Annotated in this window: 44 protein-coding genes and 3 pseudogenes (2 of these 47 running past the window's edge); 18 read left to right on the forward strand and 29 right to left on the reverse strand. The window is 43.8% G+C overall.

Going from position 1 to position 57,671, the window contains the following annotated elements; all coding sequences use genetic code 11:
- The 4 genes in view from yidC to rpmH are tightly spaced (at most 18 nt apart) and all read right to left on the reverse strand, a layout consistent with a single transcriptional unit that may run on beyond the window.
- Positions 1–1,593, reverse strand: the 5' portion of a protein-coding gene (yidC, locus tag Xenpb_RS08730; protein WP_187653969.1) for a membrane protein insertase YidC. Its footprint begins 39 nt before the window's first position; 1,593 of the gene's 1,632 nt are visible here — the first part of the coding sequence; the start codon lies at positions 1,591–1,593; its stop codon lies beyond the left edge, outside the window.
- Positions 1,594–1,595: 2 nt separating this feature from the next.
- Complete coding sequence (gene yidD, locus Xenpb_RS08735) at positions 1,596–1,853, reverse strand: membrane protein insertion efficiency factor YidD (protein ID WP_072061399.1); 258 nt, start codon at positions 1,851–1,853, stop codon at positions 1,596–1,598.
- A complete protein-coding gene (gene rnpA / locus Xenpb_RS08740) occupies positions 1,817–2,176 on the reverse strand; it encodes a ribonuclease P protein component (RefSeq protein WP_099112999.1) in 360 nt (119 codons plus the stop codon). The genes yidD and rnpA overlap by 37 nt, the downstream gene beginning before the upstream one ends.
- An 18-nt stretch (positions 2,177–2,194) precedes the next feature.
- Positions 2,195–2,335 carry a 50S ribosomal protein L34 gene (rpmH, locus tag Xenpb_RS08745; protein ID WP_015836465.1) on the reverse strand — a complete coding sequence of 47 codons (141 nt, stop codon included), beginning with the start codon at positions 2,333–2,335 and terminating at the stop codon, positions 2,195–2,197.
- 736 nt (positions 2,336–3,071) lie between these two features.
- On the opposite strand from rpmH, the gene dnaA reads away from it, so the two are divergent.
- From dnaA to gyrB, 4 genes are read left to right on the forward strand one after another with little or no spacing between them, the layout of a single operon-like run.
- Positions 3,072–4,460, forward strand: a complete 1,389-nt coding sequence (gene dnaA, locus Xenpb_RS08750; RefSeq protein WP_099113082.1) for a chromosomal replication initiator protein DnaA — start codon at positions 3,072–3,074, stop codon at positions 4,458–4,460.
- Positions 4,461–4,464: 4 nt separating this feature from the next.
- Entirely contained in the window at positions 4,465–5,565 is a 1,101-nt protein-coding gene (gene dnaN, locus Xenpb_RS08755) for a DNA polymerase III subunit beta (protein WP_187653970.1), read from the forward strand.
- Positions 5,566–5,598: 33 nt separating this feature from the next.
- Positions 5,599–6,690: a DNA replication/repair protein RecF gene (gene recF, locus Xenpb_RS08760; protein ID WP_187653971.1), complete on the forward strand. Its 1,092-nt coding sequence runs from the start codon at positions 5,599–5,601 to the stop codon at positions 6,688–6,690.
- A gap of 18 nt (positions 6,691–6,708) precedes the next feature.
- Complete coding sequence (gyrB, locus tag Xenpb_RS08765) at positions 6,709–9,123, forward strand: DNA topoisomerase (ATP-hydrolyzing) subunit B (RefSeq protein WP_187653972.1); 2,415 nt, start codon at positions 6,709–6,711, stop codon at positions 9,121–9,123.
- An 82-nt stretch (positions 9,124–9,205) separates the two neighbouring features.
- On the opposite strand, the gene Xenpb_RS08770 is transcribed toward gyrB, so the two are convergent.
- Entirely contained in the window at positions 9,206–9,832 is a 627-nt protein-coding gene (locus Xenpb_RS08770; protein WP_187653973.1) for a hypothetical protein, read from the reverse strand.
- A 506-nt stretch (positions 9,833–10,338) separates the two neighbouring features.
- Between Xenpb_RS08770 and Xenpb_RS08775 the strand changes: the two genes are divergently transcribed.
- The gene (locus Xenpb_RS08775) at positions 10,339–11,061 is read left to right on the forward strand and encodes a hypothetical protein (RefSeq protein WP_187653974.1); all 723 of its coding nucleotides are present in this window, start codon (positions 10,339–10,341) and stop codon (positions 11,059–11,061) included.
- A 126-nt stretch (positions 11,062–11,187) separates the two neighbouring features.
- Here the strand turns inward: Xenpb_RS08775 and asd are convergent, their stop codons facing one another.
- Positions 11,188–12,294: an aspartate-semialdehyde dehydrogenase gene (gene asd, locus Xenpb_RS08780; RefSeq protein ID WP_187654002.1), complete on the reverse strand. Its 1,107-nt coding sequence runs from the start codon at positions 12,292–12,294 to the stop codon at positions 11,188–11,190.
- 93 nt (positions 12,295–12,387) lie between these two features.
- Positions 12,388–13,077: a hypothetical protein gene (locus Xenpb_RS08785; RefSeq protein WP_187653975.1), complete on the reverse strand. Its 690-nt coding sequence runs from the start codon at positions 13,075–13,077 to the stop codon at positions 12,388–12,390.
- Positions 13,078–13,787: 710 nt separating this feature from the next.
- Between Xenpb_RS08785 and Xenpb_RS08790 the strand changes: the two genes are divergently transcribed.
- From Xenpb_RS08790 to Xenpb_RS08830, 9 genes are all read left to right on the forward strand, one after another.
- Complete coding sequence (locus Xenpb_RS08790; protein ID WP_187653976.1) at positions 13,788–14,414, forward strand: NfeD family protein; 627 nt, start codon at positions 13,788–13,790, stop codon at positions 14,412–14,414.
- Positions 14,415–14,610: 196 nt separating this feature from the next.
- Positions 14,611–16,806, forward strand: coding sequence for a flotillin family protein (locus tag Xenpb_RS08795; RefSeq protein WP_187654003.1), 2,196 nt, complete (start codon positions 14,611–14,613; stop codon positions 16,804–16,806).
- Between the two features lie 35 nt (positions 16,807–16,841).
- Positions 16,842–21,791: a DNA repair ATPase gene (locus Xenpb_RS08800; RefSeq protein WP_187653977.1), complete on the forward strand. Its 4,950-nt coding sequence runs from the start codon at positions 16,842–16,844 to the stop codon at positions 21,789–21,791.
- Between the two features lie 25 nt (positions 21,792–21,816).
- Entirely contained in the window at positions 21,817–22,380 is a 564-nt protein-coding gene (locus Xenpb_RS08805) for a LemA family protein (RefSeq protein ID WP_255523088.1), read from the forward strand.
- A 26-nt stretch (positions 22,381–22,406) separates the two neighbouring features.
- Complete coding sequence (locus Xenpb_RS08810; RefSeq protein ID WP_187653978.1) at positions 22,407–23,480, forward strand: hypothetical protein; 1,074 nt, start codon at positions 22,407–22,409, stop codon at positions 23,478–23,480.
- A 12-nt stretch (positions 23,481–23,492) separates the two neighbouring features.
- Positions 23,493–24,035, forward strand: a complete 543-nt coding sequence (locus tag Xenpb_RS08815; protein WP_187653979.1) for a LemA family protein — start codon at positions 23,493–23,495, stop codon at positions 24,033–24,035.
- Between the two features lie 9 nt (positions 24,036–24,044).
- The gene (locus Xenpb_RS08820) at positions 24,045–24,437 is read left to right on the forward strand and encodes a hypothetical protein (RefSeq protein WP_187653980.1); all 393 of its coding nucleotides are present in this window, start codon (positions 24,045–24,047) and stop codon (positions 24,435–24,437) included.
- A 203-nt stretch (positions 24,438–24,640) separates the two neighbouring features.
- Positions 24,641–25,516: a hypothetical protein gene (locus Xenpb_RS08825; protein ID WP_187653981.1), complete on the forward strand. Its 876-nt coding sequence runs from the start codon at positions 24,641–24,643 to the stop codon at positions 25,514–25,516.
- Positions 25,517–25,562: 46 nt separating this feature from the next.
- Positions 25,563–25,964, forward strand: a complete 402-nt coding sequence (locus Xenpb_RS08830) for a DUF1240 domain-containing protein (protein ID WP_187653982.1) — start codon at positions 25,563–25,565, stop codon at positions 25,962–25,964.
- A gap of 36 nt (positions 25,965–26,000) precedes the next feature.
- Here Xenpb_RS08830 and Xenpb_RS08835 read toward each other — a convergent pair whose 3' ends face one another.
- Positions 26,001–26,480 carry an Hcp family type VI secretion system effector gene (locus Xenpb_RS08835; RefSeq protein ID WP_187653983.1) on the reverse strand — a complete coding sequence of 160 codons (480 nt, stop codon included), beginning with the start codon at positions 26,478–26,480 and terminating at the stop codon, positions 26,001–26,003.
- 176 nt (positions 26,481–26,656) lie between these two features.
- Between Xenpb_RS08835 and Xenpb_RS08840 the strand changes: the two are divergent.
- Positions 26,657–26,875, forward strand: a pseudogene (locus Xenpb_RS08840) (Tn3 family transposase); the annotation flags it as partial.
- Positions 26,876–27,151: 276 nt separating this feature from the next.
- On the opposite strand, the gene Xenpb_RS08845 reads toward Xenpb_RS08840, so the two are convergent.
- Both Xenpb_RS08845 and Xenpb_RS08850 read right to left on the reverse strand, forming a co-directional pair.
- The gene (locus Xenpb_RS08845) at positions 27,152–28,600 is read right to left on the reverse strand and encodes an NAD(P)/FAD-dependent oxidoreductase (RefSeq protein WP_187653984.1); all 1,449 of its coding nucleotides are present in this window, start codon (positions 28,598–28,600) and stop codon (positions 27,152–27,154) included.
- Between the two features lie 181 nt (positions 28,601–28,781).
- Positions 28,782–29,039: pseudogene (locus Xenpb_RS08850) on the reverse strand (Fic family protein); the annotation flags it as partial.
- Between the two features lie 103 nt (positions 29,040–29,142).
- On the opposite strand from Xenpb_RS08850, the gene Xenpb_RS08855 reads away from it, so the two are divergent.
- Positions 29,143–30,291 carry a hypothetical protein gene (locus tag Xenpb_RS08855; RefSeq protein WP_187653985.1) on the forward strand — a complete coding sequence of 383 codons (1,149 nt, stop codon included), beginning with the start codon at positions 29,143–29,145 and terminating at the stop codon, positions 30,289–30,291.
- 105 nt (positions 30,292–30,396) lie between these two features.
- Here Xenpb_RS08855 and Xenpb_RS08860 read toward each other — a convergent pair whose 3' ends face one another.
- The 18 genes and pseudogenes from Xenpb_RS08860 to asnC all read right to left on the reverse strand — a co-directional run bounded on the left by Xenpb_RS08860 (position 30,397) and on the right by asnC (position 51,535).
- On the reverse strand, positions 30,397–33,570 hold the full coding sequence (locus tag Xenpb_RS08860) for a type III restriction-modification system endonuclease (RefSeq protein ID WP_255523089.1): 3,174 nt from the start codon (positions 33,568–33,570) through the stop codon (positions 30,397–30,399).
- Between the two features lie 10 nt (positions 33,571–33,580).
- A complete protein-coding gene (locus Xenpb_RS08865; RefSeq protein ID WP_368666811.1) occupies positions 33,581–35,611 on the reverse strand; it encodes a site-specific DNA-methyltransferase in 2,031 nt (676 codons plus the stop codon).
- Between the two features lie 366 nt (positions 35,612–35,977).
- Positions 35,978–36,282, reverse strand: a pseudogene (locus Xenpb_RS08870) (DUF1778 domain-containing protein).
- Positions 36,283–36,538: 256 nt separating this feature from the next.
- Complete coding sequence (gene glmS / locus Xenpb_RS08875; RefSeq protein ID WP_187653988.1) at positions 36,539–38,368, reverse strand: glutamine--fructose-6-phosphate transaminase (isomerizing); 1,830 nt, start codon at positions 38,366–38,368, stop codon at positions 36,539–36,541.
- A 125-nt stretch (positions 38,369–38,493) separates the two neighbouring features.
- The gene (gene glmU, locus Xenpb_RS08880) at positions 38,494–39,894 is read right to left on the reverse strand and encodes a bifunctional UDP-N-acetylglucosamine diphosphorylase/glucosamine-1-phosphate N-acetyltransferase GlmU (protein WP_187653989.1); all 1,401 of its coding nucleotides are present in this window, start codon (positions 39,892–39,894) and stop codon (positions 38,494–38,496) included.
- 186 nt (positions 39,895–40,080) lie between these two features.
- Positions 40,081–40,503, reverse strand: a complete 423-nt coding sequence (locus Xenpb_RS08885; RefSeq protein WP_187653990.1) for a F0F1 ATP synthase subunit epsilon — start codon at positions 40,501–40,503, stop codon at positions 40,081–40,083.
- Positions 40,504–40,524: 21 nt separating this feature from the next.
- A complete protein-coding gene (gene atpD / locus Xenpb_RS08890) occupies positions 40,525–41,907 on the reverse strand; it encodes a F0F1 ATP synthase subunit beta (RefSeq protein WP_099112982.1) in 1,383 nt (460 codons plus the stop codon).
- A 34-nt stretch (positions 41,908–41,941) separates the two neighbouring features.
- Positions 41,942–42,805, reverse strand: a complete 864-nt coding sequence (atpG, locus tag Xenpb_RS08895) for a F0F1 ATP synthase subunit gamma (RefSeq protein WP_047962566.1) — start codon at positions 42,803–42,805, stop codon at positions 41,942–41,944.
- A 73-nt stretch (positions 42,806–42,878) separates the two neighbouring features.
- Positions 42,879–44,420, reverse strand: coding sequence for a F0F1 ATP synthase subunit alpha (gene atpA / locus Xenpb_RS08900; protein WP_099112980.1), 1,542 nt, complete (start codon positions 44,418–44,420; stop codon positions 42,879–42,881).
- Between the two features lie 14 nt (positions 44,421–44,434).
- A complete protein-coding gene (gene atpH / locus Xenpb_RS08905) occupies positions 44,435–44,968 on the reverse strand; it encodes a F0F1 ATP synthase subunit delta (protein WP_047962568.1) in 534 nt (177 codons plus the stop codon).
- 12 nt (positions 44,969–44,980) lie between these two features.
- Positions 44,981–45,451 carry a F0F1 ATP synthase subunit B gene (gene atpF / locus Xenpb_RS08910; protein WP_099112979.1) on the reverse strand — a complete coding sequence of 157 codons (471 nt, stop codon included), beginning with the start codon at positions 45,449–45,451 and terminating at the stop codon, positions 44,981–44,983.
- A gap of 55 nt (positions 45,452–45,506) precedes the next feature.
- Positions 45,507–45,749: a F0F1 ATP synthase subunit C gene (gene atpE / locus Xenpb_RS08915; RefSeq protein ID WP_099112978.1), complete on the reverse strand. Its 243-nt coding sequence runs from the start codon at positions 45,747–45,749 to the stop codon at positions 45,507–45,509.
- A gap of 50 nt (positions 45,750–45,799) precedes the next feature.
- Complete coding sequence (gene atpB, locus Xenpb_RS08920) at positions 45,800–46,624, reverse strand: F0F1 ATP synthase subunit A (protein ID WP_099112977.1); 825 nt, start codon at positions 46,622–46,624, stop codon at positions 45,800–45,802.
- A gap of 31 nt (positions 46,625–46,655) precedes the next feature.
- On the reverse strand, positions 46,656–47,033 hold the full coding sequence (gene atpI, locus Xenpb_RS08925; RefSeq protein WP_187653991.1) for a F0F1 ATP synthase subunit I: 378 nt from the start codon (positions 47,031–47,033) through the stop codon (positions 46,656–46,658).
- A gap of 611 nt (positions 47,034–47,644) precedes the next feature.
- On the reverse strand, positions 47,645–48,265 hold the full coding sequence (gene rsmG, locus Xenpb_RS08930; protein WP_099112975.1) for a 16S rRNA (guanine(527)-N(7))-methyltransferase RsmG: 621 nt from the start codon (positions 48,263–48,265) through the stop codon (positions 47,645–47,647).
- An 11-nt stretch (positions 48,266–48,276) separates the two neighbouring features.
- Positions 48,277–50,166, reverse strand: a complete 1,890-nt coding sequence (gene mnmG, locus Xenpb_RS08935) for a tRNA uridine-5-carboxymethylaminomethyl(34) synthesis enzyme MnmG (RefSeq protein WP_187653992.1) — start codon at positions 50,164–50,166, stop codon at positions 48,277–48,279.
- A 375-nt stretch (positions 50,167–50,541) separates the two neighbouring features.
- Positions 50,542–50,982 (reverse strand): FMN-binding protein MioC, encoded by a 441-nt coding sequence (gene mioC / locus Xenpb_RS08940; protein WP_187654005.1) that lies wholly within the window; start codon positions 50,980–50,982, stop codon positions 50,542–50,544.
- A gap of 91 nt (positions 50,983–51,073) precedes the next feature.
- A complete protein-coding gene (gene asnC / locus Xenpb_RS08945) occupies positions 51,074–51,535 on the reverse strand; it encodes a transcriptional regulator AsnC (protein ID WP_086113468.1) in 462 nt (153 codons plus the stop codon).
- Between the two features lie 166 nt (positions 51,536–51,701).
- On the opposite strand from asnC, the gene asnA reads away from it, so the two are divergent.
- Positions 51,702–52,694 (forward strand): aspartate--ammonia ligase, encoded by a 993-nt coding sequence (asnA, locus tag Xenpb_RS08950; RefSeq protein WP_187653993.1) that lies wholly within the window; start codon positions 51,702–51,704, stop codon positions 52,692–52,694.
- A gap of 3 nt (positions 52,695–52,697) precedes the next feature.
- Here asnA and viaA read toward each other — a convergent pair whose 3' ends face one another.
- A complete protein-coding gene (viaA, locus tag Xenpb_RS08955) occupies positions 52,698–54,155 on the reverse strand; it encodes an ATPase RavA stimulator ViaA (protein WP_187653994.1) in 1,458 nt (485 codons plus the stop codon).
- Positions 54,156–54,301: 146 nt separating this feature from the next.
- Between viaA and Xenpb_RS08960 the strand changes: the two genes are divergently transcribed.
- Positions 54,302–57,671, forward strand: partial view of a DEAD/DEAH box helicase gene (locus tag Xenpb_RS08960; RefSeq protein ID WP_187653995.1) — the 5' portion only. Its footprint extends 110 nt past the window's final position; 3,370 of the gene's 3,480 nt are visible here — the first part of the coding sequence; the start codon lies at positions 54,302–54,304; the stop codon falls past the right edge of the window.

The raw sequence follows: 57,671 nt of genomic DNA on the forward strand, positions 1-57,671 counted from the left end.
TAAACCGCGCTTTTCCAGACTGCGGAAAATAACCTGCTGCTGGATGATCGTCACCAGGTTACTGACGATGTAGTACAGCACCAGACCAGATGGGAACCACAGGAAAAAGACGGTGAATACAACCGGCATGTAAGTCATGATCTTCTGCTGCATCGGATCTGTCACAGTCGTTGGCGACAGTTTCTGGATAACAAACATGGTTACCCCCATCAGCAATGGCAGGATGTAGTAAGGATCTTGTGCAGACAAGTCCTTAATCCAGCCAATGAATGGTGCATGACGCAGCTCAACAGAACCCATCAACATGTAATACAGAGCAAGGAAGATTGGCATCTGAATTATCAGAGGCAAACAGCCACCCAACGGGTTCACTTTCTCTGTTTTGTACAGCGCCATCATTTCCTGACTCATGCGCTGACGGTCATCACCGAAACGTTCACGCATTGCCGTAATTTTCGGCTGTAACAGGCGCATTTTCGCCATTGAGGTGTATTGCGCCTTAGTCAGCGGGTACATGATACCGCGCACGATAAAGGTAATCGCAATGATGGAGAAGCCCCAGTTACCGATATATTCATGCAGGAATTTAAGCAACTTGAACAGAGGCTGGGAAATAAACCACAACCAACCGTAATCAACAGTCAGATCCAGATGTGGCGCAACCGCTGCCATTTTGTCCTGAATTTCAGGGCCAACCCACAGGGTAGAAAAGATATTCTGCTGGCTGTTTGGCGCAATATTGAAGTTTTCACCTTTGTACCCGATGATCGCCATTTTCTGGTTTTTCAGGTCAATGGTGTAGAAATTGCTGGTTTTGCCTTCACCCGGAACCCAGGCAGTAGCAAAATATTGCTGGAGCATCGCGACCCAGCCACCTTTTGTGGTTACAGCAAGCGCATTGCTTTCAATCTCATCAAATTTGTACTTTTCGTATTTTGCTTCTTCAGAAGAGTACGCAGCACCACGATAAGTATGCAGGGCAAAGTTGCTGCTACCGGTATCACGGTGTTTTGGCAAATCAACGCTCTGTTTCAACTGACCAAAGAACGCCATTTGCAGCGGTTTATCAGTGACATTATTGATGTTGTAATCAACCGAAACTGCGTAATTACCGCGTTTTAAAATGAAAGTTTTGACATAAACAACGCCATCTGGCGCAGTGTAAGTCATTGGAATACGTAATTCATCCTGACCATCAGCCAAGACGAAGCTATTCTGAGTGGTGTGATAAAGTGGGCGTTCTGCCCGATTATCCGGGCCATTGAGACCGGTTAACCCACTTTGAGCCTGATAAGTGAACTCAGGGGTTGTTTCCAGCAGTTTAAACGGTTTTTGGGAACCGAGGGTATCAGGATAGGCCAGCAAATCAGCCTCCTCGATATCACCGCCACGGGTATTAATGTGCAACGAAAGCACATCCGTTTTCACGGTGATCAGTTTGCCTTGCCCACTGCTTGCTTCGCTACTCAGCGTGTTTGCTTGCTGCGTGATCTGGACCGTTGGTTGTGGGTTCTTATCACTCTCCCACTCTTGCCAGACCAGAAACGAAACAAACAGCAAAGCGATGAGAAGAAGATTGCGTTGCGAATCCATCGTTAATGTTCTCTGTTATCGTTGTTTTTAGGTGGGACAGGATCATCACCACCTTTGTGTAAAGGGTGGCATTTTAATATGCGTTTCACTGTTAACCAACTGCCTTTTATCATTCCAAACCTACGCAATGCCTCTATCCCATAGTGGGAACAGGTAGGGTTGAAACGACAACGGGGCCCCAGTAGTGGACTGATCACTAACTGATAACCCCTGATTAAGGCAATCAGGAGGCGCGAGCCAAGCGACAGTGACGACGCCATAATTTGCCCAAAGCTTCCGTTAGCTCACGGTTATCAAGCTCAGCGACCCCTTTCCTCACCAAAATCACAAAATCCATTGAAGGCAATTTATGCTGGTTTAAACGAAAACTTTCACGAGCCAATCGCTTGATACGATTACGCTCATGGGCGCGTTTTACATTTTTTTTGGCGATGGTTAGACCGATGCGGGGATGCCCCAGCTCATTCAGGCGTCCAAGGATAGTTATCTCTGCGGAGCTTGCCCGTTGTGGCTGCTGGAAAACATAAGTGAAATGCTCGGGAGTTAACAAACGTAACTCCCTCGGAAAAGCGAGCTTAACCACTTGGTATGGTTAGCTTTATTACTTAGAAACGGTCAGACGAGCACGGCCTTTCGCACGACGGCGAGCCAGAACCTGACGACCATTTTTAGTGGCCATACGAGAGCGGAAGCCGTGAGTACGGTTACGCTTCAGTACGGATGGTTGAAAAGTGCGTTTCATAGCGATTTCTACCTAGCTTAAAATTTGTTACTGATTCAGCAAATGCGTTGGCGACCAGTGAGAATGAGTAGACACCGATGCCTCAATCGCAACATCAATATATAGAAAGAGGCAGGATTGTAATAAAATGTACCACCCTTAGTCAATCCAAGATGACGCGAGCCTGGCCGTTTTCCTGTCAGATTTTTTACTGCAACCAGACATTCATCAAACATGACCAGACTTTTTGCTACCCGAAGTGCTTACCCCAAATCCTCACCAGACATGACCGGAAAAAAATCGTTGGCATAACACGCAGGGTGCAAGATTATACGGACTGTGTAATAAAGCGCAAGGATCATACACAGATCGTTGTGATTGAATTAGTGATCATCATATTGTTTTCACATTAAATTTTAAACGATAGATAAACGAAGTTTGCTATATGCCATGATTACACTACAGTATCTCTTACGGGCCTTTATATTCAGCAAGTATCAAAGCATGGTGATCACCCTGTGGATAAAAAGCGTCAAAGCTGTGTAAAAGAATGAGGATCTATGTCGTCTTTTGCGTTATGATCGTCGGCCACGATCCCAACCTCTCTAATCTGCGGATCGTTGGGGAGCGATGATATTAAAAATCGCCACAAGGTACATGCTATCTTCCTCAGCATTGAGGAGTAATGCCTTGTGCCCAGTATAACGTATCTATTATTCCGGTTTCTTTTATTGGTCTCGTTTTAGGGGAGTTCGCCGTGTCACTTTCGCTTTGGCAGCAATGTCTTGCCCGATTGCAGGATGAGTTACCTGCCACAGAATTCAGTATGTGGATACGACCCCTTCAGGCAGAACTGAGTGATAACACTTTGGCTCTCTACGCCCCCAACCGTTTTGTGCTGGATTGGGTAAGAGAGAAATATATCAATAATATCAATTTGTTATTAAATGATTTCTGTGGTCCTGAAGTACCGTTGCTGCGTTTTGAAGTAGGAAATAAGCCTGTTTCACCTAACCAGTCTGCATCTCAGAAAATCATTGCCGATATGCCGGTAACTGCTGCGCCGTCCAGTACATCTGTACGTCCAAGCTGGGACACTGCAAAAGCCCAGCCAGAGTTATCCTATCGTTCCAATGTCAATCCCAAACACACATTTGATAACTTTGTTGAAGGTAAATCTAACCAGCTCGCCAGAGCGGCTGCCAGGCAAGTTGCTGATAATCCGGGAGGCGCATACAATCCCTTGTTCCTCTATGGCGGGACAGGATTAGGTAAAACCCACCTCCTGCATGCTGTCGGCAATAGCATTATGGCACGCAAAGCCAATGCAAAAGTGGTATACATGCACTCTGAACGTTTTGTTCAGGACATGGTAAAAGCATTGCAAAACAATGCGATAGAAGAGTTTAAACGTTATTATCGTTCAGTGGATGCTCTGCTGATCGATGATATTCAGTTTTTTGCAAATAAAGAGCGATCCCAAGAAGAATTCTTTCACACGTTCAATGCCCTGCTGGAAGGTAATCAACAGATTATTCTGACATCAGATCGCTATCCGAAAGAGATCAACGGCGTCGAAGATCGGTTAAAATCCCGCTTTGGTTGGGGATTGACCGTTGCCATAGAACCACCGGAGCTGGAAACCCGCGTCGCTATTCTGATGAAGAAAGCTGACGAGAATCAAATCCAGTTGCCGGGTGAAGTGGCTTTCTTTATTGCCAAACGCCTGCGATCCAATGTTCGTGAACTTGAAGGCGCTTTGAATCGAGTCATCGCCAATGCCAATTTTACAGGCCGTGCGATTACCATTGATTTTGTACGCGAAGCATTACGTGATTTATTGGCTCTACAGGAAAAGCTGGTAACCATTGATAATATTCAGAAAACCGTAGCTGAATATTACAAAATCAAGGTTGCTGACCTGCTTTCCAAGCGCCGCTCACGCTCTGTTGCCCGTCCGAGACAGATGGCAATGGCGCTGGCAAAAGAGCTGACAAATCACAGCTTGCCTGAAATCGGGGATGCCTTTGGTGGACGTGACCATACAACCGTACTTCACGCTTGTCGTAAGATCGAACAACTGCGTGAAGAGAGTCATGACATCAAAGAAGATTTTTCTAACTTAATCAGAACATTATCTTCCTAGCGCTATGAAATTCATCATTGAACGTGAGCAATTACTCAAACCCTTGCAGCAGGTCAGCAGCCCCTTGGGCGGTCGCCCTACCCTGCCCATTTTAGGCAACTTATTATTGCAGGTCACTGAAGGCTCTCTGCTGCTAACAGGTACCGATTTAGAAATGGAAATGAAGGCACGGGTAACGCTTACCCTGCCTCATGAGCAGGGCGCAACCACCGTCCCTGCGCGTAAATTCTTTGATATCTGGCGCGGGCTGCCGGATGGCGCAGAGATCAGCGTAGAATTAGATGGCGATCGCATTCTGGTCCGTTCCGGTCGTAGCCGCTTTTCACTTTCTACCCTGCCCGCTTCAGATTTTCCCAATCTTGATGACTGGCAGAGCGAAGTCGAATTTTCTCTGCCACAGGCCACACTGAAACGCCTGATTGAATCCACTCAATTCTCCATGGCGCATCAGGATGTCCGCTATTACTTGAACGGCATGCTGTTTGAAACCGAAGGGGAAGAACTGCGTACCGTTGCAACAGACGGCCATCGTCTGGCAGTCTGTTCCATGAATATCGGGCAAAATCTGCCGTCCCATTCAGTCATAGTACCTCGTAAGGGTGTCATTGAATTGATGCGTCTGCTGGATGGCGGTGATAATCCACTGCAATTGCAGATTGGCAGCAACAACATCCGCGCCCACGTTGGTGATTTTATCTTCACCTCGAAATTGGTTGATGGCCGTTTTCCTGACTATCGCCGCGTACTGCCGAAAAATCCGGATAAAACACTGGAAGCCAATTGCGACATGCTTAAACAAGCATTTTCACGGGCAGCAATTTTATCCAACGAAAAATTCCGTGGCGTCCGCATCTACTTAAGCGAAAACCAACTCAGAATTACAGCCAATAACCCTGAACAGGAAGAAGCAGAAGAGATCGTCGACGTCAGCTATCGAGGTACAGAAATGGAAATTGGCTTCAATGTCAGCTACGTACTGGATGTTCTGAACGCACTGAAATGCGAGCAGGTGAGTCTCCTGCTGACAGATGCCACATCCAGCGTGAAAATTGAGAACTCAGCCAGTCAGGCCGCGACTTATGTCGTGATGCCGATGCGTCTGTAAAGAATGCGCCTGTAACAGTATTAATTCACACTTATGATTCTCTCGCGTTTGCTGATCCGCGATTTTCGTAATATCGCGAATGCTGACTTACCGTTGGCGACCGGTTTTAATTTTCTGGTTGGGCCAAACGGTAGCGGCAAAACAAGTATACTGGAAGCCATTTATACATTGGGTCATGGTCGTGCCTTTCGCAGTATTCAAGCCGGAAGGGTGATCCGCCATGATTGCGAGGAATTTATTCTTCATGGGCGGCTTGATCAGCAACCCCATGAACGTTCCTTATCGGTCGGACTGAGCAAAAACCGCCAAGGCGACAGCAAAGTCAGGATCGATGGCAGTGACGGGCATAAAATCGCCGAATTGGCGAAAATGTTACCCATGCAGCTCATCACACCAGAAGGTTTCACCTTGCTAAATGGCGGCCCGAAATATCGCCGGGCTTTTATTGACTGGGGCTGCTTTCACAATGAGCCACGCTTTTTCACTGCCTGGGTCAACCTGAAAAGGCTGCTCAAACAGCGGAATGCGGCATTGCGACAAGTCACCCGCTATAACCAGATCCAACATTGGGATCGTGAACTCGCTCCGCTGGCGACGGAAATAAGTCAATGGCGAGCTGAATACATTGCAGGAATTTCGGAAGATATCGAAAAAACCTGCCAACAATTTTTACCTGAATTCACCCTCAGTATCAGCTTCCAACAAGGCTGGGACAAAGAGAGTGAATATGCAGAACTACTCGCGCGGCAGTTCGAGCGCGACAAATCGCTAACCTACACCGCTTCCGGCCCCCATAAAGCTGATCTGCGGATCAGGGCGGACGGCACACCGGTAGAAGATATGCTTTCCCGTGGTCAGTTGAAGTTACTGATGTGTGCGTTGAGGTTAGCACAGGGTGAATATTTCACCCGACAGAGCGGGCAAAAGTGCCTGTATCTGCTTGATGATTTTGCCTCAGAACTGGATGCCGGCCGTCGTCAGCTATTAGCCGAGCGTCTAAAATCTACGCAAGCCCAAGTGTTTGTCAGTGCAATCACAACCGGGCAAGTTACAGACATGATTGATGTAAATAGCAGGATGTTTCGCGTAGAACATGGCAAAATAGAGGTTCAACCACAGGATTAAGATGAGCGAGAAACGTTGATGTCGAATACATATGACTCCTCAAGTATCAAGGTATTAAAAGGGCTGGATGCCGTCCGTAAACGTCCAGGCATGTATATCGGTGATACCGATGATGGTACTGGCCTGCACCACATGGTCTTCGAGGTTGTTGACAACGCTATCGACGAAGCCCTCGCAGGTCATTGTGACAAGATAGTTGTCACTATCCATGCAGATAACTCCGTTTCTGTACAGGACGATGGCCGCGGTATTCCTACCGGCATACACGAAGAAGAAGGTGTTTCAGCAGCAGAAGTCATCATGACCGTGCTGCATGCGGGGGGTAAATTCGATGACAACTCCTATAAGGTTTCCGGCGGGCTGCATGGCGTAGGGGTTTCTGTTGTTAACGCCTTATCAGAAAAACTGGAACTGACTATCCGTCGTGACGGAAAAGTCCACGAACAGACCTATCATATGGGTGTTCCACAGGCACCGTTGAGAGTTGTCGGTGATACCGAACAAACGGGAACCACTGTCCGTTTCTGGCCAAGCATGGAGACGTTCAAGGTTAACACTGAATTCGAATACGATATTCTGGCAAAGCGTCTGCGTGAATTATCATTCCTGAACTCCGGTGTTTCCATTCGTTTAGTCGACAAGCGCACAAATGCAGAAGATCTCTTTCATTATGAAGGTGGGATCAAGGCGTTTGTTGAGTTCCTGAGCCGCAATAAAAACCCAATTCACCCAAATGTTTTCTATTTCTCTACGGAAAAAGACGGGATTGGCGTTGAAATTTCCATGCAATGGAATGATGGTTTTCAGGAAAACATTTACTGCTTCACCAATAACATTCCTCAGCGCGATGGGGGAACGCACTTAGTTGGTTTCCGTACCGCGATGACCCGTACCCTTAATAGCTATATGGATAAAGAGGGCTACAACAAAAAATCCAAAGTCAGCGCTACCGGTGATGATGCTCGTGAAGGCTTGATTGCGGTGATTTCCGTTAAAGTGCCTGATCCTAAATTCTCTTCCCAGACCAAAGACAAACTGGTTTCTTCCGAAGTGAAGACCGCTGTCGAGACCCTGATGAATGAGAAGCTGGTGGAATATCTGCTGGAAAACCCGAACGATGCCAAAACGGTTGTCGGTAAAATCATTGATGCGGCACGTGCCCGTGAAGCAGCACGTAAAGCGCGTGAAATGACCCGCCGTAAAGGTGCATTGGATCTGGCCGGATTGCCGGGCAAATTGGCTGACTGTCAGGAGCGCGATCCTGCCCTGTCCGAACTCTACCTGGTGGAGGGTGATTCTGCGGGTGGTTCGGCAAAACAGGGGCGTAACCGTAAAAATCAGGCTATCCTGCCACTGAAAGGCAAGATCCTGAACGTTGAGAAAGCGCGTTTTGACAAAATGCTGTCTTCACAGGAAGTGGCAACCCTGATCACCGCACTGGGCTGTGGCATTGGGCGTGACGAATATAACCCGGACAAACTGCGTTATCACAGCATTATCATCATGACCGACGCCGACGTCGATGGTTCTCACATCCGTACCCTGTTGCTGACATTTTTCTATCGTCAGATGCCAGAAATCATTGAGCGTGGCTATGTTTACATCGCTCAGCCACCGCTGTATAAGGTGAAGAAAGGCAAACAAGAGCAATACATCAAAGATGACGATGCAATGGAAGAGTACCAAATGTCCATCGCATTGGATGGTGCTGCGCTGTATACCAACCCACATGCACCGGGATTGAAAGGTGAAGCACTGGAAAATCTGGTGACTGAATTTAACGCCACCCAAAAAATCATCCGCCGCATGGAACGCCTGTATCCGCTGGCTCTGCTGAACAACCTGATTTACCATCCAAAACTGACCGAAGATGCACTGAACGATCAGACAAAAGTGGAAGAGTGGGTCAGTGCACTGACTATTCGCCTGAATGACAAAGAGCAGCATGGCAGCACATACAGCTATCACATTCATGAAAACCGTGAACGTCAGGTTTTCGAGCCAGTTTTGACCATTCGTACACATGGCGTTGATACCAACTACAATCTGGATTTCGATTTTATCCACGGTGGCGAATATCGCCGCATCACCAAACTGGGTGAATTGATCGGAAACCTGATTGAAGAAGGCGCATATATTGAACGTGGTGAGCGTCGTCAGGCAGTCAACAGCTTTGAACAGGCTCTGGAATGGCTGACCAAAGAATCACGCCGTGGTCTTTCCATCCAACGTTATAAAGGTCTGGGAGAAATGAACCCGGATCAGTTGTGGGAAACCACAATGAACCCTGAAACACGCCGCATGATGCGTGTCACGGTAAAAGATGCCATTGCGACCGATCAACTGTTCACGACCCTGATGGGTGATGCCGTTGAGCCTCGCCGTGCATTTATTGAAGAGAATGCGCTGAAAGCGGCGAATATTGATATTTAATACTGCTGCTTAACTTTAATATCCCAGATAACTTTCGTTATCTGGGATAAAAAAACTCATATCATTTGCTGATATGAGTTTTTTATTTAGCCAATAACACATATGAAATAATCACATCAATCTTTTCTGGTTTTTCCAACCACTTATTAAACACATTACCCAGCCCTTTTTGTTTATAAGTGGTATCACAGCTTGCAGATGTTCCTGCTGGGCCTAAGCCATATGTTCCACCACCCTCGGCTTTAACCTCGCAGCCATGCTGCCCATGAAAATCATTATATAGCCATTTAGGCTCTATTGTACTGAATTCAATGACAACACCCGGATTTTTATTAGTCAAATAACCTTTTGAATAATCAAAACGAGGTGCAATACCACAAAATGCTTTTGCCTCTGTAACACAAGGAACCTTCCGGTATTTATTGGCATCAAATGCCTTATATTCATTTGATCCCATTCCCCGATACCAATACATTGCGTCTTCTGCCGCTTTATTGGCTTTGGCTGCTTTTTTATTGATTAAAGTCACTTTATTCGACGTGTTGGTCTCAACAACCAATGTTCCATTTTTATACAACGACATCACTTTCGTATCTTTTAAGCCATTCTTTGTGATTAAATCCTCAATCGCTTTATCCGCTACACTAAAATGACTCACCCCTAACAAAATAGGCAGCATAAGAAGATAACTTTTTTTATTCAGTCTCATAAAAAACCTCACCATTAAACTATAAAAGTTTATAATAAGTTTATTTCTCATATAAACCAACAATAAAAATCTAATTCAACTGTTAACATAAAACAAAAACAAATTAAGTCAGAGATAATTAAAATAGATAATAAAAATCACTCACTATAAAAAATCAAACATAGAATATTTTTATATCATAAATTAAACAAAATTTAACTATTCCGGCAGTAATTTTATTGCTATTATATATTATCGGTGAGTTTGCAGAGGATGAGAACTTAACAAAAACAAGCCTTATACCAATAAAATAACACCACCATTTGATAAGGATTTTCATCATGCTAAAAAGAATAAATTTTGTATCAAAACTTCATGATTCAATCACTAAAGGTGGTTGGCTTAAACACATTAACAATACAGATAACTTAAAAGAAACTCAGAGCAACGCATGGCCTTTTTCTTAGCCGCAGCGAGTATAGGTTTAAAGGAAATTACTGAAAAAACCATATTAAGAGGTCTTTATTATGTTTAAAAAAACTTATTCTTTTAATAAAGATATTGAAAAAATGCAGTCAAATTCTTTGACTCGTTCAAAAAATCTATCCACCTCACTACCCGATAATCTATCTAATATAGAAATTAATAATCAAATGCTTATACACAAACTTTCCTTTATCGAATCAAGAGAAGTTAATCTACAAGAAGCAAAAAATGCAATCAATAAACTTCTCAACTCCATTCGTGAAGATAAATGGCTGGACCATATTGAAGATACTGAATATACATGGCGTAATATAGAAGAGAAAAAATTAAAAACACCACAAGACTTATGGGATCTGAGATGCTGTATAACTGAACAAATACTAATTTCAATGCGATATGACATCAATGAAGATAGTCGAAAGATTAAAGATTTTATTTACTTGGTTTGTTTTATTAAAACAATGCCTATCGGAATAATTCAACTTAAATGTGATGATAATTCTCTGGAAGTAAACAACCTTGTCACTCATCCAGGAATAAAAAACTGCGCCTATTTATTGATGGAAAAAGCAGTTAACCTATCCAATGACATGGGTTTTGAAGGAAAACTAAAGCTAATGACAGCAACTGATGAATTGAATAGAGTTTATCATAGAATGGGATTCATTGATAATAATGACTATATGACATTAGATCCAAATGGAAACAATTTTTGGACTTTCTGTACAGAAGATCGTGTATACAAATTTAAAAAACTCTTCTAACCCTTCAATATAAAAAATAAACTCAGATGAAAAAAATAATAAATACCGCCAATTTCTCTATCGAATTGGCGGTATTATCCTAACGGATGCTGAATAGTCACTTCAATAAAAAAACTTAACCCTTTTCTACAACAAAATACGCAGCATACGGCGCAAAGGCTCAGCCGCTCCCCACAACAACTGATCACCGACGGTAAATGCAGAGAGATATTCCGGCCCCATATTCAGTTTACGCAGGCGCCCCACCGGCGTATTCAACGTGCCAGTCACCGCTGCCGGCGTTAATTCACGCATTGTCAGTTCACGATCATTCGGGATCACACGAACCCAGTCATTATGAGAAGACAGCAATGTTTCAATTTCATGAATCGGAATATCTTTTTTCAATTTCAGGGTAAATGCCTGACTATGACAACGTAATGCTCCAATACGAACACACAAACCATCTATCGGAATCACACGACTGCCCGTATTTAAAATCTTGTTGGTTTCCGCCTGGCCTTTCCACTCTTCACGACTCTGCCCATTTTCCAGTTGCTTATCAATCCAGGGAATCAGACTCCCCGCCAGAGGAACACCAAATTGGTCAGTCGGCAATGCACCGCTGCGGGTAAAATCCGTGACACGTTTTTCAATATCCAAGATGGCGGAAGCCGGATCTTGCAACTCATCTGCAACCTGATTATGCAGCATTCCCATTTGCACCAGCAGTTCACGCATGTGACGGGCACCACCGCCAGAAGCCGCCTGATAGCTTGATACCGATGCCCACTCAATCAAATCATTGGCAAACAAACCACCCAATGACATCAACATCAGGCTGACAGTACAGTTACCACCAACAAACGTTTTGATGCCTTTATTCAGGCTGTTCTGAATATGTTGATGGTTAACGGGATCGAGAATAATGATCGCATCGTCATTCATGCGCAGTGCGGAAGCAGCATCAATCCAATATCCCTGCCAGCCGGTTGCTCTCAGTTTGGGATAAATTTCATTGGTATAATCCCCGCCCTGACAACTAATGATTATATCCAGCGCACTCAGCGCCTCGATATTAAAAGCATCCTGTAAAACGCCTGATTTACCCGCAAATTCCGGTGCAGGCAACCCATGTTGGGAAGTTGTAAAGAAAACCGGATTGATTTCGTCAAAATCCCGCTCTTCCATCATTCTCTGCATTAATACTGAGCCGACCATACCGCGCCAGCCGATAAAACCTACACTCTTCATCATGTTTACCCTGCCTTGAAAGATGTTCGTCAGATACAACTGACATCCTTAAAACTGACAAAATATGACGAAAGGTGCAAGCATATTTATGCACTATAACACCAACATTTCTGCATGGATGCGTTTGCCATTTTTAAACCAGACAGAAGTATGCCTTCCCACTCTACTGGAACTATGACCACTTATCGGTTTGCCTGGCTTTTTGGATCTCAAAAAAGGTTTTGGCGTAATAGGATCGACAGTAACTACCCTTGAATAAGCTTCTTTTTCTGCCATAAAAGCAGCTCTGGCATTTTGGTTTAGAGAAAGCCCTGAAAAATGAAGCTGGCAAATATGACTTATTCTGAATACTTCTTCATTACGTTGAATATCTTCATTATGCTCATAACTCAAGGTTTGTGGATTAAAATAATTATTGCGTATCTTAACCGACCCAATATAACCAATCACGATATTGTTTGAACACAATTTAGAAAACTCAGAAGCAAAAGATTCCTCAAAGCTATAGGGAGAATCTCTATCCTTCTCGCAAGTTGCGGAATTACATACCACCAGATGAATATACCTAAATCTGTCTAATATTATTCCTCCGTTATTAACTAATTGATCATATAGTTCACCAGGTGTCATATTTTCTACAGTCAGATTTTCGCTCAGGACGGTTAAATATTCCATGAAATAATTTTCATCATATTCACCATGAGAACAAACTGATAAACGAAAATGACCATGATAAATATCTTCAAATGTATAAAAACCACGAAAGACTTTAATATTTCTCATGATAACCATTCCTTATATGCTACTCTTGTTCTTACCATTCCCATACTAAGTAGTATGAATACGATAGCAATTTTGGGGATTACTCATGCAATTAATTACCTATTTATTAGTTATGAACGAAATATTGCAGAAAAACAAGCAAATAAATTAACTACATTAAGGATTGCGTTCTGATTTAATGATCAGAATATCAACGAGATGGAAATAAAGAATAAAAGCAACCTACAGCAAAACTATAGGCTTTGGATCAACCTTTCTTTTTCTTACCCTGAACAGCCTTAAAACGTGGATTAGAGTGACCGAATGTTATAATATAACATTAATCCAACCTCTGGTTGCTGACAACTCTCTTTTGATGCTATTCACCGAACTGAACTAAAATGAAAAAATCAAATATAAGCTAATAGTTTAGTTTGTTATTATTTCTTTTCATATTGAGTCTTCTAGATTTTTTCACTATTAATTGTCACTTAATGAGAAATTAATTTATATTTTTTGGTCATTTTGATATTCATTATTTCATTTCGCCATAAATCTATAAAACAGGTATGCTTATCGCCTAATCTCTATGATAAATATCAGGTAATCAGAGTAATCCAATTATTGCGATACGATTCAAAAAAGACCTTTTTTCCGCTATTAACTTATTCTGAAAACTGATTTAATTAAGCATTGCTTAATAATTATTATCACTTTGAGACAGCATTCTGATGGCGCTTTTTTTACAAAACTGCTTGGCTTTTCCTGTTGTTATTTTCAGTGGGTTACTATTCATTGTTTTATTTTATTGGATATGTGCTGCTTTTGGTTTGCTTGATATTGATTTCCTGAGTGTGGATGTAGATAGCTTCGATGTATCTTCTTTGGCTGGCTGGTTAACAAAACTCGGCCTCACTGGAATTCCTGTCACCATTATTATTACGCTCATTACTCTGATTGGCTGGCCACTCAGCTATTTCAGCATGCACTTGATGCTCCGTTTCATTGAAACTGATGTGTTCCGTTATTTACTTGGAATCGCCACTTTCTTTATCGTGAGTTTCATTGCCTTATTACTGACGGCAATGATCTTGCGCCCATTACAACCGAAATTATCCAGACTCAATCGTTCCAACAGTGTTGACAATCTGATTGGCAAAGTCGCCGAAGTCCGCTCCCCCATTGTGACTGAACAGCGTGGTGAAGCTCTGATGGATAATCACGGAGCCAGTTTAATCTTACAAGTGCGGGCACCAGAAAGTGACGGCATTACTCGTGGAGATCGTGTCGTATTAATCAGTTATGACGCGGCAACCCACAGTTACACCGTGGTGAGTGAAGATGAATTTAAGTTGTAACGACTGACTTGCCGATGGTTAATATTTAATCACTATTTAATGTTTAATCACTAATCGTAAACCTTGCTATCTGACATGCCTCACTCAACATTTCGGTCATGGATGAATAGCAGCTTAAGTTTTGGGTTCCTGACGCCTTCCACGTCAGTCCCAAACAAGTTAGCCCCAAAATAAAATGGAGAAACACATGTCAGATATTGCCATGGCAGATTTCATGCCTTTCTTGATCATCGTTGCGACGATAATTGTCGTCATTCTGGGTTTCTTTGGGCTTTTTAAAGCGTTTTACATCAAAGTACCACAAGGAACTGCGCTGATCGTCAACGATATGTCATCCCAGCCGAAAGTGCATTTTACCGGTGCGCTGGTCTATCCGGTCATTTATAAAAAGGAGTTCATGCGCATTTCTTTGCTGACTCTGGAAGTCGATCGCCGTGGTAAAGATGGCCTGATCTGTAAAGATAACCTGCGTGCCGACATTACCGTTGCATTCTACCTGCGTGTTAATGAAACCACCGAAGATGTACTGAAAGTGGCAAAATCCATCGGTGTAGAACGTGCCTCTGACCATAACGCCGTCAGTGCCCTGTTCAGCGCCAAGTTCTCAGAAGCACTAAAAACCGTGGGTAAACAATTCGAGTTGTCAAAATTGTTCGAAGATCGCCAAAACTTCCGCGATCGCATTGTTGATGTCATTGGTAAGGATCTGAACGGCTATGCGCTGGAAGACGTCGCCATCGACTATCTGGAACAAACGCCGAAAAACTCTCTGGACCCGAACAATATTTTCGATGCGGAAGGTATTCGTAAGATCACTGAAATCACCGCCATCCACAATATTGAAACTAACCAGAAAGAACGTGATCAAGAACTGGCTATCCAAAAGAAAAACGTAGAAACCCGTGAAGCCAGTTTGGCATTGGAACGCCAACAAGCGGATGCAGAAGCCCGTCAGAAGCGTGAAATCGAAAGTATCCGCGCCCGTGAATCTGCTGAAACTCTGCGTGTACAGGAAGAAGAGCGCTTGAAAGCAGAGCAGGCTCGCATTCAGACTCAACAAGAAATTGAAATCCGAGAAGAAAACCGTCTGCGTGAAGTCGAAGTTGCACAACAAAATCGCTCCCGTGCCGTCGCCATTGAGATGGAAAAAGTCATTCGTGCACAAGAATTGGAAATTGTTTCCCGTGAACGCGAAGTAGAACTCCAGCGCATCGATAAAGAAAAAGCGCTGGAAGAAGAGCGCAAAAACATCTCTAACGTGATTCGTGAACGTGTTGCTGTAGAAAAAACCGTGGCGCAGGAAGAAGAGCGCATCAAAGAAGTCCGCATGGTTTCTGAAGCCGACCGCCAGAAGCAGATCACCATTATTCAAGCCCAGGCCAATGCGGAGCAAGAGCTGGTTCGTCAGGTGAAACAAGCCGAAGCGGATGAGAACAGTGCCAAGTACAAGGCATTGGAAATCAGTACGATGGCGCAAGCAGAACTGGAAGCAGCCGCCAAGCAGTCAGAAGCGAAAAAACGGATGGCTGAAGGTATTGAGGCCGAAGAAGCCGCATTAGGTCTGGCCGAAGCACGTGTTCGCCAAGCCAAAGCCGAAGCTGAAGAGAAAGAAGGTCTGGTACAGGCAAATGTGATTGCAGAAAAACTGCTGGCAGAAGCCCGTGGTACGCAGGAAAAAGGTCTGGCCGAAGCACGTGTTCTGGAAGCCCAGGCCAGCGCAGCCGAGAAACAAGGTCTTGCCGAAGCAAAAGTTCTGGAAGAGAAATTGGCAGCACAAGCGCGTGGTGATGAGCAACAAGCCAATGCCAAAGAAAAACTGGGTTTGGCGGATGCTAAAGTGCTGGAAGAAAAACTGGTGGCACAGGCTCGCGGTGAAGGCCAACTGGGTTCAGCACAAGCAGAAGTTATCCGTCAGCGTCTGAAAGCAGAAGCGGACGGTCTGACTGACAAATTCACGGCGATGGGTAATCTCAATGATACAGCCCGCGATCACGAAGAGTTCCGTATGCAGCTTGAGAAAAACTTCGAACAAGCGATGGCTTCCATTGCAGCCAACAAAGAGATTGCCAAAGAGCAAGCGGAAGTGCTGGCAGCGGCGCTCAGCAAAACCAACATTGATATCGTGGGTGGTGATGGCAGTTTCTTTAATACCTTCTCCAAAGCACTCAGTGTAGGCAAGGCCATTAATGGCGTGGCAGACAAAAGCCCGCTGGTAAAAGAAGCCATGCAGAAGTTACTGGCGGGAAAAGGTGAAAAAGAAATCAATGGAAAAGAAGCGGGGGAACAAAAAATAAACCTCGATTCACTCCTGCAAAATCCAGAAGTGCAGTCTTTAGTCAACATGTTTGGCGCAAATAAAAAACGCCATAACAAAGAAAGTACTGAAGAGTAAGATACTGAACCATATTGAAGGAAACGTGATACGCCATGTCAGATAGCCAATTGAATAATCGTGAACAGGAGTTACTGGATAATGCTGTCGCGGAAGGCGGGGCCTACGATATCTTACGCAGTCGCCTGTCTGAACAAGGCCAGCAGCTACATGAAAAAGCCAGCCTGTTGAACAGCCGACGTTTGGAAGAATTTGGCAAAAACCAGACTGACATTATCGGGCGTATCCGCATCCGCACAGAAAACAACTGCGTTGCCCGTGATATTGTCCGTGTCGGCAATTGGTTATTATTTGGCTACAATGTATTCCTCGGCTTAAAAAAAGAGACGCGGGTTGAAGATGTTTTTTCCCTGTACAGGCTCAAGAAAGAAAATGACGAATATGATGTGGAATCCGTCCCGCTGACAGGCACGTTTCTCAATATCACCAGCTTCGTACAGGATTTCAACGAACTGTACACTTACTACAAAAATACCCAACTATTGGAACTGGTCGAGCGTGATGGCAAACTGCTCGCCAGCTTTCAGATTGGTGAACGAATTACCGATATTCGCGTGTTCCGCTGGGCTATCTCCAGCGACAAAACAGAAATAACCTATATCGATAATCGCGGTGAACGCGATATCGCCCTGCCTCCCGCCTATGATTTTGAATGGCAGAAAACCACACGCGAAAATACTGTAAATGGCCGCTATCCACATATGAACATTCTGGATACCGTGTTTGTGGAAACCATTGGCGGCGATCTGACGATTAAATGTGAAAATAATACTGAAGATGGATTGGGGATCTACCGAGAAGCGGTGCTGGATAAAACCCAATCACTGGATGATGCCCAGATTGAATACGCCCAGACAGGCAGCCTGATCCTGTTGAAAATCCTGCCCTACCGTGAAGAATTCTGGCGTTATCTGGTCTATAACACGCTGACCCAAAGCGTGCAGCGTATTGATGCCATCGGTCTGGCCTGTATCCAGTTACCGGAAGATCACGGTATTATTTTCCCCGGCGGCTATTATTTGCAAAGCGGGGAATACAAAACTTTCGATCAGCCGATGGATGGCATGCGTTTTCGCCGTGTCCGCCGCTCCCCAAATGGCGAAGATGTCATGTACATCTTCTATGAACCCAATTTAGGCCGTTTGGCTCTGTTCAATTACAACTTAATCGAACGCAAACTCCAAAATCCACTATTTGGTCACGGCTATGCCATGCTGGAAGATGGTCAGATGGTGCTGTTTGAAGGGCAATCAGAGGAACCAACCCGCATCCATCCGATGCAAATCTGGCAAACTCCGTTCTATTCTGACGAATACGCCGCTCGCCAACCTGCGAGAAACAGCTTTTTAGGCCGCATCGGTAATGCTGAACTGGTGCGCGGTATTTCCGATCTTTACCATATCGCCAAAGAAATTGAACAACAGCAGATTTCCTCCCTGCTCTACGAAAAACTCTGCCAAGATGCCCGCCGTTTGGTAGATATCTACTATTGGCTCAATGACGAACAAAGCCTGCATATCTCCGGGTTACTGAAAGAGATCGCCAATACCGGTGAGAAGGTACTGGATGAATACGAAAAAGTAGAAAGTATCCGTCGCCAGTCCATTCGGGCCATGAATGAGGCAACATCACATCAGAAAGCGTTATTGACAGCGATGCTGCCTGAAAGCTGGACCGAGACTCAGCAATTTATTGAAGCCTTAAACAGTCTGAGTATCCAGCGTGGTCACTTGATCACACTGCGCGACCATCGTTATATCGATTTATCCCGCCTTGATGAAATGGAAGCGCAACTGGCTGATAACCAACAGCGCATTTCACTGGCAACTGCCGAATTTCTTGCCAGCGAAAAAGCACTACAACCATTTACCCTGCAATTGCAAGAATTGGAAAAACAGGTTCAGGCCGCTGCCAACCGCGCCCAGCTTAACGAGCCACTGGCGGGCATGGAAAAAATGTCCTCCGATCTGGATATGCTGTCAAACCTGATGGCTTCGTTGAAATTCGAAGACACAACCCAACAAACCCATATCATTGAGTCGATTTCCGAAATTTATGCCCTGCTGAATCAGGCTCGCGCCAGACTGCAACAACGCCGTAAAGAACAGGGTGCGGTTGAGTCCGTTGCGCAGTTTGGTGCACAATTTAAATTATTCAGTCAGGGAATTACCAATGCCCTGACACTCTCTACCGATCCAGAACGCTGTGACGAACAGCTTTCCCGCCTATTAGTACAACTGGAAGAGCTGGAAACCCAATTCAGCGATCACGATGAGTTCCTGAATGACATTCTGGATAAACGTGAAGAGTTGCTGGAAACCTTTGAAACTCACAAACAGTCACTGCTGGATGAACGTCAGCGTAAGACCCGGAACTTGCAGATTGCGGCAGAACGTCTGCTGGATAGCGTGAGTCGCCGGACAGCAAAATTTTCGTCCCTTGATGAACTGAATGCCTTCTTTGCTTCCGATACCGTATCGCTGAAAACCCGCGAAATCATTGAACGTTTGCGGGAACTGAAAGACAGCGTAAAAGCAGACGATATTGATGCCAAATTCAAAGCTGCGCGAGATCAGGCGATCCGCAGCCTGCGGGATAAGACTGAAATCTATGAAGATGGCGGAAACGTTATCAAACTTGGCCCACGCCACCGTTTCAGCGTGAATACCCAAGAGCTGGATCTCACCATCCTGCCACGGGGTGATTATCTCTATCTGCACCTGACAGGCACAGATTATCAGGAACCCATTGATAGCCCGGAACTTGAATCCCTGAAACCTTATTGGTCGATTACTCTCGAATCAGAATCCCCTCAGGTTTATCGCGCGGAGTACCTTGCTTATTCACTGATTTATGCAGCGAGTAAAGAACATAATGACCTGACACTGGATGGCTTGAAATCCCTGTTAAGCAAGCCAGACATTCTGGAAAAAACCGTTCGTGAATTCGCTGCACCTCGCTATAAAGAAGGCTATGAAAAAGGTATTCATGATCATGACGCAGTGGAAATCCTGCGTAAATTAATTCCGGTTGGGGAAAGTGCCGACCTTTTACGGTTCAACCCTCATGCCAGAGGGATTGCTGTGCTTTTTTGGGAACAAGTTCAACACGAAGAACAGCCTGCATTGTGGCCTGAACGAGCCCGTACCTGCGCCAATATTTATCAGCTTTTCCGTAATGATGCCGGCTTACTGGATCTCCAGGCGGAAATCGAAGCAGAGATTAGCCTGTTCCTTGAACGCCATCCAATCAAGTGTGAGCCTTACCAACAAACACAAGCAGCGGAATACCTGAGCCTGGCACTGAGCCGGACAAACGTGGAATTCAGTTTCAGCAAATATGCCCGTACGTTATTGGAAGGACTACAATCTGAACTGGAAAAAGCCCATATGTGGGGGGATTTCAACCACTCCCAACAGAATCTCGGTCAACGTTTTACTCAACGCTGGATGCTGGTGGAAAATTGGCTGAATGGTCTCTGTTCCCTGCCAGAATTTTCCTCTCTGAAAGGTTATATTTCAGAAGCTGTGGCGTTAGTTTTATTAGAAAAAACGCTGAATGCCCGTTTCAGTGAAGTGGATCTGCACTTTACTGTCACCGGTTTGATTGGTGAACACCCTTCCATCGTTAACCAAGCTCTGACTCTCAGCCTTGATGACTATTTCTGCCGGATGCGCAAACAACGCAAAGTATTTATTCCTGCCTATCATCATTATCAGGAATTACGCCAAGGCGTATTAAATCAGCAGAGAAAAAATCTACGGCTCCATGAATTTAAGGCTCGCCCGCTCAGCTCATTTGTACGTAATAAATTGATCAATGATGTTTATCTGCCACTGATTGGCGATAACCTTGCCAAACAGATCGGGGCGATCGGGGAAGGCAAACGAACAGATCTTATGGGGATGTTATTAATGATCTCCCCGCCCGGCTACGGTAAAACAACGTTGATGGAATATATCGCCAATCGCCTTGGTTTGATCTTCATGAAAATCAACGCACCTGCATTGGGGCATGATGTTTTGTCACTCGATCCCGCTCAGGCACCAAACGCCACCGCACGTCAGGAACTGGAAAAACTGAATCTGGCGCTGGAAATGGGCAATAACGTGATGCTGTATATTGATGATATCCAGCACACCAACCCTGAATTCTTGCAGAAATTTATTTCCCTGTGTGACGGTACACGACGTATTGAAGGAGTCTGGAAAAGCCAGACTAAGACCTACGATATGCGAGGGAAAAAATTCTGCGTTGTTATGTCTGGTAACCCTTATACTGAATCTGGCGAAGTGTTCAAAATCCCGGATATGCTGGCAAACCGTGCTGATATCTACAACCTCGGCGAAGTATTGGGTGGTATGGAAGAGGCATTTACGCTGAGCTATATTGAAAACAGCCTGACATCGAATCCGGTTCTGGCACCGCTGGCATTGCGTGATATGAACGATTTGTATCTGTTTATCGATAAAGCGATGGGCAAGCCGTTCTCCAGTAATGGCCTGAGCTATCCCTATAGTGAAGCAGAGATCACTGAGATTGTCGCGATCCTTGAACGTCTGCTGATGATGCGGGAAACCGTATTTAAAGTGAATCAGCAATACATTGCCAGTGCTGCACAATCCGACAAATACCGGACAGAGCCACCGTTCAAGTTGCAGGGCAGTTACCGCAACATGAACAAACTCAGTGAAAAAGTTTCTGCTGTCATGAACGCCGAAGAAATACGTCGCATTATTGATGATCACTATTTAGGTGAAGCCCAATTGCTGACAAGTGGCGCCGAAGAGAACCTGCTCAAACTGGCAGAGATTCGCGGCACAATGGTACCGGAAGAAGCACAACGCTGGCAGCAAATCAAACGTGATTTTATGCGAAATAAAGCACTGGGTGGTGATAATGCCGATGTGGGTGACCGCGTTGTGGCACAACTGGCTGACTTGGTTGAAAGTATTCAGGCTTTGGGAAGCTACCCGAAGCATTAAAAGGAAACATTAAGGTATAAAACAAATGGAAATTATGATTACCGTTATAGTGCTTTTTTTCCTGATTATCAGTGGGATAATTGGAGGAGTCAGCCTTTATAACCGTTTAATTCTACTACGCAATAACGTTGATAATGCCTTTGCCAATATCGACGTTATCCTGAAGCAACGTGCTGACCAGATACCGGCTTTAGTGTCTATTGTTTCTAAGGCTATGTCCCATGAACGTGAGATCTTTACGGCACTCAGCTCTGCCCGCCAAAATTACCTGAATTCTGGCTCTCTGCCTGAAAAAATCGATGCCTCTAATCAGATGGAACAAGCGCTAAAAGCGGTTATAGCGATTTCAGAAAATTATCCGACCCTGATTTCCGGCGAGAACTTTATTGAACTCCAAAAAGCAGTCAGTAGTGTGGAAGATAAAATTGCCCGCCGACGTGAATACTTCAATGATGCTGTGACAATCTATAATACTGGTATTCAGCTTTTCCCCGCGCTGCTCGTAGCAAATGCGCTTAAATACCAACGTCTTCCGTTGTTAGACATTCCCGCAGAAGAGAAAAAATATAACGGTATTCGGTTCGAATAAATCGCTTTTAACAAAATAGGCAATTAATGGCTTCTATTATCGCTTCAATCATTTTCAGTGCGGTTTTGAGTGGTGCTACCGTCATTTTATTCTCAGAGATTTATAACATTCGCATCAACCGAAAAAGATGGGTATCAATAACAGCAGCAATCAGCAGCTTGTCGGCAAGTATCGTCACTTACCTCAATGAAGATAATATCCTGTATGTTATAGGCTTCTTCTTTACCCTTCTTATTCTGATCGCCCTAAGTGCCAAGGCATGGGATATTCTCAAATTCTGTCTCGAGCTACTAAATAGTATCAGAAAGGGAAAAATAACGGCCTTTCAGGCAGTTATTTACATGATCTTAACGTTCTTGGCACTCGCCATTACCTACAGTATGAATTATTTAGACAAGCCCACCTCTTTCGGACTATTTGCCGGATTTTTTATCGTAGCCGGTTTGTTGATATGGCGACAAAAAACCCCAAAAAAACAGTTCTTCAAACTCCAGCAAATGCTTCCTACTTCTAAAATAGGCTCAATGGCGATGGGCTTAGTGGAAGTGCAAGGCAAAGCGATTGCTGAAAAACAACAATTGCGCACCGCTCCACTGAGTAAAAGAAAATGTATTGCTTACCACTATACCGTACATCAAGAAACTAAAGATTCCGAAAGGAAAAAATACTACAAAACAATCAATGATGAAACCAAATGCGCGCCTTTCAAAATTCAGGATGAGACAGGTTCAGCTTCTGTGATTACTGACGATCTGTCACTGATTTCCCTGCCCCCTACATGCAAATATGAAAAAGGAAATATGCGTTATGTCGAGCGGGCAATCTTCAACCATGACACCATTATGTTAATTGGCTCAGCCGCTGAAAAAGATAATCAGGTCGTGATCCAGAGAGACATCGAAAACGATATTTTGGCAGTATCCCCAATCGAATCGATTAAACACTGGAATAAATATCATCCACTGAAAAAATCGGCCTTAACGTTTATCGTAATAGCTGTATTTCTGAGTGCAATTGTGCTGACCATTCCATACGAATATAACGGGCAAACACTGACACTCATGTTTAATCAATCTCCTTTACTCAGTTGGCTGTTTTAACAGGGGAAATCAATGAATCATTTTATGATCGCCGCTTTTATCATTATTATCTTGTTGGTTTTGTTGTTCTATTATTTGGCCGATACCTACAATAAGGTTATCACGCTGAAAAATTACACCGAGAAAGCCTTTGCCAATATTGATGTATTGCTAAAACAACGGGCAGATGAAATTCCTGAATTATTAAGGATTGCTGAACAAGCTATGTCACATCAAAAAGCACTGCTCTTGGAACTTGCCGAGTTACGAGAACGCTACTTTTCCAGTTCTGATGCTAATCAAAAGATAGGAATTAACAATGAAATCACCAATGTTTTGCAGAGCATAAGGGTATTAGCAGAAAACTATCCTAAATTACAAGCGCCAAACAGTCTGCATAAATTGCAAAAACGCATGACTTTACTGGAAAATAAAATTGCTGATCGCTGTGATTTTTTTAATGAGAGTGTCGCTCTCTATAATATTGGCATCCAAACTTTCCCTAACCTGATATTCGCTAAAATATTAGGTTATCAACCACGCACTATGCTTGATATCAAAGCTGGCAGTGAATAAGGAAATATCATGCTAACTATCCCTTTTGATCTATTTGGTTTTGCCGATATGATGGAAAAAAAACCTGAATACGTCATTGCCATATCAACCTTTGGCTTGTTTATTCCTTTCTTCATATTTGCTATATTGCAGAAAATTCCTCCATTAAGGACTTTCTCCAATATTATCCTGGGAACTATTGGATTGTCATTGTTTCCAAATTTAATCGTATCGATGTGTCTATTTGTTCTGAATATCAAAGGAATACACTTGTTCTTTATCTGCGTAATCATTATGTTAAGTTGTTTTTTCTTCATTCTGCTGAATTATCATCAGTTGGCAGATTACATTAACTCGCCTTTATCTGGACATGATCCGGAAATAATCGGTAGAAAACAGAGTAAAAAAAGAAGGAAAAAGTAAATTAGATAGCCCATCAGCAAAAGAGAAACTGGCTGTGATGATGATGTTCAGTTTTCAATTATTATCGTCGACTCAGTCTGACATGATTAATATACGTGTTTCTTCTGGACGAATATTAACATTAAAATTAGAACCTAAAAATTTAACACATTAAAAACTTTGTTTTTTAATTTATTATTTTATTTACATTGAGGTGTATTGAAATGAATAGAAGAGAATTTGAAATGGCATTTACTGATGGCTCTCTTGTTGTTGAAAATGGAACGTTAAAGCCTTTAAGCATGAGCAAAGAAATCAGACGAAAACAATATGCTGAACTTGAAAAAAAATTAAGTGATAATGAAGAGCTTTATGTTTTATTAACATTTGAAGAAGCTGTTAATATAGTAAAAAATATGTGTGGTCCGAACCCAAATTCATCATGGAAAGAAGCTGGTTTTTTATGTTCAGATTTTGTTACATCCTTCACAGGAAATATCATTGATGCCTATGGTTTTGCTCAATTGGCAAATGAACTCCGCAATAATTTTGGTGTAAGAGTGACTGAATATGTTGATAGGTTTGGTAATAGAAGTATAAGATTAACAGGTCGAACGGGTGTTAGAAGATTCTTGACTGCTGCAAAATATACTGTGGGTAACTGGAAAATGATCGATATGGGAATAGGGACGCAAGGGATGCAACATGCTGTCATTGATGGAGCTAGGAGAGTTATTTTTGTTGGCGCTGCTTATAGACTATTAGAATTAGCGTTTAGAGACGAATATGATCTTTATAATTTTCTTGGAAATATAACTATGGATGTAGCAAAAACAGCCGTTGGAGTTTTGGCAGGCATGGTAGTTACAGCTGCTGCTGGAATGATTTTAGCTGCTGGTACTTATGCCCTTGCTGTCGCTGCCGTAGCTGTTGGGGTTGGTCTTGCGGTTAGTTATCTATTATATTACCTTGATGATAAATATGAGCTAAGTAAAGCTCTGATAGACCACATGCGGAAATTAGATCAAATGACAAAAGCTCATCCACGTCCTTGTATTCAGCCATTTGGTTACCCTTGTGAGGAAATAAAATTAAAATAGTGATTTTACTTTAATAGATTTTTAATTTAATGGCAAAGAGGTTGGTATGGATAATAAAAAAAGAATTTTTGTTATAATAAGTTCGCTGTCTATTGTTTTAATAATTACTTTTGTTTCCTATCTTATTTTTGATGATATTTTATCCATTGTTTATATGAAGAAAGAAATAACTTTTTCTTGGAGATCTATTGCTATTTTGTCCGTATTTCCTCTTTGTTTTTATATGTTTTCATGCGTTTTTTATTATAGTGTTACATTAAAAAAAATGAAGCTTAATGCTAATCTAGTTAAGATCCTTACTATCAACTTTTTTGTTTTTTTATTTTTAAGTTTTCCTTTTTCTTGGTACTTAGATTCAAAGCTGAGGGAGGAGGGATATGTTGTTTGCCAGAAATTATCAGTTGGCTCACCAAATAAGTATGTAAAAGATCCAAACTTATGTCGCTAAGCATATATATACTATATATGCTTAGTTATATTATTTTTAGTAAACCCGGTCTTCCCATATACTATATGCGGAAGTTCCTGCTGTTACATGGTTCCATGATATGGATTTATAATTTAGCATTATTTTTTCATATGGCATCTTATCATGATCATTTATAGAATGTGGGTAGACACAGGAAATATCAGAAATTGTTGCTTCCGTGATCTTGACTTCATAAAAAAGTTCCAGTTGCCCAACCTGACTGGTTCTATAAAAAATAAATTTACCATCCAGTGATTCATTGGCATCTATCGCCATTGCTAATAATGGCGATGATTTATCGATAGGTTTGATAAATTGTATAGGGCTGTGGCTAACATTTTGTTGACGGGATAGAGAGTGATTTAAACTGAGTATTTGAATTTGGTCTTCGTGTCCTTTTTGATATCGGTTCCCTATCGAATCAAGCGTTGAACATCCCGCAGATATTAATCCTTGTTTCTTACCGTTTAAGGTTAAGTAGATCATGTATGACATACAGAGTTCCGTCCTAGTTTGGATTTAAATAATATGGGCTTAATGTTTAAGCCAGGGAGGAATACGTTAACATATTAAAAAAAATAGTGATGGGATCGTCAAGGCAAAAAAGATTTGCTTAAGATTCTTTTTGTTGCAAGGGCTGGTCAATTTTTCCCTTCAGCCAGTCATGGTGAAGCATCAAATCAAACCAGTTACTGCATAAGCTTACTTCTTACCCACGACAGAATGAACTGGCAACAGCCCTTCGTGAAGTAGAACAAGTAGAAAGAACCCTATGGATACTTGATGATGAAATGCAGAGACGGGCACAGGTTGGTCTTAATAAGGGTGAATCCCATCATGCGTTAAAAGAGGCATTTCGCATTGGCCGCCAGGGTAAAATTCATGATCGTAGGGGTATGAAGCCCAACTGTACTGTAATATACGTTAAGTATATTCTTTGAGCTATTCTGGTGAGTAAATAAAACGAGGTTTTATTTACTCCTGTCTTGAAGTGTACTCTCAATGCAGTTTCCAGAACATACTCAGTAAAGAAACCCGGTTAACCAATTAACATAACGATATCTGGTAACCTCACGATTTTTTTTACAAAAAAATCAAATAATTAAAATCTAAACGTATGTTTTCGTACGATTGGGTTTCAAATCCCTTAGCCGTATATTAAAAAGTTACTCCCAACGTAATGCCATATCATCTACTGGTTGCCCTATGATTTCTTTATCCTTTTTATAATCGTGCGGAACATACCAATTTGGGCTACGTCCTTGACGAGGAAGACCAAATTCACTACGTTGTACATACCCCGATCGCAACGCACCAAAAATATGCTCATTAGACAATATCTCACCCGATTGTGCATGTGCTGTTACAACCGTGGCATGGCGACGATCCATCTCGTTTAACAAGCGACATATATATTCTGCTGAGAGATCAACTTTTAATGTCCAGGCGTTATTGATATAACCAAACAAATAGGCGAAATTAGGGATATCCTGTATCAACGTCCCCTTATAGAACATTAGGTTATTGCTTTGCTGTTGTTGTCCATCAATTGAAAGCTCAATTCCACCCATCAGTTGTAATTGCAACCCTGTCGCTGTCACTATGATATCTGCGGGAAGTTCCTTACCAGATTGCAACAAGATCCCGTTTTCAGTAATGCGTTCAATCTGGTCGGTAACGATAGACGCTTTACCTTCCCTCAATACCTTAAATAGATTGCTGTCGGGAACAAAACACAACCGTTCATCCCATGGCATATACTTTGGCGTAAGGTGTTTCATGTCAAAATCAGGGCCGACTTTTCTGCGAGCTAAACCCAGTAAAAACGATTTCAATAGCTTAGGAGAATATCGGCTTATCCTATACAACGAACTGAAAAAGAAGATATTACGACTTCTGCTCAACGCGTAAATCCAACGTTGCGGAATAATCCCTTTTAAAAGCTCAGCGAGCTTATCCCTTCCCGGTATTGAAAAAATGTAGCTTGGGGAGCGCTGAAGCATGGTGATGTGTTCAGTATCATTAGCCATTGATGGAAGTAAAGTGACAGCAGTTGCGCCGCTCCCAATCACAACAACCCGCTTTCCTTTGTAATCTAATGTTTCAGGCCAATGTTGGGGGTGAATGACCGGACCTTTGAAATCTTCAAGACCGGGAAATTTGGGTAAATAAGGATCATCATAGTTATAGTAACCTGTCGCACCGACAAGAAAATGACAGGTAAATTGCCGAGTTTCCCCACTGGTTTCGTCAATCGCGATAATAGTCCATTGGCGAGTTTCATTTGACCAATCAGTTTGGGTGATCTTTAATCCAAACTGGATTTTCTTATCAACTCCATACTCTTCCGCTGCTGAACGGAGATAGCGCCTGATTGAAGGTGCATCTGCAAAAATACTGGTATCTTCCCAAGGACGAAATTTATAGCCATAGCTCATCATATCGGAATCTGTGCGAATACCGGGATAGCGAAATAGATCCCAGGTTCCACCTATATTATGGCGACGTTCTAAGATCCCCACTTTCTTGTTAGGACACTCTCTTGCCAGATGACATGCCATACCAATGCCAGAAACTCCAGCTCCCATAATCAAAACATCATAATGGTTATTCATGTTACCCCTCCTGCAAAAAGAACTTCTAATCAGATAAGTCGCTTTCTGTTCAATATGTCATGTTATTTTTTATTTGCAGGAACAACCATTTGCATTTATGTGGGGGGAGTATCACAGTTATGTACTCTTCTCTACCGACATCGCAGTAATATTCGGCTTTTTCGTATTAATACTTTCCTTATTGCTCTGGTTGATCGATTAACCCCATCATCAACAGCCGATGTGTCGCCAATAAGTCATATAATCGGTGACTACGCCAATCCGTTAATTTCTCATAAGTTAATATGACATTGCGTACTTCCTGAATATTCTTTGCAGGGGCCAATACACGTTTACCATCCATAATTGCTGTGAATTGTTCAATCGATAAACTATTATGCTCAATAGCCAATGACGCTTGTATTGTGCGCATCCGGTTTTCTTTACGCAACAAGGGTGAAATTATCTCGCTTTGTACTGACCAGCGGCCCAACTTTAAAGTGAGATTACTGCAATGTTATGTGAACCTAGTTATGTGAACCTAAATTTATAGCGATCTAACCATGAGTGAATATCAATATTATCATTTTGAACGACTTGATGGCGTGCTGTCAGCGAAACAAAAAGCCGAACTGAGAACTATCTCCAGCCGAGCCGAAATAAGTTCAAGTCATTTTACTGTTCATTATAACTACAGTGACTTAAAGGCTGAACCCTCTGAATTAATGGCTCAGTATTTTGATGTGGGGATCTATTATGCAGATTGGGGGCAAGTTATTTGCTACCTGAAAGTGCCACCAGATGCTATCCCTTCGGTATTTATGCGCATTGATGATGGGGAATCTGTGATCTGCGAGAAAGGGAAAAACTATCTGTTATTCACCTTTTCCGTGGACGAAAATGATTATTATATGGACGATGACGATGCAAAAGATTATTTAGATCATTTGGTTGAGTTACGTTCTGAGCTAATGGGAGGAGATTATCGCCTGTTATATCTGCCCTGGCTGAAACGTGCAGTTAATGGTGATGAAACGTTAGGTAACCTGCCCCTGATTAATTTCAATTTTAAACAATTATCCGAAGCTCAATCTGCCTTTGCAGAATTATTCGGTATCCCACCAGAAGCGTACAATGCCTTGGATATGTTACTTAAATCATCGCAGTCACATACCACAAAAGTTGGACATCTGGCCGCAGCAGAGCAAATTAACAGGCTATCTGAATCAGATAAGGATTTGCTACTGAAATCTTTATTTGAGCACGGGCAGCTCACTGCAAATCAGGCTCGTGCGTTGGTTTATAAGCCGTTAACCAGCAATGATTATAAATACTGGCTGAGTCCTTCTTCACTTAATACCTATTGGCAAGCTGCGAACGAGGAAGTCACTCGCGAACGTTTACTGGCTGAAGAACAAAGACTCGAACAAGAGCGGCTTGCAACACTCAAGCGGCTCAATGCTGTCTTTTCCTCAAGAGAGGTTCACTGGGAAAATGCGAAGAAATACAGTGAGCAAGGCCATGCCAGCGCTTATGATAAAGCGGCCAGAGAAATGAACGATCTGTACGATGCTTATCGCGTTAATAACGCACTGGCAGAATTTGTTCCACTCTATCGGATATTTGCCAAGCATATAGAAAGAAGGAGATCACTGGTTCAACGATTGGAATCACTCAATCAGGAAATCGGTAAATATCAAGGTAGTATTTGATCTTATCAGTAAAGGGACGGCACACTAAAACCAATCGCCGGAGAAAAACCAGCACCTTATCAGTATCTAGAAGGCACTATTGCTAGTGCCTTGGCGCCATTAAGATTAAAAATGAGCACTGAACGTATCAAAGTTATCGGCTTTGACAAATTTTGCAGCGTTGGGCATCTCTTTGCCACCTTTGTCTTTGCTTAGCGCATTGAAATGCTCAACACCACACTTGATCTTAGCCTGTTCAGCCTCACGCAGATCATCTGAAAATATACTTGATTTCGTTTCAACCACGAAGTAAAGCTGCTCCCCGGTTCCATCATCTTTGTCAACTAATACCGCCCAGTCAGGATTGTAACTTCCCAGCGGGGTATCAATCTTGAACCAAGATGGCAGCTTGGAATAAATCTTCACTTCTTCAGCTCTTTCTAGCTTTTCGGCGAAGTTAAACTCAGTATCTGAATCGCAAATAATGTAGTCATATACCGACTTTTCAGCTTTCACCATATCTTTGAGGTAGCCAGTCAGTTCTTCTTCTTGGAAAAGCTCTTGGGCATAGTATGCTTCGTCACCAAGACGGTGGTATTTAACACCATTTACAATGACAATACGCATTTGTTTACGGATAGCTTCACCAACTAACTCGATAAAACGCTGAGGGTTGTTTTTGAAGGCTTCCAGTTTATCGCCCAAACCCAGCAGAACATCGATAATTGTCTGACGGGTCAGATTGGTCTGATCGGTCAGATAAGTCACGATATCTGGCAACTGGAAGTTACGATTGCGGTAATACTGGATTTTTGTTTTCTCATCATAGGCTTCCAGTTCAGCTTCAGTAACCGCAACCTTAACTTTGGTGTACTGAAATTTGGCACTGGCTACCACCACGTTTTCTCTAATTTCCTTGATACAGTTTTCAACCAGTTCGTTGATATTAAAGTTAACACGATAAGTCGTTTTGTATTTAATGCGCCCCCAAAGAGCTTTAAAAGCTTCACCAAGTACAACCTGCTTACCATTTGTATCTTCACACAAAGCTACAGAGCGCTTCTCTTCGTGTTTTTTCACGTTCAAGCCTTTTGCCAGCTTCTTCAATGTGGCAACGATGGTATTAGTATGCTCAGCGACACTGGAAGGAAGACTCACCTCGTTGTTATTGATGGCAATTTTCAGCGCATTCTGAATCTTACCTTTGCCATCGATATAACCTTGAGACAGAAGGTGTTGGAAGATATCTTCTGACTTCCTCGCTCCCAAGAAGGCTTTCTGATCCAGTCCGCCAGAAACAATAATGTTGGCAAATTGGTGAGACTCGACCGTACCAAATTTAATGCCTTCTTCCGCTTCAATCTCTTTTTGCAGTTCAGAAACAAAGTATTCATAAGATTCATTTGCCATAACGGTCAGCGTATTTACCTCAAAACCGTAAGGCACGCGCTCACCCGATTGATCAATGGCTAAGCGTAGGCCACGACCGATTTCCTGTCGTTTTTTAGTGATTGAGTTGGTTTCATTCAACGTACAGATCTGGAAAACATTCGGGTTGTCCCAGCCTTCTTTCAGTGCTGAGTGTGAAAAGATAAAACGCAGCTTCTCATCCATAGATAGAAGCTTTTCTTTGTCTTTCATGATCAGATTATAGGCCGACTCATCGGCCGCGGTTTTCCCTCCTTCGCCTTTAGATGATAGCTTCGAGTCAGCGAACTGAGGGTTGCCAGAGGCATCTTTTTTCTTGTCCTGAGCAAAGTAGCCATCATGCACCGCTTGAATGAGTTCTCGCAATGCGACTGCGTTGATGGTGTATTTATCACCATCATGATCCCAGATCCTCGGGTACAACACGCGATATTTAAGCTTACTAACCTGCTTGGCAAACTCTTCTTCAAACCACTTGGCAAACTTACCCTGGACAGGAACGCCATCTTTAGAGTAGCCGCGGTAGTTGGCAACCTTATCGATAAAGAACAGACTCAGCACCTTAATCCCTTTCTGGCTTAGAATTTTCGGGTGGTCGAGCCTGTCATAACCCGTTGTTACCTTGTGGTAGAACTTCAGCTCTTTTTCCAGATGCTCTTCGATAGTTTTGGCTATTTGAAGGCGCTTAAAAGCCTCTGAATCCACTTCACCAATGGCTTGCCCAAGGCGCACAATTTCATCGCGACTGGTAAAATCAATATATTCATTACCTTCTTCGCAATAAATATCGTTTACGACATAGCCTTCATAAACACTACGCCCACCCGAAAGTTCGAATAAGTCATTGACCTGACCATCTTTGATGGTTATTACCTTACGGGGTTGCAGCTTGCCTGTGCGCGTTTGAGCGTCAATTTCAATCTTGGCAGAAATGGGAGACTTCTTATTATCAACACTCACTAGCTTAATGTAGGCCTGGTTGTGCCCGTCTTTAACATCCAGAGAAGCAACCTCAATTTGCTTAACCAGTTTGCGTTCATAGGCATCAATAGAGTCAAGCTTATACAGCAGGTGCGGCGCTTCCTTCAACGTGGCTGAATAACGAAATGTACACAGCGGTTTTAAGCTGTTAATCGCGTCTTTTCGGTTTGCCGTTGATACAACTGACTGTGGTTCATCAATAATAACGACAGGACGAGTAGCCTGAATAAATTCAATAGGCTTCATCCCGTTCAATCTGTCATCTGTACGGTGAATCAGATTAGCCGTAGTTTCCTTCGTCGGATCGGTGAATGACTTACTGAACGCATCAATATTGATCACCATGATTTGAATATAATCATTGGTGGCAAAGTTACGAACCTGTTCGCGCTTTGATGAGTCATAGACGAAATAGTCATACTGGACGTTTTTGTACTGCTCACGGAAATGTTGCTCAGTGATTTGCAGTGATTTATAGACACCTTCTTTAATCGCAATGGATGGCACCACGATGATGAACTTTGTCAGTCCATGACGCTGATTTAGCTCAAAGATAGAACGCAGGTACACATAGGTTTTACCTGTACCTGTTTCCATCTCAACACTGAAATCTAGTCTTGGCAGTTCTTGTTTTACGTTTTCAACCTGTGGCAATCCATTCTTTAACTGAACATTACGTGTGTTGGCATAAATCTCATCAGGCAATAAGGTAAGAGCATTTCCGACACCGAGGTCGTTATTTTTACCAAAGATATTTAATTGCTGATTCGCCAACATATGATCAGTGACAGTGAAATTAGATTGAAATATTTCCTGCCCTGCAAACACACCTAAAACGGCTTCAATCGCATCTATTTGGTGTGATAAGTCCGATCTAAATTGAATCTTCATCATCACCACCTTAAATGCTTTTTACATCGTCGATACCATACTGCTTCAGGATCTGAATCGCGTTGGTCTTCACTACGCTGTCTGCAAATCCTTGGTCTTTAAAAACGACTTGAGTATTTTCTGGATTGAGTTTTTCTTTTAGTTTGGCGATACCCTCAACCACCTGTTCAGTGATGCCATCATCCAGGCATACTATTAAGGCACCTGTGCCAACAATAAAGATTTTTTTGCCTTCTACGGTTGCTTCTTCAACACGGGTGGTTAATTCAATACCGTATTTAAGTAGGATTTCATAAAGAATATCTTCTACCGAGCGATCATCTTTAATTGATTTTAATGCGAGTTTAAGTGCTGGCTCCAAATTATCGAAGTTAACATCCCAAGAACGGATATTAGTTTCATCAAGCTTAAATATTTTAAATCCATCTACTTGAGATTCAGTTTTGTATTTTTCAATACTCATTCTAATTCTTTGTTTTCCCAATTCTGTTAAGCTAAGCGGCTTACCGAGTTCATTTAAGTAATCCATTGACTCTTTTATTTGCTTTTTCATATCAGCATTGGCTAATTTGTAAGTGTCCTCTAAATTTTCTGGTAATTGAACTAATATGTAATTTAATTTAACATTGTTATTTTTACTTGCTATCATTGTCGCTTCACCAGTCGTTGCTGAACCAGCGAAGAAGTCCAAAACGATATCTCCATCATTAAGACATTTTAAAGAGCTAATCAGTTCAGTCACTAGTTTTAATGGTTTTTTCCCATTTTTGTAAGGAACTCCACCTTCATTATCAAGCCCTGTGGTTTTAATATGAGCCCAAAAATCACCAGGATGAACAAATAGGTTATCAGAGGCAAATATTAATTGTAGCCTAGGGTCTCGACTAGTTTCTGGATATGTGCCGCGTACAAGGTATACTAATCCCTGAGCTGACTTAACAGAAAAAACACCACTTATTTTTTTGTTTTTCTTCTTTTCTTCGCTTAGTTTGTAAACACTACTAGATTTGACGCACTGACATATTCTCCAGCTATTATCAAAAAGCCATTCATTCTTTTTGGAAACTGGTCCTTTATATACTTCAGACAAAGGCTTTAAAGTTATGCTTGATAAAATTTCATCTAGTTTTTTTAACTGATCATCACTAAGATATTCCGAATCTTTTATAGAGTCATAAAAGTCTCTATTCTCCCTACTAAAATTATCCAAATATATATTATACTCCGAGTCCCACTTGGGTTTCTTTATTGGTGTAAATTTAATATTATTGATACCACTCGGTTTTATAGCAATTATATATTCTTTTAATTTTGGAATAATTCCTAGTTTTTTGACGCTAGCCATTTTTAGTCCGCTAGCTTCACTCATTTTAACCGCAATGATTTTAACGGCATCGTATCCAAATATTTCCTCACAAACCTTCACTAAATTAAAGACTTCATTATCATCTATAGATATATATATCATTCCTTCTGGGTGAAGTAAGTTTTTAGCAACGAGCAGCCGTGGAAATATCATATTCAGCCAGCTTGAGTGATACCTGCCAGAGGTTTCTCTATTAGTTGAATTCAATTGACCATTGATATTAATTTGCCCAGTTACCTCTAAATAATTCCTCATATTATCATGATAATTATCTTTATAAACAAAATCGATACCAGTATTATATGGCGGATCGATATAGATCATCTTTACCTTTTTATGGTAAGACTTCTGTAATATTTTAAGGACTTCAAGGTTATCACCTTCAATAAAAAGGTTCTCTGTGGTATCCCAATTCACACTTTCTTCTTTACAAGGGCGTAGGGTTCCTGTCGAAGGTGTTTGCGCAATCAAGCGTGATTGCGCCTTACCATGCCATGTAAAGTTGTAGCGTTCGTCACTATCGTCAATCTCCTCACCAAGCACCGCTTTCAAAGCATAAAAGTCAATTTTTCCTTCAAAAAATACCTCAGGGAAAAGCTGTTTAAGTTGATCGATATTTTCTTGAGTGATATCCGCACTCTTGGACTCAGGGTAGTTCAGGGTGATCTTTTCAATTGTCATCAGAGGAATTCCATTTATTACCAACTGAGCAAAACTCATGCCCGTGGTTCATATTCTTCGTTAAACAGTTAAATCATTGCCTTAATCACAGCAACTTACTGTTTAAGCGTAGTAAAGAATTCCTGATACATCACAATAAATACTGACACGCTTATAACATAAAAATGAAATGTGAAACTAAAACCATCGGATCGCCAACATTCCGCCGAATTGAAAACAGCGTCTATCTCGACGCTACGAGCCCAATAAAAATCAACCGAAGAAATGATAAATACGGGGAATGAATAAAAAAATTGCCGAATTTCATGAGCTCTGTTAAGGCGGGAAGAAAAGTTCACACAAATGTATTCAACCATGATTTCATTTAGTCGCTTTTCCATCTTTGTTCTTTCTCATCAAAGCACATAAAGCAAGTGTTGGAGATGCGGGTTCAGCAATCAGTACATTCAAGGTACGCCAGTTTTCTTCATCTAACTCACGACGTTTTTGGTTTTCCAGAACTTCTTCAGCTCGTTCAAAAGCCGCATTCAAGATAAAAGCACTTAAATCAACACCGGCAACCTGCGCGGCCTGACGTAAGATTCTTTTAGTTCGGTGCGGGTTTTTAACTCTACACGGGCATTTTTAGCCTCTTTGTGAGGTTTTTTTACCGATATTGCTGCCATATGGATTACTCCAGTTTTACTCATTAGGTAGAATTGTTAGTCTGCTATCGTTTGTTTATTTATTGTACTGACCGAGAATAGCATTTGGTGGGGGAACAAGCAATTATGTACGGCTGTAAGCCGTACATATAGGATAGAAACAACATGAGATCGTTCGATTAAATGTTTTTATTCTTAACTGAATTAAAAATCCGGTTAGCTTACGCATAACCGGATTTAGAAAGTTTAAAGCTTTTTACACCAAAATAGGTGGCTCTTACTCCACCGTCACCGATTTCGCCAAATTCCTCGGCTGATCCACATCCGTCCCTTTGATCAAAGCAACGTGGTAAGACAACAATTGCAGTGGCACGGTATAGAAGATCGGTGCGATCAACTCTTCTACGTGTGGCAGGGAGATGATCTTCATGTTTTCGCTGTTGGTGAAACCCGCATCCTGATCAGCGAAGACGTACAGCAATCCACCACGGGCGCGGACTTCTTCAATGTTGGATTTCAGTTTTTCCAGCAGTTCGTTGTTTGGTGCAACAATAATGACCGGCATATCCGCATCAATCAATGCCAATGGGCCATGTTTCAGTTCACCCGCCGCGTAAGCTTCTGCGTGAATGTAAGAGATCTCTTTCAGTTTCAGCGCACCTTCAACCGCGATCGGGTATTGATCGCCACGGCCAAGGAACAGTGCGTGATGTTTTTCAGAGAAATCTTCCGCCAGTGATTCGATCAGCTTGTCTTTTGACAACATGCTTTCAATACGACTTGGCAGCGCATGCAGGGCGTGGACAACATCTTGCTCCAATGTTGCTCCTGCACCTTTCAAACGTCCCATATAAGCCACCAGCATCAACAATACAGTTAACTGCGTGGTAAAGGCTTTGGTGGATGCTACGCCGATTTCTGCTCCCGCTTTGGTCATCAGGGCAAAGTCAGATTCGCGTACCAGAGAGGAACCAGCCACGTTACAGATAGTCAGTGAAGTCAAATAACCCAACTCTTTGGATAAACGCAGCGCAGCCAAGGTATCCGCCGTTTCGCCAGATTGGGACAGGGTGATCAGCAGGCTTCCTTTACGACGAGCAGGTTTGCGGTAACGGAATTCAGAGGCAATTTCCACATCACACGGGATACCCGCCAGTGATTCAAACCAGTAGCGTGAAACCATTCCCGCATTGTAGGAAGTGCCGCAGGCAACGATCTGGATATGTTCAACCTGAGACAGTAATTCTGCCGCATTGGCACCCAGTTCTGACAGATTTACCTGACCGTTGCTCAAACGGCCTTCCAATGTGCTCTTGATAGCCATTGGCTGTTCGTAAATCTCTTTCTGCATGTAGTGACGGTATACACCTTTGTCACCCGCATCATACTGAACGTTGGATTCAATCTGCTCGCGCTCCACCGCTTCGCCCTGTACATCAAAGATACGAACGGTACGGCGGGTGATTTCTGCAATGTCACCTTCTTCCAGATAGATAAAGCGACGAGTCACTGGCAGTAATGCCAGTTGGTCAGATGCAAGGAAATTTTCCCCAACACCCAAACCAATTACTAATGGGCTGCCAGAACGTGCTGCTACCAGTACATCTGGATGACGGCTATCCATAATCACGGTGCCATAAGCGCCACGCAATTGTGGGATCACACGCTGAACCACTTCCAGCAATGAGCCGCCTTGCTGTTGTTCCCAATGAACAAGATGGGCGATAGTTTCTGTATCTGTATCAGAAGAGAAGATGTAACCACGCGCTTTTAACTCTTCGCGCAGTTCTTCGTGGTTTTCAATAATGCCGTTATGCACAACCGCAATATGTTCAGAAAGATGAGGATGGGCATTGCGTTCGTTTGGTTCACCGTGAGTCGCCCAACGAGTATGAGCAATCCCTGTGCCACCGATGACTGGCTGTTTATCTGCTTCATCAGCCAACATTTGTACTTTACCCGCTTCACGCAGGCGGGTCATACGGTTTTCACTGTCAACGACAGCCATACCCGCAGAGTCATAACCTCGGTACTCCAGGCGACGAAGACCTTCGATCAGAATCTCTGCAATATCTCGTTGTGCTACTGCACCAACAATTCCACACATGTTGTTTTATTCCTAAGAACAGGGCAAATAAAGCCCTTTTTATGTCGCCAGCCTGATTGTGTTTCGGCTATTGCCGTCCCCGAGCTTTGTAGAGATGGGGATTATTATTATGGATATATCTTTATTTATTTTTTCTTAACAGGACGTTGCCAGTTCTGAATATGGGTTTGCTTCACGCGACTGATAACCAATTCGTTCTCAGCAACGTTTTTTGTTACTGTGGTTCCTGCACCAATAGTTGCGCCTTTCGCTACCGTAACAGGTGCAACAAGCTGGGTATCAGAACCAACAAATACATCATCGCCAATGATGGTTTTAAATTTATTGGCGCCATCATAGTTGCAAGTAATCGTTCCCGCACCAATATTCACATTATTACCAATTTCAGAATCGCCAAGGTAAGTCAGGTGACCCGCCTTGGAACCTTTGCCAAGAGAGGATTTTTTCATTTCGACGAAATTGCCAACATGCGCTTTTTCTGCCAGTTTAGAACCGGGACGTAAGCGGGCAAAAGGCCCAACGGTGCACTCAGCAGCAAGTTCAGAATCTTCAATTACGGTATAAGGGCTAATGACCGCGCCATCACCAATAACGCAATTTTTCAGGATACAACCAGAACCGATATGAACATTATTTCCCAGTGTGACATGGCCCTCAATAATCACATTGGTATCAATCACTACATCGCGACCGTGTTCCAATGTTCCACGCAAATCAAAACGGGCAGGATCTAATAACATGACACCCGCCAGCAATAATTTTTCGGCTTGTTCAGACTGGTAAATACGCTCCAGTGCGGAAAGTTGAAGGCGGTTATTGACCCCTTCCATTTCACTCAAACGGCTTGGGTGTACTGCCTTTATTTGGCGACCTTCTTTGTGTGCGATCGCAATAACATCGGTAAGGTAATATTCGCCCTGTGCGTTGTTGTTTTCCAACTTGGATAGCCAACGTTTCAAATCACCGCCATTTGCCACCAAAATACCGGTGTTAATTTCGTTGATTTTACGCTGTTCTTCCGTCGCATCTTTCTGTTCGATAATGCCCGTTACTTCGCCATTTTCGCGGATAATCCGGCCATATCCGGTTGGGTTATCCAAAATAGCCGTTAATAAACCAATACCACCTTCTGGTTTAACGTCGATCAAACGCTCTAAAGTATCTTTCGCGATCAAAGGGACATCACCATAAAGGATCAGAATATCTTCACCATCTGAAAAATGCGGGGCGGCCTGCTGCATGGCATGACCAGTACCAAGCTGTTCAGCTTGCAGTACCCAGTTTAAATGTTGGTTGGAGAGTGTTTGTTTCATCAGGTCACCACCATGTCCATAAACCAGATGAACATTTTGTGTGCCTAATTCCATTGCGGTATCAATGACATGCTGAACCATCGGTTTACCAGCCAGCAAGTGCAGAACTTTAGGAAGATCAGAATACATGCGCGTTCCTTTACCTGCGGCAAGGATCACAACACTTTTTGCACTGATACTGTTTTCACTGGCACAGTTTTCACTAATAGACATAAGAAACCTAACAATTCCAATTTTAAGTATGAAAGTAAACCTGTTTACGAAATAAATTGCTACATATTTCGCAATGCAAAAAAGCCAGTTAGCTTTCACTAACTGGCTTTTTATCTCACTGCCTATACCCGTTATCTTTCAAGTTGCAGCTCAGTTGAGCGCAATTCAAAATCTATTGGGTATTTATTACATCATTTTTTTTGTCAATTCGATAACGCGAAGTTTCGCGATCGCTTTCGACAATTCAGCAGATGCCTGAGCATAATCAACATCGCCGTGAGAATTACGGATATGTTCTTCTGCCTTGCGCTTGGCTTCAAGCACTTTAGCTTCGTCCAAATCCTTACCACGGATCGCTGTATCAGCCAGTACGATAACGCAGTTTGGCTGCACTTCAAGAATTCCACCTGACAGGTAGATAAATTCTTCTTCACCAAACTGCTTAACAATACGTATCATGCCCGGTTTTATGGCAGTAAGCAGTGGTGTGTGCTGAGGATAGATCCCCAGTTCACCTTCACTGCCTGTCACCTGAATTTTCTGTACCAGTCCTTCAAACATCTGTTTTTCAGCACTGACTACGTTCAGGGAGAACGTCATTGCAGCCATATCAACCTCCCGTCAGCCGTATTAAAGCTTTTTCGCTTTTTCCACAGCTTCGTCGATGGTACCAACCATGTAGAACGCCTGCTCTGGCAGGTGGTCATAATCACCGTTCAGGATACCTTTGAAGCCACGGATGGTGTCTTTCAGAGGAACGAATTTACCTGGTGAGCCGGTGAAGACTTCTGCAACGAAGAATGGCTGAGACAGGAAGCGCTGGATCTTACGGGCACGTGCCACAACCAGTTTGTCATCTTCAGACAGTTCGTCCATACCCAGAATAGCGATGATGTCTTTCAGTTCCTGATAACGTTGCAGGATAGACTGAACGCCACGGGCAACATCATAGTGCTCCTGACCAACAACCAGTGGGTCAAGCTGACGGCTGGTTGAATCCAGTGGGTCAACCGCAGGGTAAATACCCAGAGACGCGATCTGACGGCTCAATACGACAGTTGCATCCAAGTGAGCAAAGGTTGTCGCTGGTGATGGGTCAGTCAAATCATCCGCAGGTACGTAAACCGCCTGTACGGAGGTGATAGAGCCAGTTTTGGTTGAAGTGATACGCTCTTGCAGAGCACCCATCTCTTCCGCCAGTGTTGGCTGATAACCTACCGCAGATGGCATACGACCCAACAGTGCAGATACTTCTGTCCCTGCCAGGGTATAACGGTAAATGTTATCAACGAACAGCAGAACGTCACGGCCTTCATCACGGAATTTTTCCGCCATGGTCAAGCCAGTCAGTGCAACGCGCAGACGGTTTCCTGGTGGCTCATTCATCTGACCGTATACCAGAGATACTTTATCCAGTACGTTTGAATCGGTCATTTCATGATAGAAGTCGTTACCTTCACGGGTACGCTCACCAACACCGGCAAATACGGAGTAACCTGAGTGCTCGATCGCGATATTACGGATCAGCTCCATCATGTTAACGGTTTTACCTACACCCGCACCACCAAACAGACCCACTTTACCACCCTTAGCGAATGGGCAGATCAAGTCCATGACTTTGATACCGGTTTCCAGCAGTTCCTGAGAGTTGGACAGCTCTTCATAGGTTGGTGCTGTACGGTGAATTGACCAGCGCTCTTCTTCGCCGATCTCACCTTTCATGTCAATTGGATCACCCAATACGTTCATGATACGGCCCAGTGTAGCTTTACCCACTGGTACTTCGATTGGGTGCCCTAAATCAGTTACGTCCAAATGACGGCGCAGGCCATCGGAGGTACCCATTGCGATACAACGAACGATACCGCCACCTAACTGCTGCTGAACTTCCAGCACCAATTTTTCTTCACCGTTTTTAACCTCAAGGGCATCGTATACTTTCGGTACGCTGTCCTGAGGGAATTCGACGTCCACTACGGCGCCGATTACCTGGATAATCTTTCCAGTAGCCATCTTGAATCCTCTACGTAATTCGTAAACCTAGCTGTTAAACCGCAGAAGCACCCGAAACGATTTCGGTGAGTTCCTGAGTGATGCTGGCCTGACGAGCCTTGTTGTAAACCAACTGCAACTCTTTGATCAGGTTGCCACCGTTATCGGTCGCGGCTTTCATCGCTACCATTCGTGCGGCCTGTTCACTAGCCAGGTTTTCAACGACGCCCTGATAAACTTGCGATTCTATATAGCGGCGCAGCAGGGTATCCAACAGCGCCTTAGGATCAGGTTCATACAGATAATCCCAGGACTTCTTCTTCAGTGTTTCATCGTCTCCGGCTGGCAGAGGCAATAACTGAGTGATCGTCGGAACCTGAGACATTGTATTCATGAACTTGTTTGTCACTATATACAGTTTATCCAGACGCCCTTCGTCATATGCTTGCATCATGACGTGGACTGGCCCGATCAATTCGGACAATGATGGGTTATCTCCCATCCCTGTTACTTGGGCAACAATGTTGCCGCCAACAGAAGAAAAGAAAGAAACCGCTTTCGATCCAACAAGCGCCAAGTCAACCTGAACGCTTTTATCAGACCAGTCTTTCATTTCTATCAGCAATTTTTTGAACAAGTTAATGTTCAAACCGCCACATAAACCACGGTCAGTCGAAACAACCACATACCCAACACGCTTCACTTCGCGCTCTTCAAGGTATGGATGTTTGTACTCCAGATTACCTAACGCAAGGTGTCCAATCACACTGCGAATGGTCTCTGCATAAGGACGGCTGGCCGCCATGCGATCCTGCGTTTTACGCATTTTGGACGCGGCGACCATTTCCATCGCTTTAGTGATTTTTTGCGTGTTCTGCACACTGGCGATTTTGGTACGTATCTCTTTTGCGCCGGCCATTTCTGCTTCTCCTCATTAACCAGACGGCCCATGTTTTTTATTCATCAACAGAATCAAACAGGGCCGAATAGTGTTACCAGGACTGAGTCGCCTTGAAAGATTCCAACAGAGCTTTCAGCTTAGCTTCAATCTCTCCGTTGTAATCACCGGACTGGTCAATCTCTTTCAGAAGATCAGCATGTTCACGGCTAGCATATGCCAACAGCGCAGCTTCGAAACTGACCACTTTCGCGATTTCGACATCTTCCAGATAGCCACGCTCAGCAGCAAACAGGGACAGAGCCTGTTGTGCAATAGACATCGGCAGATACTGTTTCTGTTTCAACAGTTCAGTGACTTTCTGACCATGATCCAACTGCTTACGTGTTGCATCATCCAGATCAGAAGCAAACTGGGAGAACGCTGCCAGTTCACGGTACTGAGCCAGAGCGGTACGGATACCACCAGACAGTTTCTTGATGATCTTAGTCTGAGCAGCACCACCTACACGGGATACAGAAATCCCTGGGTTAACCGCCGGACGGATACCTGCGTTGAACAGGGAAGATTCAAGGAAGATCTGACCATCAGTAATAGAGATAACGTTTGTTGGTACGAACGCAGAAACGTCACCCGCCTGAGTTTCAATGATTGGCAGTGCAGTCAGAGAACCTGTTTGGCCTTTCACTTCGCCGTTGGTAAATTTTTCAACATATTCAGCGTTAACACGCGCTGCACGCTCCAACAGACGGGAGTGCAGATAGAAAACGTCACCAGGGAATGCTTCACGTCCAGGTGGACGACGCAGCAACAGGGAAATCTGACGGTATGCAACAGCCTGTTTAGACAGGTCATCGTAAACAATCAGTGCATCTTCACCACGATCACGGAAGTATTCACCCATCGCACAACCTGAGTATGGTGCCAAATATTGCAGGGCCGCTGATTCTGAAGCGGACGCAACAACAACGATGGTGTTTTCCAGTGCACCGTGCTCTTCCAGTTTACGAACTACGTTAGCAATGGTAGAGGCTTTCTGACCAATCGCAACATAGATACATTTGATACCAGAATTACGTTGGTTGATGATCGCATCGATAGCCAGAGCAGTTTTACCCGTCTGACGGTCGCCGATTACCAGCTCACGCTGACCACGGCCGATTGGGATCATAGCATCAACAGATTTGTAACCTGTCTGGACAGGCTGGTCAACGGATTGACGATCGATAACGCCCGGCGCAATCACTTCAACAGGTGAGAAGCCATCATGCTCAACAGCGCCTTTACCGTCGATTGGCTCACCCAGTGTGTTAACAACACGACCAAGCAGACCACGACCAACAGGTACTTCCAAAATACGGCCGGTACATTTGACTTTCATGCCTTCGGCTAAGTCAGCATACGGACCCATAACAACCGCACCTACGGAGTCGCGCTCCAGGTTCAGTGCAATTGCGTAACGGTTGCCAGGCAGAGAGATCATTTCACCCTGCATGACATCAGCTAAACCGTGGATACGAATGATACCGTCGTTAACGGAAACAATCGTACCTTCATTGTGAGCTTCGCTCACGACATTGAACTGAGCAATACGCTGTTTGATCAGTTCGCTGATTTCGGTGGAATTCAGTTGCATATGCTCCAGTCCCCTTAAGACTGCAAGACGTCTGTTAAACGATCCAGACGGCCACGAATACTGCCATCGATCACCATGTCACCTGCGCGGATAATCACACCGGCAATAACAGACTTGTCAATTTTGCAATTCAGCTTCACTTTGCGTGACAGACGTTTTTCCATCGCCGCAGAAATTTTAGCCTGCTGCTGCTCATTCAGTTCGGACGCAGAAATCACTTCAACATCGATGGTTGATTCAAGTGACGCACGCAATTGGATAAATTGCTGGAAGACTTCTGGCAGTACCAGCAAGCGACCATTTTCTGCCATTACACGAATAAAGTTCTGAGCATGCGCATCAACCTGCTCACCACAAATGGTGATGAAGGTTTTGGCTAACGTTTCCGGTGCCAATGAACCGGAAAGCAGCTCACCAACCTGCTCATTGCGAGTGACCTCGGCAGTGAACGCCAGCATATTTTGCCAGTGTTCAAGAGATTGGTGTTCTACAGCAAAGTCAAAAGCTGCTTTGGCGTAGGGGCGAGCTACCGTAGCGAATTCAGACATGCCCCTCCCTCCTTACAGTTCAGCGACCAGTTTATCAACGATGTCGCTGTTAGCAGCTTCATCCACGGAACGTTCGATGATTTTCTCGGCACCTGCGATAGCCAGCATCGCAACTTGTTTACGTAACTCTTCACGAGCGCGCTTACGTTCAGCTTCAATTTCAGCATGAGCTTGCGCGACAATTTTGTTACGTTCCAGCTCGGCTTCTGCTTTAGCATCATCAATAATTTGGGCTTTTTGTTTATTAGCCTGCTCGATGATAACTTGTGCATCAGCTTTCGCTTTTTTCAGTTGGTCGGACGCATTGGCTTGCGCTAAGTCCAGGTTCTTTTTGGCACGCTCTGCTGAAGCCAAACCGTCAGCAATCTCTTTCTGACGTTTTTCAATGGCCGCCATGATTGGTGGCCATACATACTTCATGCAGAACAAAACAAACAGGACAAACGCGATGGCCTGGCCGAGGATTGTTGCGTTAATATTCACGGCACAATACCTCTATTTCAATTAATGAATTGGCGTAATTTGTAGTTCTGCTATTTTATTGACCACCAACAGCGAACATCATATACAAGCCCAGGCCCACAGCAATCATCGGGATGGCGTCAACCAGACCCATGACGATAAAGAACTGCGTACGCAGCAGAGGAATCAGATCAGGTTGGCGAGCAGCGCCTTCCAAGAATTTACCCCCGAGGATGCCGATACCGATCGCAGCACCGATAGCCGCCAAACCCATCAGAATAGCGGCAGCTATGTACAGCAGATCCATGTTTATATCCATGACAGTCTCCAGTTTGTTTCAGTTAAAACACGATTAATGATTGATAAAAATTAATGCTCTTCAGATGCCATCGAGAGATAAACAATCGTCAGAACCATGAAAATAAAGGCTTGTAACGTAATAATCAGTATGTGGAAAATCGCCCACGGCAGGCTGAGTAACCACTGTGACCAAAACGGTAAGAGAGCCGCAATAAGAATAAAGATCAATTCGCCAGCATACATATTACCAAACAGTCGCAGACCGAGTGATATAGGTTTAGACAGCAAGCTGACCCCTTCCAAAATTAAGTTAATTGGAATAAACAGTGGATGGTTGAAAGGCTGTAATGTCAGCTCCTTCGCAAAACCACGAATTCCTTTCATCTTAACGCTGTAGAACAGAATGAGGACAAAGACGCCCAGAGCCATCGACAAGGTAACACTGACATCTGCGGTTGGAACAATACGCAGAGCAGGTAAGCCGAAGACATGTTCACCGATCAAAGGAATGAAATCGATTGGCAGTAAATCCAATGCGTTCATCAGTAACACCCAAACAAACACAGTCAAAGCCAGTGGGGCTATCACTTTGCTCTTTCCGTGATACATATCACGAACGGTGTTATCAACGAAACCGATTACCATTTCTACTGCAGTCTGGAATTTACCCGGAACGCCATCAGTAGCGCGAACCGCGACTCTTCTGAATACAAATAGAAACAACATCCCTAATACGATGGAGAAAAAAAGCGAGTCAATGTTCAGTGTCCAGAACGTCGCCTCATAACCACTAGCGTGGGGGTTGACCAACTCAAAAGTACGCAAGTCCAACTGAAGATGCCTCAGGTGGTGGCTTATGTACTCCGAAGTTGAAACTTCTCCTGATGCAGACATGATGCTTTTTACCCTTTTGTTGTTAAAAACGCTAACCGTTCATTACGGCAGGTGCGATGATCTGCACAATCAGCACCGCTAAATAGGCCACACCAAGTGGTGCAAATGCCGCTTTGAACACCCCTAAAGCGACTATCAGCACAGTTATCGTAATGATAACTTTAACCCCTTCGCTAATCGCGAAAAACCATGCAATCCGTACTGGAACACCTTCTTCTTTCGCTTTTTGGAAGCGGCTAAGCAGCATGAAAATGACATTTGGTAGCCAACATGCCAACCCACCTGCAAAAGCAGAAGCGCCCCACTCTATACTTTTGGTACAAAAAGCTACACTGAGAATAACAAAAGTCATTAACTGCAAAAGTAACAGTTTCAGTGCCGTTCTACCGCTGTAAAGGGATACAGACATGACTTTTGTTTTCTCCCTGAGGTACACCATCACATATCAGGTCTTGCTGAATGTTGTATAAAACTGGCTTTGCTTAAGAGTGTCAAGTGACAAAAACGTGCAAATTATACGGGCCGCCAAAATGAATTCAATCCATAAGTAGCGAAAAAGTGAATAATTATTTAAATTTCTAGCTTTGGTGCTAGATTGCTCACAAATACCCTTTAATATTCTGCAACGATTAATGGGATAAACGCGAAATTAAACGTGATACGTATCACACCAAACAAAATCCATCAATTATTTTTATCATTAAATATGTGATCAAAATTTTTTTATTTTTTTACTTAAAATCAATCAATTAATATTATACCTATAAAATTTTATCTGATATATCGATGAAAAAGGTTAAATGTTTATTTTGCTCACTTTCTCTAAATTTTATTTATAAAGAAAATCGATAGCTATCATCAGAAAGAAAAATCATATCAATATAAAAATAACGTTGTTTTTCTGTGAACAACCAGTAAATAAAATTAAAACCATGCAAAGGAATAATTAGTAACGCTAGCAACATCTTAAATGTGGTTAGCATCACTAATTATTTATATTTTTATTGACAAATAACAAAGTTAGTTTGACTTAAGAATAACCAGATGACGCTGTTCATCCAACTCTGCAACCTGAAGAGAAATAGCTTTCTCAAGGACGATCCCTGTGGGCAATTGAGCCAACTCATCTTCCGGTAACACACCTTTCAGAGCGTAAAAACGTCCTTCAAGCGGCTTAGGAAGATGATGGCACCATGAGAGCATGTCTTGCAGAGAAGCAAATGCGCGGCTAATCACACCATCAAAAGGCGGTTCAGGGATAAATTCTTCAACCCGGCTTTGCACAGGTTCGATATTGGCTAAACCTAATTCATGCTGAACCTGACGTAAAAAACGGACGCGTTTTCCCAAACTGTCCAATAAGGTGAAATGGGAGTCTGGTCGCACAATAGCCAGTGGGATGCCCGGCAAGCCAGGCCCTGTTCCCACATCAATAAATCGCGTTCCCTGAAGAAATGGGTTAACAACAATGCTATCCATGATATGCCGAACCAGCATCTGCTTTGGATCACGAACAGAGGTCAAATTGTAGGCCTTATTCCATTTGTTGAGCATATCAACGTAGGCAACAAGCTGCTGTTTCTGTTCCAACGATAACTCAATACTGGTTGTCGCCAACAGCGATTCCAATTTGTTAAGCAAAATCTTTCCCCTTAGGCGCTACGACGCAATAAACCTTGTTTTTTCAACCATACCAGCAAAATAGAAATGGCCGCTGGTGTAATGCCTGAAATACGTGAAGCCTGACCAATAGAGCTTGGTTTATGGTCATTCAATTTTGCAATAACTTCATTGGAAAGCCCGCTGACTTGCTGGTAATCCAGATCAACCGGCAGTGCAGTATTTTCATTACGCAGTTGTTTCTCGATTTCTTCCTGCTGACGAGCGATATAACCTTCGTACTTCACTTGGATCTCAACCTGATCTGTTGCTTGCGGCTCTGTGATCCCAGGTGCAAAACGCGGCAGGGATGTCAGCAATTGGTAATTCATTTCAGGGCGACGCAGTAAATCTTCACCATTGGCTTCTTTTGACAGTGGTGTTTTCAAGATCTGGTTGATATCACCCAAACTATCGGAGTGAGGATGTACCCAGATATTACGCAGACGCTGACGTTCTTGTTCGATCATTTCAACTTTACGGGAATAATGTTCCCAACGGAGATCATCAACTAATCCTAGTTTACGGCCTTGTTCTGTCAAGCGGAGATCAGCGTTGTCTTCACGCAGCATCAAGCGGTATTCCGCGCGGGATGTAAACATACGGTAAGGTTCTTTCGTTCCCAGCGTGCATAAATCATCAACCAGAACGCCGATATAAGCTTGATCACGACGTGGAAACCACCCTTCTTCACCAGCGGCATAGCGTGCAGCATTGAGACCTGCCAGCAATCCCTGTGCTGCGGCTTCTTCGTATCCTGTGGTCCCGTTGATCTGACCAGCAAAGAACAAACCGTGGATAAATTTGCTTTCCAGTGTCTGTTTTAAATCGCGTGGATCGAAGAAGTCATATTCGATCGCGTAACCCGGACGAATGATACGAGCATTTTCCATCCCTTTCATTGAATGGACGATCTGCATCTGTACATCAAATGGCAGACTGGTTGAGATACCGTTTGGATAGATTTCGTTACTGGTAAGCCCTTCTGGTTCCAAGAAGATCTGGTGAGCGTTCCGATCTGCAAAACGCATGACTTTATCTTCGATGGAAGGACAGTAACGAGGGCCGATCCCTTCGATGATCCCTGCGTACATCGGGCTGCGATCCAAGTTGTTGCGGATCACTTCATGGGTTTTTTCATTGGTATGAGTGATATAACATGGAATTTGCCGTGGATGTTGATCCACGTTCCCCATGAATGAAAATACAGGCGTCGGATTATCACCTAGTTGTTGTTCAAGCTGGCTGAAATCAATGGATCGCGCATCAATGCGAGGTGGCGTACCTGTTTTCAGACGTGCTACGCGTAAAGGCAGTTCACGCAAGCGGTGAGATAACGAGATCGCAGGAGGATCTCCGGCACGTCCGCCACTGTAGTTTTCCAATCCGATATGAATTTTTCCATCAAGGAAAGTTCCTACAGTCAGAACGACTGATTTGGCCTTGAATTTTAATCCCATACGAGTAACAACACCTGTAACAGTATCGTTCTCAACAATGAGATCTTCGACCGGTTGCTGGAAGATCATTAAGTTAGGCTGATTTTCCAACGCGGTTCTTACGGCATGTCGGTAAAGTACTCGATCCGCTTGTGCCCGCGTTGCCCGAACAGCAGGGCCTTTGCTGGCATTGAGTGTTCTAAATTGAATACCTGCCTGATCTGTGGCTTTTGCCATCAGACCGCCAAGTGCATCGATCTCTTTTACCAGATGCCCTTTACCGATCCCACCAATGGCTGGATTACATGACATCTGGCCCAAACTATCAATATTGTGAGTCAGTAGTAAGGTTTGGCGCCCCATACGTGCGGCAGCCATTGCTGCTTCTGTACCGGCATGACCTCCGCCGATAATGATGACGTCAAAGTGCTCTGGATAAAACATGTTCGAACCTTCAATTGTGAGAATGCTTCATATGCATTGAGGAGAGAATTCTACTCAAGTTTGGACCTCAGACCAAGTAGGGAGAGATCATCATTATTTAAAAGAAGATCTTTTTATTTAAAGATCTCTTTATTGGATCTTTTATTAGGATCGCGATCATCTGTGGATAAGTGGATTTTCCATATAAAGATCATGATGCTGTAAAGGATCATTTGCTGTGAATGATCCGTGATCCAAGTCAGTATAAGCTGGGATCTAAATGCGGAGTTATTCACAGTCACTTGATTGAAACTCGATTATCAAATGGATAACTACGGGTTAACCCCTGCTTTTCAGATGAGTTATCCACAGTTGATCGTTATATTTTTAATCAGATCAGAGTAACTTTGACCATTCTTTAACCCATTCTTCGGCTGGATCTTCAGGAATTTCATGTTGCAGAATGTCTATTTCCAGTCGATCCCCGATCCGTTTTGCGCCGTGATCCTCCAATAAGCGTTCAAGTGATCTTATAGCACCACAGAATGTGTCATATTCAGAACTGCCAATTCCGACAGCGCCGAATGTTACATTGCTTAGATCAGGTTGTTGTAGAGTGATCGTATCTGCCAGAGGTTGGAGGTTTTCAGGTAAGTCCCCAGCTCCATGTGTTGAAGTAACTACAAGCCACAGGCCTTCAAGAGGAAGATCATCCAATGAAGGACCATGAAGCATCTCTGTTGAAAACCCGTTATTTTCTAAGATCTCAGCCATATGTTCGGCAACGTATTCGGCGCTACCCATTGTGCTGCCGCTAATTAAGGTTATCGTGCTCATCATGATCCTTGCTAAATTAAAGAGCAACTATTGTACGCTGTGAGTCTATTGGGATCTACCTGTGGATAATGTGGTTAAACACTTTTCTGGTTTAAGGTTTTATTGTCCTTGTAATAGGGTTTTGCAAAGAGATCAATGTTTCTGTTGACTGGATTTCATCAATCGTTTGGATCTTGTTGATAAGTACGTCCTGAAGGGTTTCGATAGATCGGCACATGACCTTAATGAAAATGCTGTAATGGCCTGTGGTGTAATAAACCTCAACAACTTCATCGAGCATATCGAGTTTTTTCAATGCCGCGGGATAGTCTTTGGCGCTTTTTAATATAATGCCGATGAAGCAGCACACATCGAACCCCAGTTGCTTGGCACTGATATCAACCCGAGTACCCGTGATAATCCCAGATTGTTTCATTTTTTCTACGCGAACATGGATAGTTCCCGGGCTGACTGCGAATTTTTTTGCTAATTCTGCATAAGGAGTACGTGCGTTTTCCATTAAAGCGTGAAGTATGTCACGGTCTAAATTATCGATCTGATAAATTTCTGCCATTTTTAACCCCTATTTTTAAATGATATTCATTTTTTTAGTGTAAAAATTATCGTTTATTAATCTTATACAATATTTTTATTATCAGATATTGAATTTGTACCTCATTTTGTTGCTTAATCTATATCAACGGGACACAGGGTCACTAAAAAATTTTGAGAACAGCATCATGAAAACATCCTTCATTGAAAAACAGCAGCAGATTAGTTTTGTGAAATCATACTTTTCCCGTCTGCTAGAGAAACAACTTGGTTTAATCGAAGTTCAGGGACCTATCCTGAGCCGCCTTGGTGACGGTACTCAGGACAACCTGTCCGGCCATGAAAAAGCAGTGCAAGTGAAAGTGAAAACTTTGCCAGATGCAACGTTTGAAGTGGTTCATTCTCTGGCAAAGTGGAAACGCAAAACATTAGGTCGCTTTGGTTTTCAAGCTGAACAAGGGTTATATACCCATATGAAGGCTCTGCGTCCTGATGAAGATCGCTTAACCCCTATCCATTCTGTTTTTGTTGATCAGTGGGATTGGGAGAAAACGCTGGGTGAAGGTCAGCGTTCACTCGACTATTTAAAACAGACAGTAGGTAAAATCTACGAAGCAATAAAAGAAACACAACAAGCTGTAAGTAAGGAATTTGGTCTGGCACCGTTCCTGCCAGATCAAATTCACTTTATCCACAGCGAAGAGCTTCTGAAACGTTATCCTGATCTGGATGCTAAAGGCCGTGAGCGTGAGGCCGCTAAAGAGTTTGGTGCGATTTTCCTGATGGGTATTGGTGGCAAGCTGTCTGATGATCAAGCGCATGATGTCCGCGCACCGGATTACGACGATTGGACAACACTGAACAGTGATGGTTTCTTCGGCCTGAACGGTGACATTATTGTCTGGAACCCAGTTTTGCAGGATGCTTTTGAAATTTCTTCAATGGGTATTCGCGTTGATGCAGAAGCGCTGCAACGTCAGCTTGCTCTGACCAGTGATGAAGATCGCTTGCAGTTGGATTGGCATCAGGCCCTGATCAAAGGTGATATGCCGCAATCCATCGGTGGTGGCATTGGTCAATCTCGTTTGGTCATGCTGCTGCTGCAAATGGCGCATATTGGTCAGGTTCAGTGCGGGGTTTGGTCACCAGAAATTATCGAATCTGTTGAAGGTGTGCTCTAAGGTTTAATTTCGCCATCTTCGCCGTAAACGGCTTGTGATCCCGGTATCAAAACGCCAGATATGATCAAATATCCGCATGATACCGGGTTTTCCATAGTGGGAAAGGGAGACCGCATGGAAGCGGTGTTGTTGATGCTGTTGCAGATTTTTTATCTGATGGATTAGAGTGTCTGGCAAACGTTGGGCAATGAAATCTGAAATGACAACAGTATCAGCATCTTTCCAGATATTCTCTTTCATTTTTTCAATAGTTGCATTCAGGCAGGATGCCAGATCAGTTCCCCCTTTGAACGTTTGTCCCAGAAAATGTACTGCTTGAGTGAGCCCATCCAGTGATGTCAAATCATAGTGAACGAGTTCCGTAGAGAATAATATGATATGGCAGTAACGGTTATCTGCCAGCGCGATACGCATTAACGCCAGACAAAATGCTTTAGCACACTGTTCATTAAATCCCCCCATTGAACCTGAGGTATCCACGCAAACAATAAAGGGTCCTCGTGGTTGGGCTTCATTATGATGATGAGTAACGGGTTTTAATGCAGTTCTTTGCTGCCAGTTATCCCCTTGCAAGCGATAAGACAGCAGTTTTTTTTCCACCAGCCGTCGATAAAATTCATATTCCAGCTCTTTAATACCTAGCATGGCCATTTCAGCAGGTAACAACCTTAAGATGTCATCACTTTGTCGAATCCCGCTGACCTGCTCTGGCACGGTGTCCGGCATTCTTTCAATTTGGGTGAATGGTTCAAGAACATGGCTTTCTTCGGGAATGGGTTTCGCAGTTTGGCTGCGGCCAAGCAATTGTGCCAGTTTTTCTAGTTCAGGTTGTTGCCTGAGAAAGTCAGCGTAGAGGGTGAATAGCTGTATATTGTTTGAGTTCAGATGTAGCTGGCTTTTACTCATATCCCATAATCGGCCAGCGGCGTGATCATTGTGATCAAATATTGGATCGAGATTACCGCTGAGAGTTAATTGTTTCTGGATCTGTGCCAGTAACTGTTCTTTCTCTTGTTCTAATAATGCCTTGTTAAATGTTGTTACTTGCAGGATCAAGCTGATTCGCCATCGTTGAAGAAACAGAATTTGCTCTGAGCGGGTGTGTTCAGATAATGCTTTGAACAGTGAGTCAGCCTCATTGGCAAAAGGGGATGAAAGCTGTTGGAGTTTCTCTATGATTTCAGGTAGCTGTTGATAAAACTTTGTCGTATTGGCTGTTTGTAGATGTTGGTATAACTGAAATTCTTCGGCTAATCGGGCTGGTATAAGAGACTCTTTTATTCTTTGGCGCAATGTTTGCTTCCACGCGGGAAGATCTTTCAGCAATGCCTGTTTAAGTCTTGGATGTTTTTCAAAGAAAATAACTAATTGAGGAGTACTCAACAATAGCAAGATGATCTCTTCGATCAGCTCCCCTTCATTGATAGAGAGCAGGAGATCGAGTGTGGTCAGCGTTAACATATGGCTACCCCATTTTTGATCTCAATTGTTTTAGTAAATCCCACCCTGACCGGAGATCTGGTGAGTTTTTCATTGTGGAACATGTTCCAATGTAGCCAAAACCCGTAAAATTTAGTCTATATCTTCTATTTTCTTTGGTAAATATCATGAGTTATGGCAATACCTGGTGGGGTAAACAGTGGCTGAACGCCCTCATTAATATAGATTATGACAACCGATTGCCGCGTGGGCGAACTTATGCCAATAAAGGCATGGTCAAGAATCTGACATTGAAGAAAGGCACTTTGCAGGCCAAGGTGATGGGTTCTAGTCCATTACCTTATCAAGTTTTAATTCAAGTTCCCCCACTGACCGAGAAGCAAGTTGATCGATTGCTTAACGCGTTAATGGATGATCCTGGTGTGATCGCCCGTCTGCTCAATCGAGAATTAGATCCTTCTGTGTTAGAACAGGCTAAGCGCTTGGGTATTGCCATCTTTCCGTCCCAGCGGAAAGATTTAATGATGAGATGTTCCTGCCCCGACTGGGTGGTGCCTTGTAAGCACTTGGCGGCAACGATTTACTTGATCAGTCGTCAAATCGACAGCAATCCTTTTCTAGTGTTCTCCCTGCGTGGTGTGGATCTGATTCAGCAACTAAAAGAACGAGGGATTAATATTGAGCGCGAGGCGGTGGTCAATGTGCCGCGCCTGTCGGCCCTGTTAATTGAAGATGGAGCGTCAGCAGAGGCTACCCCGCCGGATCCGATGGCACTGGAAGCGTTGGCTTATGCTGACTTGCCATCGCTGTCTGAGCCGCTATTGGCGGTACTGCCAACACAGACCGTTTTTTTCCCTGACGGCGATCTGCGCAAGGTGATGCAGAGAGTACTGGCGCGGATGGCTAAGTTTGCCCGCAAGGTGTTGGATGGCAAGGTTCTGATGGATATGCCTATAGTCACCTTGTTGGCCTCCCACCGTCCCCGTATCACGTTGAGTCGGGAGGGAGACGCCATCATCAGCGGTGTCAATGGCCTGTACACCATTGAAGAACTGGACACCGCGCTGGCACAACTCACGCCAGCAGACTTGCCGGACAGGCAACCAGAGGTGGCCGCACTGTTCCATCTGCGCATGATATCTTTGCATCTGTTGGCTCACGGCGCGGTAGTGCCACAGGTGTTTTCCGTGGAGCCAGGCGTTCTGGGAGTGCGTTGGTTACCGGCCATGCTTGATAACCGGGTTGCTGAACAGATGGAGCTTCTGGCAAGAGGCCTGCCGTCGCAACTGGCCGTGTTGAGTCGGAACCAGACTATTTCACCAATGATGCAGGCCTGCGCGCTATGTGCGGTATTTATCGGTTATTACCTGCGAATGGAGTCAGAGTATGCCAGAGAGAAACCACGTGACAATAAAATCTTATCCCTGTTATTCAGTGGTGAACCGAAAAGCTTTGATGGTCTGGAGGAAAGTGCCATCGGTCCTGCCTTACAGACTTGGCTCGCACGTTATCATCTGGCCGAACGGGACTATTCTCCCGTGTTGAGTTTGGATGAGGGGGCGTTCGGCGATTTCGAGGTAGGGTTGGCTATTCAGCCCAAATCAGCCTTGTTGACACCACCAATTCCGTTGCACAGGGTGCTGACTGAGCAAGAGTGGAGTCAGGCGCGTTTCGGTATCTTGCAGACGGTCGTTCTGCTGGCCGAATTTTTCCCACCTCTTAATGATTACTTGGCACAGAGCGCACGTTCTCCTATTGTCCTGACGGCTGAACAACTGCCTGAGCTATTGTTCAACACACTACCTGCCATTCAATTGCTCGGCATTCGCACTTTGCTACCCAAGGCGCTGGAGCGATTGTTACGCCCCCGGTTGTCGATGAATGTATCCAGTCGGGCTCAAGGGCTGGGAAGCAATCAATTGAGGGTCGATGAGATCCTGACTTTCGATTGGCGGGTAGCTCTGGGTGAACATCATCTGACTCGTGCAGAGTTCGAGCAATTGGTTCAAGGCGCAACGGGCGTAGTGCGTTTCAAAGGAGAATATGTCTACCTCGACCCGGAAGAAATTACGAGCTTGCAAGCCCAACTGAGCCGCCCCTCTAAATTGTCGGGTACTGAACTGCTGCGCACTGCATTGGCTGGCGAATATGCTGGTACACCGGTAAAGCTTGACGACAACACACTACAACTGCTAACCGAGTTAAGGGAGTCAGGTGAAGTGCCCTTACCGTGCGATCTCTATGCTACCTTACGCCCATATCAACAACGCGGCTACGCTTGGATGTTGCGTAACTTACAAGTAGGATTTGGCAGCGTTATTGCTGATGATATGGGGCTTGGAAAAACGCTGCAAGTGATCGCTACTCTGCTCAAACTCAAGCAGGACGGTGCTTTAGACTGCTCTAAGGCACTGATAGTGGTTCCCACCAGTTTGCTGACCAATTGGCAGAGGGAAATAGCTCGCTTTGCGCCAACGATCAGTATCGGCGTATTCCACGGTAGCAAACGTGAATTGACCTGCGAACGGCCGGACGTCTTGCTAACTACCTACGGTATTGTTCGTAGTGCGGTGACCACGCTCAAGGCTATGTCCTGGCGGGTGCTGGTGGTGGATGAAGCGCAGAACATCAAGAACCCGTCGGCCGCGCAGACCAAAGCGATCAAGTCCATCCCTGCTGCTGGCTATATCGCCATGAGTGGTACCCCCGTTGAAAACCGTCTGTCTGAGTACTGGAGCTTAATGGATTTCGTCAATCGTGGTTATCTGGGCACACTTAAACGTTTCGAGAAAGATTACACGACGCCGATCCAGATCAACCGCGATCGGCAGGTAGCGGCACGTTTCCAACGCATCACAGCTCCCTTTCTCCTGCGCCGCCTTAAGTCCGACCGCAACGTGATCAGCGACCTACCCAACAAGGTTGAGAGTGATCAATACTGCACCTTGACGACAACACAAACCGCACTGTATGAATCGGTGGTGCGTGAAGGTCTGCTGACTCTTGAAGCCGAAGAAGATCAGTTCAAACGTCAGGGCTTGGTATTACAAATGATTCTGGCGCTAAAACAGATCTGCAACCATCCCGATCTGTACCTGAAACAACCTGCCAGCGATGCTATGGTTTCCGGCAAACTCGAACGCTTGTTCGATCTGCTTGACGATATACATGCCAGCCACGAGAAGACGCTCATTTTCACTCAGTTCCGTGAGATGGGGGAATTACTGGCTCACTGGTTGCGGCAGCGTTACGGGCAGTCCCCGATGTTCCTGCATGGCGGCCTATCCCGCTCCAAGCGTGACGAAATGGTGGAGAAATTTCAGACTGACCGTACTGAGCGGGTGTTTCTGCTATCCCTCAAGGCCGGAGGCACGGGTCTTAACCTAACTGCCGCCTCAAACGTGATTCACTTCGATTTATGGTGGAATCCCGCGGTAGAAGCACAGGCCACTGACCGTGCGTATCGCATAGGTCAACAGCGTAATGTGCAGGTGCACCGCTTTATTACCAGTGCCACCTTTGAAGAACGCATTAACG

Origin of the sequence: Xenorhabdus sp. PB62.4 (assembly GCF_014467285.1) — a bacterium.
Classification (GTDB): domain Bacteria; phylum Pseudomonadota; class Gammaproteobacteria; order Enterobacterales; family Enterobacteriaceae; genus Xenorhabdus.

What these genes read in the sequence shown, in the direction of transcription:
- yidD (WP_072061399.1), bottom strand. Translation starts at nt 1,853, where the DNA reads ATGGCGTCGTCACTGTCGCTTGGCTCGCGCCTCCTGATTGCCTTAATC.
- rpmH (WP_015836465.1), bottom strand. Translation starts at nt 2,335, where the DNA reads ATGAAACGCACTTTTCAACCATCCGTACTGAAGCGTAACCGTACTCAC.
- dnaN (WP_187653970.1), top strand. Translation starts at nt 4,465, where the DNA reads ATGAAATTCATCATTGAACGTGAGCAATTACTCAAACCCTTGCAGCAG.
- recF (WP_187653971.1), top strand. Translation starts at nt 5,599, where the DNA reads ATGATTCTCTCGCGTTTGCTGATCCGCGATTTTCGTAATATCGCGAAT.
- gyrB (WP_187653972.1), top strand. Translation starts at nt 6,709, where the DNA reads ATGTCGAATACATATGACTCCTCAAGTATCAAGGTATTAAAAGGGCTG.
- Xenpb_RS08770 (WP_187653973.1), bottom strand. Translation starts at nt 9,832, where the DNA reads ATGAGACTGAATAAAAAAAGTTATCTTCTTATGCTGCCTATTTTGTTA.
- Xenpb_RS08775 (WP_187653974.1), top strand. Translation starts at nt 10,339, where the DNA reads ATGTTTAAAAAAACTTATTCTTTTAATAAAGATATTGAAAAAATGCAG.
- asd (WP_187654002.1), bottom strand. Translation starts at nt 12,294, where the DNA reads ATGAAGAGTGTAGGTTTTATCGGCTGGCGCGGTATGGTCGGCTCAGTA.
- Xenpb_RS08785 (WP_187653975.1), bottom strand. Translation starts at nt 13,077, where the DNA reads ATGAGAAATATTAAAGTCTTTCGTGGTTTTTATACATTTGAAGATATT.
- Xenpb_RS08790 (WP_187653976.1), top strand. Translation starts at nt 13,788, where the DNA reads ATGGCGCTTTTTTTACAAAACTGCTTGGCTTTTCCTGTTGTTATTTTC.
- Xenpb_RS08800 (WP_187653977.1), top strand. Translation starts at nt 16,842, where the DNA reads ATGTCAGATAGCCAATTGAATAATCGTGAACAGGAGTTACTGGATAAT.
- Xenpb_RS08805 (WP_255523088.1), top strand. Translation starts at nt 21,817, where the DNA reads ATGGAAATTATGATTACCGTTATAGTGCTTTTTTTCCTGATTATCAGT.
- Xenpb_RS08810 (WP_187653978.1), top strand. Translation starts at nt 22,407, where the DNA reads ATGGCTTCTATTATCGCTTCAATCATTTTCAGTGCGGTTTTGAGTGGT.
- Xenpb_RS08815 (WP_187653979.1), top strand. Translation starts at nt 23,493, where the DNA reads ATGAATCATTTTATGATCGCCGCTTTTATCATTATTATCTTGTTGGTT.
- Xenpb_RS08820 (WP_187653980.1), top strand. Translation starts at nt 24,045, where the DNA reads ATGCTAACTATCCCTTTTGATCTATTTGGTTTTGCCGATATGATGGAA.
- Xenpb_RS08825 (WP_187653981.1), top strand. Translation starts at nt 24,641, where the DNA reads ATGAATAGAAGAGAATTTGAAATGGCATTTACTGATGGCTCTCTTGTT.
- Xenpb_RS08830 (WP_187653982.1), top strand. Translation starts at nt 25,563, where the DNA reads ATGGATAATAAAAAAAGAATTTTTGTTATAATAAGTTCGCTGTCTATT.
- Xenpb_RS08835 (WP_187653983.1), bottom strand. Translation starts at nt 26,480, where the DNA reads ATGTCATACATGATCTACTTAACCTTAAACGGTAAGAAACAAGGATTA.
- Xenpb_RS08845 (WP_187653984.1), bottom strand. Translation starts at nt 28,600, where the DNA reads ATGAATAACCATTATGATGTTTTGATTATGGGAGCTGGAGTTTCTGGC.
- Xenpb_RS08855 (WP_187653985.1), top strand. Translation starts at nt 29,143, where the DNA reads ATGAGTGAATATCAATATTATCATTTTGAACGACTTGATGGCGTGCTG.
- Xenpb_RS08860 (WP_255523089.1), bottom strand. Translation starts at nt 33,570, where the DNA reads ATGAAGATTCAATTTAGATCGGACTTATCACACCAAATAGATGCGATT.
- glmS (WP_187653988.1), bottom strand. Translation starts at nt 38,368, where the DNA reads ATGTGTGGAATTGTTGGTGCAGTAGCACAACGAGATATTGCAGAGATT.
- glmU (WP_187653989.1), bottom strand. Translation starts at nt 39,894, where the DNA reads ATGTCTATTAGTGAAAACTGTGCCAGTGAAAACAGTATCAGTGCAAAA.
- Xenpb_RS08885 (WP_187653990.1), bottom strand. Translation starts at nt 40,503, where the DNA reads ATGGCTGCAATGACGTTCTCCCTGAACGTAGTCAGTGCTGAAAAACAG.
- atpD (WP_099112982.1), bottom strand. Translation starts at nt 41,907, where the DNA reads ATGGCTACTGGAAAGATTATCCAGGTAATCGGCGCCGTAGTGGACGTC.
- atpG (WP_047962566.1), bottom strand. Translation starts at nt 42,805, where the DNA reads ATGGCCGGCGCAAAAGAGATACGTACCAAAATCGCCAGTGTGCAGAAC.
- atpA (WP_099112980.1), bottom strand. Translation starts at nt 44,420, where the DNA reads ATGCAACTGAATTCCACCGAAATCAGCGAACTGATCAAACAGCGTATT.
- atpH (WP_047962568.1), bottom strand. Translation starts at nt 44,968, where the DNA reads ATGTCTGAATTCGCTACGGTAGCTCGCCCCTACGCCAAAGCAGCTTTT.
- atpE (WP_099112978.1), bottom strand. Translation starts at nt 45,749, where the DNA reads ATGGATATAAACATGGATCTGCTGTACATAGCTGCCGCTATTCTGATG.
- atpB (WP_099112977.1), bottom strand. Translation starts at nt 46,624, where the DNA reads ATGTCTGCATCAGGAGAAGTTTCAACTTCGGAGTACATAAGCCACCAC.
- atpI (WP_187653991.1), bottom strand. Translation starts at nt 47,033, where the DNA reads ATGTCTGTATCCCTTTACAGCGGTAGAACGGCACTGAAACTGTTACTT.
- mnmG (WP_187653992.1), bottom strand. Translation starts at nt 50,166, where the DNA reads ATGTTTTATCCAGAGCACTTTGACGTCATCATTATCGGCGGAGGTCAT.
- mioC (WP_187654005.1), bottom strand. Translation starts at nt 50,982, where the DNA reads ATGAGCACGATAACCTTAATTAGCGGCAGCACAATGGGTAGCGCCGAA.
- asnC (WP_086113468.1), bottom strand. Translation starts at nt 51,535, where the DNA reads ATGGCAGAAATTTATCAGATCGATAATTTAGACCGTGACATACTTCAC.
- asnA (WP_187653993.1), top strand. Translation starts at nt 51,702, where the DNA reads ATGAAAACATCCTTCATTGAAAAACAGCAGCAGATTAGTTTTGTGAAA.
- viaA (WP_187653994.1), bottom strand. Translation starts at nt 54,155, where the DNA reads ATGTTAACGCTGACCACACTCGATCTCCTGCTCTCTATCAATGAAGGG.